Source organism: Pseudoxanthomonas jiangsuensis, assembly GCF_010093185.1.
Taxonomy (GTDB): Bacteria; Pseudomonadota; Gammaproteobacteria; order Xanthomonadales; family Xanthomonadaceae; genus Pseudoxanthomonas; species Pseudoxanthomonas jiangsuensis.
Genome location: NZ_PDWL01000007.1, coordinates 1 through 55,664 on the forward strand (window position 1 = coordinate 1; position 55,664 = coordinate 55,664).

Here is a 55,664-nt window from a genome sequence, read left to right on the forward strand (position 1 = left end):
TTTGTTGGGTGTGAAGCGGAAGAGGGCATACGAGAGAGGGGGCCGTCCCGTGGGCTCGGAGAGGTGTAAAAGAGACAGCCGTACGACCAGCGCGACGTGAGCATCGAGCCGCGGCGCACCTCGCCGGTCCTGCTCGGCGCCCTGGCCGTCGCCCTGGTCGCCCTCGGCGTCTGGTGGTACCAGCAGCGCGACACCACCGACACGCCGGTCGCGGGCAACCCGTCGACCGTCATCATCGAAGAGGCGCCCCCGGCGCCCGTCGCCTCGCGCGAAGCCGTCACCCCGCGCCAGGAACGCGCCCGCCCGGCGCTCGCCGACCGCAGCCCGCGCCCGCTGGCCGACAACCCGGTCCCAGCGTATCCGCGCGACGCCCTGCGCAGCGGCAGCGAAGGCCAGGTGGTGGTGAGCATCGAGGTCGGCGCCGACGGCACGCCGACCGATGTCAGCGTGGTCGAGCGCAGCGGCGACCGCGCCCTGGACCGCGCCGCCCTGCAGGCCGCGCGCCACTGGCGCTTCGAGCCGGCCATCCGCGACGGCAAGGCCGTGGCCGCGACCGTGCGCCTGCCGGTGGATTTCCGTCGCGGGTAAGGCTCACGTTTCCGCGAAGCATCCCGACTCCTGCGCGGGATGCATGAAAAAACGCGGCGAAACCGATGGGCTTCGCCGCGTTTTTGGTCCTTCTCCGAAAGGACTTTTAGTCCTTACTCCCAAGAGCGGGGAGTATCCAATCCGGATGCTTGGCTGCGGCGCTTTGGCGCGATGCCTGCTGACGGGAAGTAAAGGAGGAGGCTGCGGACGCAGGCCGCAGCCGGGGGACATGAGCGGCAGCAGGCATCGTGCCGCACCGCCACAGCCCAACTTCCCAACGCGAGCCCTCAGCCGTGCAGACCGAACCCGCAGCCCCGGGCCAGGCTGTCGAAGCCCGGGAACGAGGTCGCCACGTTGGCCACGTCCTCGATCCGCACCTCGCCGCCGGCCCTTTGCGCCGCCACCGCGAACGCCATCGCGATGCGATGGTCGCCATGGCTTTCGATCGTGCCGCCGCCCAACGCGCCCGGATGGATCGTCGCCCCGTCGGGGGTTTCGTCCACCTGCAGGCCCAGGGTGCGCAGGCCCGTGGCCATCGCCGCCAGGCGGTCGGATTCCTTGACCCGCAGCTCGGCCGCGCCGCGGACCACGGTCGGTCCGTCCGCGCAGGCCGCGGCCACGAACAGCGCCGGGAACTCGTCGATCATGTCCGGCACCAGCGCCTCGGGCACCTCGATGCCGTGCAAGGGCGCATGCCGCACCACCAGGTCGGCCACCGGCTCGCCGCCGTGGGTCGAGGGATTCTCCTCGACGATGTCCGCGCCCATCAGCCGCAAGGCCTGCAGCAGGCCGGTGCGGCGCGGGTTCAGGCCGACCGCGCGCAGCCGCAGCTGCGAGCCGGGCACGATGCTGGCCGCCACCAGGAAGAACGCCGCCGAGGAGAAGTCCGCCGGTACCGCGATGTCGGTCGCGCGCAGGCGCTGGCCGCCGCGCAACCGGGCATGCCCCGGCGAGAACTCGATCTCCACGCCGAACGCCGAAAGCATGCGCTCGGTGTAGTCGCGGGTCGGGTGCGGCTCGGTCACCGAGGTCTCGCCCTGCGCGTACAGGCCGGCCAGCAGCAAGGCCGACTTCACCTGGGCCGAGGCCACCGGCAGGGTGTAGCCGATCCCGGTCAGCACCTGGCCGCCATGGATGCGCAAAGGCGGGGTACCGTCGTCCTGCGTATCGATCTTCGCGCCCATCTGCGCCAGCGGGCCGGTGACCCGGCGCATCGGCCGCTTGGACAGCGAGGCGTCGCCGACCAGCACGCTGTCGAACGGCTGCGCCGCCAGCAGGCCCGCCAGCAGGCGCATGCCGGTGCCGGCGTTGCCGCAGTCCAGTTCGCCGTCGGCGGCCTTCAACCCGTCCACGCCCACGCCGTGCACGATCCGCCGCGACGGCGACGGGGTCTCGATGCGCACGCCCAGGCGCGAGAAGATCGCCGCGGTGGCGCGGGTGTCCTCGCCCTCGAGGAAGCCGTCGATGGTGGACACCCCGTCGGCCAGCGCGGCGAACATCACCGAGCGGTGCGAGACCGACTTGTCCCCCGGAATCTCCAGGTCGCCGCGCAGCGGCTGCCCGGCGGTTGCGACCCAATGCTGCGACGACTGCGACATCTCTGCTCCGTACCTCTCACTGCGGCCTGGCCGCTACGAATGTTTTCCCGCCCGGTTGCGCCGCCTACGGCACCGCCACCGGATACGAACCGAGCACCTTGATCTTGGCCACCCGCTCCTCCAGCTCGGCCAGTGCGCGCTTCATCGCCTCGTCCTCGACGTGCCCGGCCAGGTCGATGAAGAACGCGTATTCCCACTTGGCCTGGTGCGAGGGCCGCGACTCGATCCGGTTCATGCTGATGCCGTGCCGCGCGAACGGGCTGAGCACGTCGAACAGCGCGCCCGGCTTGTCGTGGATGAACACCAGGATCGAGGTGCGGTCGTGGCCCGACGGCGGGAACAGCTTGCGCCCGATCACCAGGAAGCGGGTGGTGTTGTCCTGGTCGTCCTGGATCGGCTGCATGATGACCTTCTTCAGGCCGTACACGTGCGCCGCGCTCTCGCCGGCGATGGCCGCCGCGTCGTCCGAGCCACGCGCCCGGCGCGCGCCCTCGGCATTGCTCGAGACCGGCACCTTCTCCGCCCGCGGCAGGTTGGAGCGCAGCCAGCCCGAGGTCTGGGCGAAGGCCTGCGGATGGGCGTAGATCCGCTCGATGTCCTCGATCCGGCCGCTGCGCGAGAGCAGGTACTGGTGCACCTTCAGCTCGACCTCGCCGCAGATCTTCAGCGGCGAGGTCAGGAACATGTCCAGGGTGACCTGGATCGTGCCCTGGCCGGAGTTCTCCACCGGCACCACGCCGAAGTCGGCGTTGCCCGCGCCCACCTCCTGGAACACCTCCTCGATGCTGGCCAGCGGCAGCCCGTGCGCCGAGCGGCCGAAGTGCTTGAGCACCGCCTGCTGGCTGAAGGTGCCTTCCGGGCCGAGGTAGCCGATCTTCAGCGGCTCCTGCTGGGCCAGGCACGCGGACATGATCTCGCGGAACACGTGCACCAGCACTTCGTCCGGCAGTGGGCCTTCATTGCGGTCCACCACCATGCGCAGGACCTGGGCCTCGCGCTCGGGCCGGTAGTAGTCCACCGCCGCGGCCAGCTTGCCCTTGGCCTGGCCGACCTGCAGCGCGAACGCGGCGCGCTGGGCGATCAGCTCCTGGATCTGGCGGTCGATGCCGTCGATCCGGGCGCGCACGTCGGCCAGCGCCGGCGCCGCCGGTTGCGCCTGGGCCGCGCGCGCCGCCGGCTTCTTCGCCGGTGCGGCGGCGGGGGCCTTGGCCTTCTTCGCCGGGGCGGCGGGGTTCTTCGGGGATGCCATCAGTGCGTTTCCGTGGTTCCTGCCGCCGGCCGCGTGGGCCGGTGGCAGCCGGCGAGCCGGCTAGGGTAGAGAGGGATCAGCCGTTGCGCCGCTGGAAATCGCGCATGAAGTCCACCAGCGCCTGCGCCGCTTCCGGCGGCAGGGCGTTGTACAGCGAGGCGCGTAGACCACCGACCGCCTTGTGGCCCTTCAGCGCCAGCAGCCCGGCGGACTTGGACTCGGTGACGAAGCGCGCGGTCAGGGTCTCGTCGGGCAGGAAGAACGGAATGTTCATCCGCGAACGCACCGCCGGCGCGACCTCGTTGCGGTAGAAGCCACCGGAGCCGTCGATCGCGCCGTATACCAGCGCGGCCTTGGCCGCGTTGCGGCGGGCGAACTCGGCCACCCCGCCCTGCTCCAGCATCCACTTCACGGTCAGCCCGAGCAGGTACCAGTTCCAGGTCGGCGGGGTGTTGAGCATCGAGTCGCGCGCCGCGTGCGAGGCGTAGGTGAAGATGTCGGCGCGCGGCTGGCCGGCGCGCTCGAGCAGTTCGCGACGCACGATCACCACCGAGATCCCGACCGGGCCGAGGTTCTTCTGCGCGCCGGCGTAGATCAGCCCGTACTTCGACACGTCCAGCGGCTCGGAGGCGATCGAGGAGCTGAAGTCGGCGAACAGCGGCGCGTTGTCGACCTGCGGCGTATCGCGGAACTCCACGCCGTGGATGGTCTCGTTGGCGGTGATGTGGACGTAGGCGGCGTCCTCGCTCAGCGACCAGGTGTCGCGCGCGGGGATGTCGCGGAAGCCGCCCGGCTCGCCGTCGGCGGCCACGTGCACGTCCACGTAGGGCCGCACCTGCTTGATCGCGGTCTTGCCCCAGTGGCCGGTGACCACGTAGTCGACCTTCTGCCCGGGCGAGGCGAAGTTCAGCGCCAGCAGGGCCTGCTGGGTGGTGGCACCGCCGGACATGAACAGCAGCGCATAGTCGTCCGGGATCGCCATCAGCGCGCGCAGGTCGGCCTCGGCCCGGGCGGCCACGGCCATGAACTCGGCGCCGCGGTGGCTCAGTTCCACGATCGACGCGCCCACCCCGTTCCAGTCCAGCATCTCGGCCTGCGCCTGGCGCAGGACCGCTTCCGGCAAGGTCGCGGGGCCGGCACTGAAGTTGTAGGCGCGCGTCATGAACCACCCGTCACGAAAGGGCCCGTAGTATGCCGCAGTGCAGCGGTTGCGGGCGCAACCGCCGGGCTTCGCGCGGCCGCCGCGGCGGACCGGGAACCGCCGCCCTCGTCCGCGGTCACAGCCTTCCGTCCCCGCAAGGAGATTCCGATGCGAACGCTCCGCCCCTTCCGCCCGCCGGCCGTCGCCGCCAGCGAGATCACCGACGAGGCGGTCTACCGCGACCGCCGCCGTCTGCTCGCCGCGCTCGCCGCCAGCCCCGTGCTCGGTGCCCTGTCCGGCTGCGCCGAGGCCGAGCCGCCTCCGCCGCCGCGGACCCCGGTGAGCACCGCCGACGCCCGCGCCGGCTTCCGCACCGGCGAGCCGTTGACCCGCTACGAGGACGTCACCAGCTACAACAACTTCTACGAGTTCGGCACCGGCAAGGACGACCCGTCGAAGGCGGCGAAGACCCTGCGGACCTCGCCCTGGACGGTGGCGGTGGACGGCGAATGCGCCCGGCCAGGGCGGATCGGGCTGGAGGACCTGGTGCGCGGCCTGGCCCCGCAGGAACGTATCTACCGCCTGCGCTGCGTGGAGGGCTGGTCGATGGTGATCCCCTGGCAGGGCGTGCCGCTGGGCGAGGTGCTGCGCCGGTTCGAGCCGACCGCCAAGGCGAAGTACGTCGCCTTCACCACCCTGGCCGACCCGCAGCAGATGCCCGGCGTGCGCTACCGCTCGATCGACTGGCCCTACCGCGAGGGCCTGCGGATCGACGAGGCCATGCACCCGCTGACCCTGCTGGCCACCGGCCTGTACGGCAAGCCCCTGCCGCAGCAGAACGGCGCGCCTTTGCGGCTGGTGGTGCCGTGGAAGTACGGCTTCAAGTCGATCAAGTCGATCGTGGCCATCCGCTTCGCCGAGAAGATGCCGGCCACCGCCTGGAACGCCCTGCAGCCGTCCGAGTACGGCTTCTTCTCCAACGTCAATCCGGACGTGGACCATCCGCGCTGGAGCCAGAAGACCGAGCGCCGGATCGCCGGCCAGGCCAGCAAGCTGTTCGCCGAAAGGATCCCGACCCGGCCGTTCAACGGCTACGCCGAGCAGGTGGCTTCGATGTACGCCGGCATGGACCTGCGCAAGTGGTTCTGAGCTTGGCCGGCCGCCGCCGCGCCCTGGCCGGATGAGCGCCGCCATCGCACGGCGGCGCGCGCCGCGCCCGGTTTCCCGCGGCCTGCTCGCAGCCAAGGCCGCGGTGCACGTCCTGGCGCTGGCGCCGGCGGCCTGGCTGGGCTGGCAGGTGGCCGAGGTCTGGCGCACCGGCAGCGACGCCCTGGGCGCCGATCCGGTGGCCGAGATCGAGCACCGCACCGGGCTGTGGGCGCTGCGCCTGCTGCTGCTCACCCTGGCCATCACCCCGCTGCGGCGGCTGAGCGGGCAGGCGGTGCTGCTGCGCTTCAGGCGCATGCTCGGGCTGTACGCGTTCTTCTACGCCTGCCTGCACCTGGGCGCCTATCTGGTGTTCGACCTGCGCGGCTACTGGACCCAGCTGTTCGAGGAGATCGTCAAGCGCCCCTACATCACCGTCGGCTTCCTGGCCTGGCTGCTGCTGGTGCCGCTGGCGCTGACCTCGACCCTGGGCTGGATGCGGCGCCTGGGCCGGCACTGGGGCCAGCTGCACCGTCTGGTCTACGCCATCGGCGTGCTGGCGGTGCTGCACTTCTGGTGGCTGGTGAAATCCGACATCCGCGAGCCGGCGCTGTATGCGGCGATCCTGGCGCTTCTGCTGGGCGCACGCGCGGTGGCGTGGTTCAGCGCGCGCCGAACCAGAGCAGGGCGCTGACCAGTCCGCCCAGCAGGAGCGCGGCCAGCAAAAGCCAGGGCAGGCGCACGCCGACGCGGGCCGGCGCTGGCGCCGGGCCGACGGCCTCGGTCGCGGCCATGGCGGGTGGCCCGGCATTGGCCTCCACCCCGGCCACCGTCGGATACTCGACCACGAAGCGATGCTGGCCGTCGAACACCAGTTGGTCGCCGGCGCACAGCACCGCGTCGCGCACCGACAGGCCGTTGACCAGGCTGCCTTCGGGCGAGCCCAGGTCGCGCAGCAGCACGTGCTCGCCCTGCCGTTCCAGCTGCGCGTGCCGGGCCGGGAAGGAAGGATCGTCGATCCGGATGTCGGCCTCGCGCGCCGAGCCGACCAGCCGCGACGGCCCGAGGGTGAAGCTGCGGCCGTGGTGCGGGCCGCCGACGCCACGCAACAGCACCCGCGGATCGCCGCCATGGTCCGTGTCCGCCGTGGCCTGCGGCGAAGGCAGGCGCGGGCGCGGCGCCTGCACCACCAGCTCCACGCCATCGGCGTAGACCGCGTCGCCGGCGCGCAGCAGGGCCATCCGCCGCACCGGGCGGCCGTTGACGTGGATGCCGCGGGCGCCGTTGGCCACCTGCAGCCACAGTCCGCGCCGGTCCATGCAGAACTGCGCCAGCAGGGCGCCCTGCGCCGCATCGCCCACGCCCAGGGTGCCGCTGGCCTGGCGCACCAGGCGGTGCACGCCCGCGGCCAGCGGGTGGTCGGGCTGCTGGCGGTTGCTGAAATGAAGGCGCAGGTCGGGCATGCGTGGCAGACTAGCAGCGCCTTCGTCGCCGGCGCCAGCGCGCGGCACGCAGGCCATCACCCATCCCATGCCGCTCCCGTCGCCGACCCGCACCGCCGGATCGGCCGCGCGGCGGCCGCCGCCATTCCAGCAAGCGTTGCAGAAGTCCCGGAGTTCCCCGCGTGTCCCGCATCGACATCGTCCATCCGCATACCCGCACGCCCGAGCAGGCCCGCCAGGCGGTCGAGGAGATCGCCGCCAAGCTGCACGAGCGCCATGGCCTGGCCACCGCCTGGGACGGCGACGCGGTCAACCTGTCCGGCACCGGCATCCAGGGCCGGGTGGAAATGCAGCCGGGCCAGGTGCGGGTGCTGGCCGAGCTGGGCTTCCTGTTCTCGGCGATGAGCGGCCTGGTCGAAGGTGAGATCCGCCGCGTGCTGCAGGAAAAGCTCGACTGAGCCAGCGGCGCGGGAGGCGCCTCACGCCTTCTTATCGTCGCCCCCGCCATGCTGGCCCGGACTCCCTGCAGAGGACCCGGGCATGAACCGCGAACACAGCACGGGCGACGCCTTCGCCAGCGCCGCCGGCCTCCAGGCCCAGGCCGGGCGCATCGCCCGCGAACTGGGCGACTCGGCCCAGCAGGTCTGGCTGGCCGGGATCGGCGCCCTGGCCCGTGCCCAGTCCGAGGGCAGCCGCCTGTTCGAGCAACTGGCCGAGGAAGGCCGCGCGGTCGGCGACGCGCCCGACGCCGCCGGCAATGCCGCCGGCCGCCTGGAAGGCCTGCGCCAGTCGCTGGACGCGGCGGTCGGCCGCGCCCAGGCCCGCGCCGGCGAGGCCTGGGACAGCGTCGGTCGCGCCTTCGAGCACAGGGTGCAGCAGGCCCTGCGGCAGATGGACGTACCGACCCGGGACGACCTGGACGCGCTCGGCGCCAGGATCGATGCGCTGACCCGCGAGCTGCAGCAGCGCAACGCCCCCAGCGTGCCGCCGGACGGGACCTGAACAGGGTGGGCACGGCGTATACGTATGCGCCGAAAGGATTGTTGCAAAGCACAATTCCGTTGCGGCAGAATCGAACCCGGCCCGCCAGTCCATACCCGGCCGTTTGCTCCCCTCCCCTCACGGCTTCTGGACTGGCGGGCCTCTTCTTTGTACAGGCGCGCGCCACCGGCGCGACGACGCAGCCTGTAACATCTCCGGCCATTCCGGGGACGCCTGCTGGGATTCGCATGACCTCCTTGATTCTGGGACTGGCCCTGGCCGTGGTGGCCGCGGTGTTGGCCCTGTTGTACCTGTGGCTGATCCGCCGCGCCGAGACCGAGAACAGCGCCGGCCTGCGCGCCCTGGCCGGATTGCGCTGGCGCGAGTTCTCCACCCTGGTGGCGCAGGCGATGCAGCGCCGCGGGTTGCGTGACGTCGGCCGCGACCTGGCCGACGAGCAGCAGCGCGGCGACGGCGGCAGCCGGATGCTGATGAGCGACGGCAGCCAGCGCTGGCTGCTGTCGTGCAAGCACGGCATGGCCTACCGCATCCAGGCCTCGCACGTCGACGAGCTGGCCGCGGAAATGGACCTGGCCGGCGCCGCCTCCGGCATGCTGCTGACCGAGGGACGGGCCGATCGCGACACCCTGGCCGCCGCCGCCCAGCGCGGCATCGAGATCATCGACAGCCGCCGGCTGTGGGCCTTGCTCAAGCCGTTCATGCCGGCCGACACCACCCGGCGCATCACCGCTGACGCCACCGCCCAGGCCAAGCGCCACAGCCTGATCGCGGTGCTGGCCTCGCTGGTGTTGGGCCTGCTGGTGGCGGTCCTTCTGCCGCAGCTGCGTGCCGGCGGCGAGAACGCACCGGCTGCGGTCCCGGCCGCCACGCAGGCCCAGGCCGCCCCGATTGCGATCACGCCCGCGCCGCCGCCGGCCGCTGCCGTGGCCGACGGCAACGCCGCGGCCAGCACGATCGAAGGCGATCCGGACGACGCCACCCTGGCCCGCTACCAGGCCGAGATCGCCCGCACCCTCTCCGCCGCGCCCGGGATCGACCGCGCCTACTGGCTGACCCGCGCCACCCTGGTGATCGACCGCACCGGCGGCGAGGACGTGGTCTGGCCGCAGGTCTGCGCCGAACTGGACCGCTACCCGCCTTTGCGCACCGTGCGCGTGCAGCTCAACCCGCGCCCCGGCAGCGACGAGGCCGTGCGCTGGCGGCAGTGCCGGACGATGTGAGGGCGACCCGGGCATCCCCGGCGAGCCTCGCGGGAAAACCGCAGCCCTGAAATCACGACGCCGGCGCTAGGCCGGCGTCGTGCGACTACGATCGCGGAACGGACCGCGGATCAGACCGGCGGGTTGGCCCCGTCGCCGGCACCTTCGCTTTCCTGTTCCTGCACCAGGACCGCGCCGCTCTCGTCCTCGTCCAGCGAGCCGTCCACGCGCTCGATCGCCTGCAGCTTCTCGCCCTCGGACAGCCGGATCAGGGTCACGCCCTGGGTGTTGCGGCTGACCACCGAGATCTCCGCGGCGCGGGTGCGCACCAAGGTGCCGCCGTCGGAGATCAGCAGCACCTCGTCGCGCCGGCTCAGCAGGACCGCCGAGACCAGGGGGCCGTTGCGCCCGGTGGTCTGGATGCCGATCACGCCCTGGGTGCCGCGGCCCTTGCGCGGGTACTCGGCCAGGCGGGTGCGCTTGCCGTAGCCGTTCTCGGTGGCGGTGAGGATGTAGGCGTCGACCTCGTCGGCGCGCTCGACCTGCACTTCCGCCGCCTCGGCCACCGCCTGCTCGGCCTCGTCGCCTTCGGCCTCGGCCACGTCGCCGGCGCTGTCGGCCACGATCAGGCCGACCACCGATTCGCCCTGCGCCAGGCGGATGCCGCGCACGCCGGTGGCGGTGCGGCCCATCGAACGCACGGTGTTCTCGTCGAAGCGCACCGCCTTGCCGTTGCTGGCGAACAGCAGGATGTCGCGGCTGCCGTCGGTCAGGCCGACCCCGACCAGGGCGTCGCCCTCGTCCAGGTTGATCGCGATCTTGCCGCGGGCCAGGCGGAAGGCGAACTCGGTCAGCGGGGTCTTCTTCACCGTACCGTTGCGGGTGGCGAAGAACACGAAACGGTCGGCGCTGTACTCGCGCACCGGCACCACCGCCTGGACCTTCTCGCCCTGCTCCAGCGGGATCCAGTTGATGATCGGCCGGCCGCGGGCATTGGAGCCGGCTTCCGGCAACTGGTGCACCGGCAGCCAGAACACCTTGCCGCTACTGGTGAAGGTCAGCAGGGTATCGTGGGTGTTGACCAGCCACAGCTGGTCGATGAAATCCTCTTCCTTGGTCGCCGCCGCGCTGCGGCCGCGGCCGCCGCGCTTCTGCGCGCGATAGGCCGACACCGGCTGGCGCTTGGCGTAACCGGCGTGCGACAGGGTCACCACCACGTCCTCCGGCGCGATCAGGTCGAGGATGTCGAGATCCTCCTCGCTGGCGCGGATCTCGCTGCGGCGCTCGTCGCCGAACTCTTCCTTCAGGTTCTGCAGCTCGGTGCGGATCACCTCGCGCAGCACGTCCGGATCCTCGAGGATCTCGATCAGGCCGCGGATGGTCTCCAGCAGCTGGCGGTACTCGTCGGTGAGCTTGTCCTGCTCCAGCCCGGTCAGGCGATGCAGGCGCATCTCCAGGATCTGCTGGGCCTGGACCTCGGTGAGGTGGTACTGGCCGTCGATGAAGCCCACGCCCTCGGGCAGGTCGTCCGGGCGCGAGGCCTCGGCACCCGCGGCGGCAAGCAACGCGCCGACCAGGCCCGGCTCCCACGTGCGGCCGAGCATGCGCTCCTTGGCCACCTGCGGGCTTTCCGAGGTCTTGATCAGTTCGATCATCTCGTCGATGTTGGCCAGCGCGACGGTCAGGCCTTCCAGCACGTGGGCGCGCGCGCGCGCCTTGCGCAGCTCGAAGATGGTCCGGCGGGTCACCACCTCGCGGCGGGGGCGCAGGAACGCGTCCAGGATCTGGCGCAGGTTGACCAGCTGCGGGCGGCCGTCGACCAGGGCCACCATGTTGATGCCGAACACCGACTCCAGCTGGGTCTGCTGGTAGAGGTTGTTGAGCACCACCTCGGCCGAGTCGCCGCGCTTGACCTCGATGTAGATGCGCATGCCGTCCTTGTCGGACTCGTCGCGCAGCTCCGAGATGCCCTCGATCTTCTTTTCCTTGACCAGCTCGGCGATCTTCTCGATCAGCCGCGCCTTGTTCACCTGGTAGGGGATCTCGGTGACGATGATCGACTCGCGGCCGTTGTCGGCCACCTCGACCTCGGCCTTGGCCCGCATGCGCACCCGGCCACGGCCGGTGCGGTAGGCCAGCTGGATGCCGCCCACGCCGTTGATGATGCCGGCGGTGGGGAAATCCGGGCCCGGGATGTGCTGCATCAGCCCGTCGATATCCAGCTCGGGATCATCGATCAGGGCCAGCAGGCCGTTCACCACCTCGGTGAGGTTGTGCGGCGGGATGTTAGTGGCCATGCCCACGGCAATGCCGGCAGAGCCATTCACCAGCAGGTTCGGGAACCGGGTCGGCATGACCGTCGGCTCCAGTTCCTTCTCGTCGTAGTTGGGCTGGAAATCGACGGTTTCCTTGTCGATGTCGGCCATCAGCTCGTGGGTCAGGCGCGACATGCGCGCCTCGGTGTAACGCATCGCCGCGGCCGAGTCGCCATCGACCGAGCCGAAGTTGCCCTGCCCGTCCACCAGCAGGTAGCGCAGCGAGAACGGCTGGGCCATGCGCACCAGGGTGTCGTACACCGACTGGTCGCCGTGCGGGTGGTACTTGCCGATGACGTCGCCGACGATGCGCGCCGACTTGTAATAGGGCTTGTTGCTGTGCGCGCCCAGTTCGTTCATGGCGAACAGGACGCGGCGGTGCACCGGCTTGAGGCCGTCGCGCACGTCGGGAAGCGCGCGGCCGACGATAACGCTCATGGCGTAGTCGAGGTAGCTGCGGCGCATCTCGTCTTCGAGGTTGACCGGGATGATTTCTTTGGCGAGATCGGTCATTCAGGACGCTTCGTTGGGGCGGATCGGCGCCCGCGCCACGGAGGCGGCGGCAGGCGTTTGCGGAACCGCGGGATTGTAGCACAACCGCGCATCCCAAGGCCCCGCATTCCACGTAGAAACAAGCACTTGTGTGTTTGCAGACGCTGCGGCCGCAGCCTCCTCCTTTACTTCCCGTCGGCAGGCATCGCACCGCACAGCTTCACGCTCATTGGCCGCCGAACGAGAGGCCGAGGTCGACGCATGCAACGGGGGTACTTCCCACGCCCGCCCAACTGTGCATACACTGTATGCACAGTATGCACAGCGGAATCCACATCTCGCAGGCGGACGCCCGTCCGATGTACGCCCAGATCATGGAGCAGATCCGGGCCCGCATCGCCACGGGCGACTGGCCAGCCGGCAAGGAACTGCCGTCGATCCGGGCACTGGCGGCCGGGCTCAGCGTCAGCGTGATCACGGTCAAGCGCGCCTACCTGGACCTGGAATCCGAGGGCCTGATCGTCACCCGCCACGGCAAGGGCTCCTTCGTCGCCGACGACGGCCACTTGGCCAGCGAACTGCAGCACCAGAAGCTGGACGAACACCTGGAAGCCGCGGCGACGATCGCACGGCAGCTGGGCCTGTCCCCCGAAGACCTGGCGGCGCGCCTGCGCCGCGCACAAAGGAAGCCCGAACCGACATGACCGCCACCCGGCACATCGAGATGCGCGGCGTCTGCAAGGCGTTCCGCTTCTTCGCCCTCCAGGATCTCTCGTTCGAACTCGAGCCGGGCCAGGTCATGGGCTTCGTCGGTCCCAACGGCGCCGGCAAGAGCACCACCCTGCGCATGGCCATGGGCATGCTGGCCGCGGACGCTGGCGAGATCCGGGTCCTCGACCAGCCGATGCCGCAGGCCCAGGCCACGGCCAAGCGCGACATAGGCTACGTCTCGGCGGACATGCGGCTGATGCCCAACGCCACCCTGGGCTGGCACATGCGGCTGGCGACCTCGATCTATCCGGAGTGGGACGCCGCTTACGCCGCGCGCCTGGTGCGACGCTTCAACCTGCGTCCGGAACAGGTGGCCCGCAGCCTCTCGCACGGCGAGCAGGTCAAGGCCGCGCTGCTGCTGGCGCTGGCCCGCCGCCCGCGCCTGCTGATCCTCGACGAGCCCAGCAACGGCCTGGACCCGGTGGCCCGGCACGAACTGCTCACCGAGTTCATGGACGTGGTCCGCGACGAGGAGCGCTCGATCCTGTTCTCCTCGCACAACACCGTGGACGTGGAACGGATCTGCGACCGGATCGTGTTCCTCGACCGCGGCCGGGTCGTGGACAGCGGCGACAAGGAGGAATTCCTGGAGCGCTGGCGCCGGATCGAGATCCAGCTGCCGGCCGGCGCGGCCCTGCCCGACATTCCCGACATCGTGGACCGTGCCGGCGACGGCCGCTTCCACACCCTCACTACCAACCGCTTCAGCGAACTGCAGCTGGCGCGGCTGGGTGCGGCCGTGGTCAACGTGCAGCGGATGAGCCTGGAAGAGATCTTCGTCGCCAACGTCATGCACCACCGGGAGGCGCGCGGCCAATGAACATCGTCGTCCGCAAGCTCGTGCTCAAGGAGCTGTACGTCAACCGCTGGATGATGGCCGGCGCCTCGGCCGGTGCCGCGCTCGCCGCCCTGGCGTGCGCCTTCGGCAAGGCCGCGTTCAACGTCGGCGCCCTGGCCTGGCTCACCGCGATCATCGCCTGCGGCGCGATGCTGGCCATCTACGGGGTGATGAACGAGCGCAAGGAACAGTCCCTGCAGTTCGTGCTCAGCCTGCCCATCTCCATCCGCCAGTACGTGCTGGCCAAGACTATCGGACTGCTGTTGTGCTACCTGGTCCCGTGGCTGGCGGCCGCGGCCGCGGCCGTCGCCCTGGTACTGCTTTCGCCGCAGATTCCCGACGGCTTCCTGCCGTACGTGGTCCTGCTGTGCGGGTTCATGCTGGCCAACTTCGCGGTGCTGCTGTGCGGGGCCCTGCAGGCGCGCTCGGAAGGCCTGGTCACCGCGGTGATCATCCTGACCAACATGGCGGTCAGCGTGTACCTGTTCACCGTGGGCGAGCTGCCCGGGATCAAGGCCCATATGTGGGGGCCGGCCCCCGTCTGGAACGGCGCGGTCATCGCCGTGCTGCTGGTCGAACTCGCCGTTCTCGCCACCGCCCTCACCCTGCCGCAACTCACCGCGGCGCGCCGCCGCGACTTCATCTAGGGATCGCATCCATGGACACCCCCGATTCCGGGCGCCTGCACGCGCTGGACGCCGTACGCGGCTTCGCCCTGCTGCTCGGGGTGGGCTTCCACGCCGCCTTGTCCTTCATGCCCGGGTGGCCGCCGGGCCTGTGGGCCATGGTCGACACCTCGCCCAGCGCGTTCCTGGGCGATGCCGCGTTCATCGCACACACCTTCAGGATGACCCTGTTCTTCTTCATCGCCGGGTTCTTCGCCCGCCTGCTGCACCAGCGCCTGGGCACCGCCGGCTTCTGCCGCAACCGCCTGCTGCGGATCGCCGTGCCGATGCTCGTGGCCTGGCCGCTGCTGTACCCGCTGATCTCGGCGGCCTGGATGGCCGGCCTGGCCAAGGCCTTCGGCGGCCAGCTGCCGCCGATGCCGGAACTGCCGAAGGTGGCGGGCGCCTTCCCGCTGGCGCACCTGTGGTTCCTGTACCAGCTGCTGCAGCTGTATGCGGTCGCCCTGCTGGTCCGGGCCGCGGTCGCGCGCTTCGACCGCGGGCAGAGACTGCGCGGCACGGTCGATGCGCTGGTCGCCGGCGCGCTCAGGTTCCCGCTGGCGGCCTTCGTGCTGGCGATCCCGGTGGCGCTGGCGCTGATGTCGCTGCCGGCGTGGTTCTACTGGTCGGGCATCCCCGCCCCGGACCAGACGGTGATCCCGCAGCCGGCGCCGCTGGTGGGCTATGGCGTGGCCTTCGGCTTCGGCTGGCTGGTGCACCGCTCCGGCGACGCGCTGGCCCTGATCGCCCGCGCCTGGCTGCCGAACCTGCTGCTGGGCGGGCTGGCCGCCGGTTGGATGCTGCTGGGCCTGCGCGCGTCGCCGATGGCGCCGCCGGGATTCCCGGCCAACCCGTTCGCCCTGCTCGACGGCGCCGCCCTGACCAAGTCCGGCTTCGCCTTCATGCACGGCGTGGCGGCGTGGGGCCTGTCGCTGGGGATCACCGGCGCCGCCCTGCGCTTCCTGTCCGGCTACAGCCCGGTCCGCCGCTACCTCGCCGACGCCTCGTACTGGGTGTATCTCGCGCACCTGCCGCTGGTGACCGCGCTGCAGGTGTGGGTGGGCCACTGGCCGCTCTCCTGGGGCATCAAGTTCCCGCTGATCCTGGCGCTGAGCCTGGCCGTGCTGTTCGCCAGCTATCACTGGCTGGTGCGGCCGACGGTCGTCGGCCAGCTGCTCAATGGCCGCAGGTACGCGCGTGGCCGCGGCTCCGCGCCGGCACCCGCGCCGGTGCCGCCTTCGCCGTCCTCGCCCCTGCCGCCGCGCGGCGGCCAGGACGACGGCCTGCCCGTGGCCGAACTGCGCGGCGTCACCCGCCGCTTCGCCGGCGTCACCGCGCTGGACCGGATCGACCTGCAGCTGCGCGCCGGCGAACTGCTGGCGGTGCTCGGGCCCAACGGCGCCGGCAAGTCCACCGCCATCGCCCTGTGGCTCGGGTTGCTCGAAGCCGACGCCGGCGAGGTCGCGCTGCTGGGCGGCCCGCCGCAGGAAAGTGCGCGCCGGCAGGGCCTGGGCGCGATGCTGCAGGACGTGGAACTGCCGCGGGAACTGAGCCCGCGCGACCTGGTGCGGCTGGCCTCCAGCTACTACGCCGATCCTCTGCCCGTCGAGGAAACCCTGCACCGCGCCGGCGTCGCCGCATTCGCCGGCCGGCCCTACGGCAAGCTCTCCGGCGGGCAGAAGCGCCTGGCCCAGTTCGCGGTGGCCATCTGCGGCCAGCCGCGGGTGCTGTTCCTGGACGAACCCACGGTGGGCCTGGACGTGCAGGCGCGCCAGGCTTTGTGGGCCAGCATCCGCGGCCTGCTCGCGGCCGGTTGCTCGGTGGTGCTGACCACGCACTACCTGGAGGAGGCCGAAGCGCTGGCCGACCGGGTCGCGGTGATCGCCAAGGGCCGGCTGGTCGCCTGCGGCAGCGTGGACGAGATGCGCGCGCTGGTGGCCCGGCGCTGGATCAGCTGCGAATCCCGGCTCACCGTCGCGCAGGTCGGCGCCTGGCCGGGCGTATTCGATGCCCGCTCCGACTGCAACCGCCTGCACCTGACCGCGCAGGATGCCGAGGCGGTGGTGCGCCGCCTGCTGGCCGAAGACCCCACCCTCGCCCACCTGGAAGTCCGCCAGGCCGGGCTCGACGAAGCATTCGACGCACTCACCCGGGAGGCCGCATGAACGCCAGGACCCTGGACCGCCCCGCCACGACGGCACCCTCGCCGCGGCGGATCGCCGCCGCCTACTTCGAGGAGATCCGCTGCGAGGCCCTGCGGCTGCTGCGCAATCCGGGCCTGGCCCTGCCGACCCTGGTCATGCCCGTGGCCTTGTATGCGCTGATCGCGCTGGTGGTCACCGGCGAGGCCACGGCGAAGGAACCGGTCACTGCGCTGTTCCTGTTCTGCGCGTTCTCGGTGATGGCGGTGAGCATGCCGGCACTGTTCGGCATCGGCGCCTCGCTGGCGATGGAGCGGGAGATGGGCATGCTGCGGCTCAAGCGCGCCCAGCCCGCGCCGACCGGATCCTGGCTGGTGGCCAAGATCGCCTGCGGCCTGGCCTTCGGCGCGATCGCCTACCTGCCCATCCTGGCCGTGGCCCTGGCCGCCGGCCGGCTGCCGCTGGAACCGGTGCGCGTCGCCGCGATGAGCGCGGCCCTGCTCGCCGGCGCCATCCCGTTCTGCGCGATGGGCCTGATGATCGGCACCCTGTTCCGCGGCAGCGCCGCGCCGGGCTACGCCAACCTCGTCTACCTGCCCGGCTGCTACCTCTCGGGGATGTTCTTCCCCTTGCCGCCGTCGATGTACTGGCAGGTGCCGGTGTGGCCTCAGTTCCACGTCGGCCAGCTGGCCATGCACGCCGGCGGCGTGCAGAAGCTGCAGTTCGAGCCGGTGTTGACCGCCGTGGGCGGCGTGGTCGGGTTCACCGTGCTGTTCAGCGCGGTGGCGATCTGGCGGCTGGCGCGCAAGGGCTGACGCCCTGGCCGCAGCGCGGCATCCCCGGCGTCAGCCGCCGAACAACGCCCGCATCTTCGCCGTGTCCGGGCGCTCGACCACGCCCTTCTCGGTCACGATCGCGTCGATCAGAGTGGCGGGGGTGACGTCGAACACGGGGTTCCAGGCGGCGATGCCCTCGGCCACGGTGCGCACTCCGCCCACCCCGTACAACTCTCCGGGATCGCGCTGCTCGATCTCGATCGCCTCGCCGTCGGCCGTGTCCAGGTCCACCGTGGACGACGGCGCGGCGACCATGAACTTCACCCCGTGGTGGCGGGCGGCGATCGCCAGCTGGTAGGTGCCGATCTTGTTGGCGGTGTCGCCGTTGGCGCAGATCCGGTCGGCACCGACCACCACCCACTGCACCGCGCCGGTCTTCATCAGGTGCGCGGCGGCCGAATCGGCGATCAGGGTGGCGTCGATGCCGTCCTGCTGCAGCTCCCACACGGTCAGGCGCGCGCCCTGCAGCCACGGCCGGGTCTCGCCGGCGTAGACCCGGGCGATCCGGCCCTCGGCCATGCCGGCGCGGATCACACCCAGCGCGGTGCCGAAGCCGGCGGTCGCCAGCGAACCGGTGTTGCAGTGGGTGAGCACGCCGCTGCCCGGCGCCACCAGGGCCGCGCCCAGCGCGCCCATGCGGCGGTTGGCGGCCAGGTCCTCGTCGGCGATCGCCTGGGCCTCGCGCTCGAGCAGCTGCTTCCAGTCGGCGCCGGCGGTGGCCAGGACCCGGCGCATCCGCGCCAGCGCCCAGGCCAGGTTGACCGCGGTCGGGCGCGCGGCGTTGAGCCTTTGCAACGCCGGCTCCAGCTGCTGCAGCGCGCCGGCGCCGTCGGCGGCCTCGACCGCGCGCCCGGCCAGGACCACGCCCCAGGCCGCAGCGATGCCAATGGCGGGGGCGCCGCGCACGGTGAGCTCGCGGATCGCCTGGGCGACCGCGTCGCTTTCGTGGCAGGCCACGTGCTCGACCGCGAACGGCAACTTGCGTTGGTCCAGCAGTTCCAGCGCCTGGCCGGTCCACAGGATCGGGCGGATATGGTCGTAGCGGTCGAAGTCGAAGGCGGTATCCATGCGCGCATTCTAACCGGCGTGTGTTGCAGGACCGGTGGCGGCCATCCCTGCAGGAATGGCTACGGCAGGGCGAATTCGGCGCGGCAGCCGTGGTCGACCCAGACGCCGTCGCGTTCCCAGCCCCAGCTCTCGCCCTGTTCGCAGGTCATGCCGGACAGCTGCCGGACCAGGATCACCTTGCCGTCGCCGACGCTGGCGCCACAGAAACGCTTGAGCCTTCCCTTCGATTCGCAGGTCAGCAGCCGCGGCCCGGGCGGGAAGCCGCCCTCGCGCGCGCCGACCTCGAACTCGCCCTTGCAGCCGCGCGCGACCCAGACCTCGTTGCGGCCGGCGCCCCAGGTCTCGCCCTGCCGGCACGGCAGGCTCGAGAGCTGGCGCAGCAGGCGCACCGGCGCGCCGCGCAGGTTGACCGCGCAGCTGGTCAGGCTGCCGCGCCCGGACTCGCAGCGGATCACGTGGCGGGTGACACCGGTCACCTGGCCGCGGCCGCGGAACTCGGCGCGACAGCCGCGCGCGACCCACACGCCCTGCGTGTCCACGCCCCAGTCCACTTCACGGATGCAGGCGTTCTCCGAGAGCTGGCGGACCAGGTCCACGCCGCTGGAGGTGTCCATCGGGCACTGCACCCGGCGCAGGTCTTCCGATTCGCAGCGCACCACCGCATCGGCCGCCGGCGCCGGCGCGGGTTCCGTCCCGGCGAACGCCGCGGTCCAGGCGCAGGCCAGCGCAATGCCGCCCGCGACCCGCGCCAGCCGGAACCCGAACGCACCCGTCATCGAACCGCCTTCGACCCGCATCGCATCGCCCCCTGTCAGGTTCCGCGTCACCGGATTCTCACCCGGCGCCGGCAAGGCATGGTGAATGCAAACCCATCCGTTCAGGCCCGGGCGAAGTCGAAGGCGAGCACGTCGGCGATCCGGTCGGTGCCGGCCAGCGCCATCAGCAGCCGCTCCACGCCCAGGGCCACCCCGGCGCAGTCGGGCATGCCCGCGGCCAGCGCCGCCAGCAGGCGCTCGTCCAGCGGCGGGCGCACCCCGCCGCGCGTTTCGCGCCCGCGGTTGTCGCGCTCGAAGCGGGCGCGCTGCTCGTCCGGATCGGTCAGCTCGTGGTAGCCGTTGGCCAGCTCGAAGCGGCCCAGGTACAGCTCGAAGCGCTCGGCCACCGCCGGCCCCTCTTCGCCCGGCGCCGGCATGCGGAGCTTCGCCAGCGCGCACTGGCTGGCCGGCCAGTCGTGGACCACGGTGATCCGGTCGGCGGGGAAATGCGGCTGGATCCGGTGGGTCATCAGCAGGTCGAGCCAGTCGTCGCGGCCCAGGCCTTCGGCGTCGATGCCGACGTCGGCCAGCGGCGCGCGCAGCTGGGCCTCGTCGGCGAGGAAAGGATCCACGCCCGCGCCCCGCACGAACAGCTCGCGATAGCTGGTGGACACTACCTCGGCCCGGCGCCCGGCCAGGGCCAGCGCCTGCTGCACCAGCTCGACCGTTTCTTCGGCCAGGCGCAGGTGGTCCCAGCCGACCCGGTACCACTCCAGCATCGTGAACTCGGGATTGTGGCGGCCGCCGGCCTCGCCGTTGCGGAACACCCGGCCGAGCTCGTAGCAATCGCCGATGCCGGCCGCGAGCAGGCGCTTGATCGGGTATTCGGGTGAGGTGCGCAGCCAGCGCTGCGGCGATCCGGCATCGCGGTGGCCGCTGAAGCCGGTGCTGAAGCTGTCGATGTTCGGCTCGGTGTTGCCGGCCTCCGACAGCACCGGCGTCTCCACTTCCAGCACGCCGCGCGCGGCGAAGAACTCGCGCACCAGCGCGTACACCTTGGCGCGCAGGCGCAAGGCCTCCAGCCCGGCGCTCGGGCCCCAATCGCCGGCGTTCAAGAATGACGCTCCAGGAAAGCCAGCAGCTTCGCCTCGTCCCAGACCTCGATGCCCAGTTCCTCGGCCTTGGCCAGCTTGGAACCGGCCGCCTCGCCCGCGACCACAAAGCTGGTCTTCTTCGAGACGCTGCCGGCGGCCTTCGCGCCCAGCGCCTCGAGCCTGTCCTTGGCCTCGTCGCGGCCCATCGCCGACAGCGTGCCGGTCAGGACCACGGTCTTGCCTTCGAGCGGGCCGGCGGCCTGCGCCGGGCGTGCCGGCAGGCGCGCGCGCAGTTCGGCCTGGGCCTGGGCGCCGCGCAGCAGAACGCCGGCATGGGCCTCGTCCTCCAGCCAGGCGACCAGGGCGTTGGCGGTCTCGGCCGGCAGCCCGGCGGTGACCAGATTGTGCACCGGCGCGTCCAGCAGGGCCTGGGCATCGGCGAAAGCGGTGCCGAGCTGGGCGGCGCGGATCGCGGTGACCTTGGGGATCTCCAGGTCGACCAGCAGGGTGGCCAGATCCAGGGCCTCGCCCAGCTTCGGGTGCGGCGGGTGGCTGTCGCCGATCCGCACCCCGCGCTCGAGCAGACGGTCGATCACCTGCTGGTTGCCCGGCTGGTCGAGGAAATGCCCCAGCGCGCGCGCCACCTCGCCGCCGATGTCGGGCACGCGCTTGAACAGCGGCCACGGCAGCCGACGGATCAGCTCCAGGTCGCCGAACCACTGCGCCAGCGCCTTGGCCGTGCTCTCGCCGACGTGCTCGATGCCCAAAGCGAACAGGAACCGCGCCAGGGTGGTGTCGCGGCTGCGGTCGATGGCCTCGATCAGGTTGTCGGCCCACTTGCTGGCGACCTTTCCGGCTTTCACCCCGCTTTTGGCAAGAGCGGCGGGAGTGGTACCGTCCCTTTCGTCCGCGCGCCGCTTCATCTCCAGCAGATCCTCGATCGTGAGCCGGTACAGGTCGGCCACGTCCTGCAGGTAGCCGAGCTCGGACAGCGATTCGATGTAGCGCTCGCCCAGGCCGTCGATGTCCATGGCCCGGCGCGAGGCGAAGTGGAACACCGACTGCACCCGTTGCGCCGGGCAGCTCAGCTCGCCCGAGCAGCGCCACACCGCCGCGCCATCCTCGCGCACCACCTCGGCGCCGCAGACCGGGCAGACCATCGGCATCGACCACGGCTGCGCATCCGGCGGCCGGCGGTCGGCGACGACCTGCACCACCTCCGGGATCACGTCGCCGGCGCGGCGCACGATCACCGTGTCGCCGGCGCGCACGTCCAGGCGGGCGACGTGGTCGGCGTTGTGCAGGGTGGCGCGGGTCACCGTGACCCCGCCGACCTGCACCGGCTGCATCAGCGCCCAGGGCGTGACCGCGCCGGTGCGGCCGACGTTGACTTCGATCGACTCGACCACCGTGGTCTGCTCCTGGGCCGGGAACTTGTGGGCGATGGCCCAGCGTGGTGCGCGCGAGACGAAGCCCATCTCGCGCTGGCCGGCGTAGTCGTCCAGCTTGTAGACCACCCCGTCGATGTCGAACGGCAGGCCGTCGCGCGCTTCGCCGATGCCGCGGTAATAGCCGAGCAGGCCCTCGACCCCGTGCACCACCGTGGCCAGTTCGCTGACCGGGAATCCCCACTCGCGCAGCCGGGCCAGGGTGCCGGAATGGGTGTCCGGCAGGGTCCCGCCCTCGACCTGGCCGATGCCGTAGGCGAAGAAGCTCAGCGGCCTGCGCGCGGTCAGGGTCGGATCAATCTGGCGCAGCGAACCGGCCGCGCCGTTGCGTGGGTTGGCCAGGACCTTGCCGCCGTGCAGGCGCGCCTGCTCGTTCCAGCGCTCGAAGTCGGCGCGGGCCATGTAGACCTCGCCGCGCACCTCCAGCACCTGCGGCCAGCCGCGGCCTTGCAGCGCGTGCGGGATCGCCGCGATCGTGCGCAGGTTGGCGGTGACGTCCTCGCCGGTGGCGCCATCGCCGCGGGTCGCGCCCCGCACGAACGCGCCGTCCTCGTAGCGCAGGCTGATCGCCAGGCCGTCGAGCTTGGGCTCGGCCGAGAACGCCAGGTCCTCGCGGTCCAGGCGCTCGCGGATGCGGCGGACGAAATCGGCCACCTCCTCGTCGTCGAAGGCGTTGCCCAGCGACAGCATCGGCACCGCGTGCACCACCGGCGGGAAGCGCCCGGCCGGGGCCGCGCCGACCTTGCGGGTGGGCGACTCGGTACTGGCCAGTTGCGGATGCGCCGCTTCCAGCGCCTCCAGCTCGCGCACCAGCGCGTCGTACTCGGCGTCGGTGATGTCCGGTGCGTCCAGTCCGTGGTAGCGGCGGTTGGCGTCCTCGATGCGGGCGCGCAGCTCGGCGACGCGGGAGGCGGGATCGGAAGCGTGCTGGGGTTGCGGACTCATGCGCCGATTTTACCCGGCGGTTGCCGGCCGGCCGCGTGAGGGCGTAGCGTGCCGTGTCCTTCCCGCCGCCCGACCCCATGGCCCTGCCCCTCAGCCGCCGCCACTTCCTCGGCCTGTCGGCCTGCAGCCTGGCCACCGCCGGACTGGCGCCCCTGCTGGGTGCCGGTGGCCAGGCCCGGGCCCAGCAGCTGCCGCCGACCGTGCCCGGCATGGATGCCGCCGACGCGGTGCTGCTGAACTACAACGAGAACCCGCTCGGCCCTTTCCCCGAGGCGCGCGAAGCGGCGCTGGCGGCGATGGGCCGCGCCAACCGCTACCTGTTCGGCCTGCAGCGCGAGTTCACCGCGCTGTTCGCCACCCAGAACGGCCTGGGCGAAGACCAGGTCGCCGGCTACTGCGGCTCCGGCATCGCCCTGGACGGCGCGGCGCTGGCGTTTTGTTCGCCGCAGGCCGGCCTGGTCACCGCCGACCCCACCTTCGAGTCGCTGGCGCAGATGGCCGGCGCCCACGGCACGCCGGCGCGGCGCGTACCCCTGCGCGCCGATGGCGCCCACGACGTGCAGGCCATGGCCCGGGCCGCCGCGGAAACGCGGGCCGGCCTGATCTACGTCTGCAACCCGAACAATCCCACCGGCTCGATCACCCCGCGCGCCGACATCGACTGGCTGCTGGCGCACAAGCCGGCCGGCAGCGTCCTGCTGATCGACGAGGCGTACATCCACTACAGCGACGAGCCGGACACCCTGGACCTGGTCCGCGCTGGCGCCGACGCGATCGTGCTGCGCACCTTCTCCAAGATCTACGGCATGGCCGGCCTGCGCCTGGGCCTGGCCGCGGCCCGGTCGGACTTGCTGCAGAAGCTGCTGCTGTCCGGCGCCAACAGCCTGCCGGTGCCGAGCGTGGCCGCCGGCATCGCCAGCCTGGAGCACCCTGCGCACCTGGCCGCGCGCAAGGCGGAGAACACCCGCCTGCGCGAGGCGACCGTCGCCTGGCTGGCCGCACGCGGCCACGCCTGCCTGCCCAGCCAGGCCAGCTGCTTCATGGTCGACGTCAAGGGCGACGGCAAGGCCTTCACCGCCGCGATGGCCCGGCACAGGGTGTTCGTCGGCCGCAGTTGGCCGGCGCTGCCTAGCCACGTGCGGATCACGGTAGGGACGGACGCGGAGATGGCGCGCTTCCGGGAAGCGTTCGTGCAGGTCGTGTCGGGCGCGTAGGGACGCCTCTCGCGGTTGCGTCGATTTTTGTAGGAGCCGGTCTTGCCGGCGACCGTGGAGGCGGACGCATCAATGGCAGCCGGTTTCACGCAGACGCATCCGCCATGGCGGTCGCCGGCAAGACCGGCTCCTACAGGGTGAAGCAAAGTCGCTGAGTCCCCGCCTGCGCGGGGACGACGGGCCATAGAAGTCCCAAACCCACCGCGCGCAGAAGAAGCGGCGGACCAGTTATGGCCTCCCGCTCACCAGCGCGGCGGCTTGCTCAGCGGCGGCGCCTCGTGCTGGCGGTCGTAGGCGCGCAGCTCGTCGCGGATGTGGGCGATGCGCTGCCGGCCCAGGGCATTGCGGCTGTCGTCCAGGACCACGCCCTCCAGCAGTTCGGCCATGCGCTGCACCGTCGGCAGCATCTTCTCCCAGGCGTCCAGCGCCGGCACCGGCGCCGGCAGGGTCAGGAAGAAGGCGACCGCCGGGGTCTCCAGCTCGCGGATGTGGGCCATGTCGAAACTGCCCGGCTTGATGATGCTGGCCATGCTGAACACCGGCCCGCGTTCCGGATGGCCTTCCAGCAGGCGGTGGAACACGTTCATGTGGCCGAAGACCATGCCGGTCTTCTCCGCCGCCACCACGATGTCCTCGCCGCGCAGGGTGGCGCCGGCGCGGGCGGCCACGTACAGCGAGACGATCTTGTCGAAGTCCTGGTTCTCGCGCCGGCCCAGGCTGTTGCCGGCGCCGGGCGCGGGTTCGTCCGCCAGGCCCAGGCCCGGCTGGGAGACGCCCTCGCCGCTGTAATCGCCCTCGCCGGCCGGGTCAGCGCCCGCGGCGCCGTCGTCCAGCGCCGGTTCGCGCCGGGCGCGGCCGTACTCGGGGGTCATCGCCGGCGATTCGCGGCGGCGGCCCTGCTGCTCCCTGCGCGGGCGGCCGAACCACAGGATGCCTGCGATCAGCAGCAGGCCTGCGGCCAGGATGCCGATGCGCAGCCAGGCGATGTCGGACATGGAACGCGTCTCCGCCGTATCGGATGGAGGGCAAGCATGTCACGTTGGCCATTCAGGAAAAACCCCGGGCCGGTTCGACGACGCCTCAGGCCGCCCCGGCCAGGCGCGCGGCCTCGTCCAGATCCACGCTGACCAGGCGCGACACGCCCGGCTCGCGCATGGTCACGCCGGAGAGCTGGTTGGCCGCCTCCATCGTCGCCTTGTTGTGGGTGACGAACAGGAACTGCACCTTCTCGCTCATCTCCTTGACCATCGCCGCCAGACGGCCGACGTTGGCCTCGTCCAGCGGCGCGTCCACCTCGTCCAGCAGGCAGAACGGGGCCGGGTTGAGCTGGAAGATCGCGAACACCAGGGCCACCGCGGTCATCGCCTTCTCGCCGCCGGACAGCAGGGAGATGTTGGACACGCGCTTGCCCGGCGGGCGGGCCATGATCGCCACGCCGGTGTCGAGCAGGTCCTCGCCGGTCAGCTCCAGGTAGGCGTGGCCGCCGCCGAACAGGCGCGGGTACAGCGCCTGCACGCCGGAGTTGACCCGGTCGAAGGTGTCCTTGAAGCGGCCGCGGGTCTCGCGGTCGATCTTGCGGATCGCCTCTTCCAGGGTCTCCAGCGCGGTGGTCAGGTCGGTGTTCTGCGCGTCCAGGTACTGCTTGCGCTGCTCGGCCTCGCCGCATTCCTGGATCGCGGCCAGGTTGACCGGCTCCAGCCGGCGCATGCGCGCGTCGATCTGGACCACCGAGGCCTCCCACTCGCGTGGGTCGGCGACCTCGGGCAGGGAGTTGACCACGTCGTCCATGGCCTGGCCGTCGGCAACGATCGCCTGCACCAGCTGCTCGGCCTTGAGCTGCAGGGCCTGCTGCTCCAGCCGGCGCTGGGCGATGCGCTCGCGCTGGGCCAGCGACTGCTCGTCGCGCTGCTGGCGCGATTGCTCGTGGCCGCGCAGTTCGTGGTCGATCGCGTCGAGCACGCTCCGGGCCTCGCCCAGCGCGCGCTCCACCCGCACCCGTTCGGCCAGCGCGGCCTGGTGCTCGGCCTCCAGGGTCTGCACGGGGGTGTCGCCGGTGTCCAGCTGCGCGCTCAGTTCGCCCAGGCGCGAATCCAGCTGGCCGCGCTGGGCGTCCATCCTTTGCAGGGCCTGGGTCAGCGAGGCGATCTGGGTGCGCTGCGATTCCAGGCCCAGGGCCAGGGCATGGCTGGCGTCGCGGCTGGCGCGGGCGGCGTCGCGGGCCAGGTCGCGGGCCTCGGTGCGCTGGCGGCGCTCGGCCTCCAGCGCCTGGCGCGCGGACTCCAGGTCGCCCATCGACACCACCGCGTCCTCGAGCCGGCTGCGCGCCTCGCGCGCCTGCTCGCGGCTGTCGTCCAGGGTCTGCGCCAGCTGCGCCAGTTCGCTTTCGATCCGCTCGATCCGTTGCCGCGCGGTGTCCATCCGGCCCTGCTGGCTCTGCAGCTGGCCGGCCAGCTCGGACACGGCGCGGTGCGCCAGGTACAGCTGGCGCTGGGCGTCCTCGCGCGCCTGCTCGGCTGCCAGCAGCTGGTCGCGCTGGGTGGCCAGGCGCTCTTCCAGCCCGGCCTCGCTTCGCTGCAGTTCCTCGATCGAGGCGCGCAGGGACTGGATCTCGCGCTCGCGCAGCAAAGCGCCCTGCTTGGCCGCGCCCTGGCGCGAGACCCGCACCCAGCCCTCGCCCAGGCGCTCGCCGGCGCGGGTGATGATCGAGTCGCCCTCGCCCAGCCGCGGCAGCAGGGCGCGGGCCTGGGCCAGGTCGTCGGCGGCATGCAGGCGCGCCAGCAGGCGGCGCACGGCCAGCGGGCCGCGGACCTTGGCGGCGAGCGAGGTCGGCGCGAATGCGGCCTCGCCGGCCTCGTCGGCCACCAGCGCGATCCGGCCCTCGCCGAGGTCGGCCAGGGCTTCGACCAACTGCTCGGGCGCATCGACCAGCACGCCCTCGATCAGCTGGCCCAGGGCGCTTTCGACCGCGTTCTCCCAGCCGTCGTCGACGATGAGCTTCTCGCCCACGCGCGCGGCCGAATCCAGCCCGCGCGCCTTCAGCCAGGCCACCGCCGCGCCCTGCTCCTGGCCGAGCGCGGCCTGCTGCAGGGTCTCCAGCGAGGACAGGCGGCCGCGCGCGGCCTGGGCCTGCTTGCGCACCTCGGCCAGTTCGCCCTGGGCGCCGCGCTGCTGTTCCTGCAGGGCGGACACGGCCTGCTTGCGCGCCTCCAGCTGTTCGTTGAGGCCGTCGACCGCGGCCTTCTGGGTCTCGTGCTGGATCTGGGCCTGCTCGAAGGCCTCGGCCAGCGCCTCCAGGTCCAGGCCGGTGCGCTCGGACGCCAGCGCCTCGCGCCGGCGCTCGGCTTCCAGCGCCTGGCGGTCCAGGTAGTCGACCCGGGTGCGCTCGACCTCGCCGGCACGGGTGGCCTCGGCCGCCTGGCGGCCGTGGGTCTCCCAGCGCTGCTGCCAGTCGGCCAGCGCGGCCTCGGCCTCGCGCAGGGCTTCCTGGCGGAACACGTCGTCCTCGCGCAGCTGCTCCAGCCGCGGCTCGGCCTCCTCGACCGCCTCGCGCAGGGCTTCGAGCTTCTCGCGGTCGCCGCCGATGTGGCGGTCCAGCTCCTCCAGCGCGGTAGCGGTCTCGTCCCGGGCCTGGTTCAGGCGGCTGGACAGCTCGCGCTGGTGCTGGATCTGCTGCTCGATCCGGGCCAGCACCCCGCCCACCTTGTAGACCTCGGCCTGGGCGGCGTTGAGCGCCTCGGCGGCCTCCTCGCGGCGGACCCGGCCGGTCTCGATCTCGCGTTCGGCCTCGCGCTGGCCGGCCACGATCTGTTCGAGCCGGGTCTCCTCCTGCCCCAGGCGCTCGCGCAGGCCTTGCAGCTGCTGGTCCAGGGCGCGGAACTGCAAGGCCTTCCACTGCGCGTCCTTGACCTTGCGCTCGGCCGCGAGGGCCTGGTACTGCTCGGCCTGGCGGGCCTGGCGGCGCAGGTGGTCGAGCTGCTTGTCGATCTCCTCGCGCAGGTCGTTGAGCCGGTCCAGGTTCTCGCGGGTGTGGCGGATCCGGGTCTCGGTCTCCTTGCGCCGTTCCTTGTACTTGGAGATGCCGGCGGCCTCTTCCAGGTACACCCGCAGGTCCTCGGGCCGGGCCTCGATGATCTGGCTGATCATGCCCTGCTCGATGATCGAGTAGCTGCGCGGGCCCAGGCCGGTGCCCAGGAACAGGTCGGTGATGTCCTTGCGCCGGCACTTGGTGCCGTTGAGGTAGTACTGGCTCTGGCCGTCGCGGCTGACGACGCGCTTGACCGAGATCTCGTTGAAGGCGGCGAATTCGCCGGCGATGGCGTGGTCGGAATTGTCGAAGATCAGCTCGACCACCGCCTGGCTGACCGGCTTGCGCGCGGCCGAGCCGGAGAAGATCACGTCGGTCAGCGAATCGCCGCGCAGGCGGCTGGCCGAGCTCTCGCCCATCACCCAGCGCACCGCGTCGATGATGTTGGACTTGCCGCAGCCGTTGGGACCGACCACGCCGGTCATGTTGGTCGGCAGGTGCAGCGTGGTCGGGTCGACGAAGGACTTGAACCCGGACAGCTTGATCGTGGACAGGCGCATGCGGCGGTCGCTTTCCTGGTGACTTTCCCCGTGGCCGGGGAAGGGCTTCGGTCTGGTACGGCACCGGGGGCACGGCGCGACGCGCCACCGGGCTGAAGTGTTTTATCCGGAAAACCAGCCAAGTGGTTGATTCACAATGGCTGCACCCCTGCCGGAACAGGGCCGGACCGGGCAGTATAGCCGCCGCCGCGGCCGCTTCCGCGGGCCATGCCGGGCCGCCGTCGCAGCTTCATCCGTCGTCCCGGCGAACGCCGGGACCCAGCGCCTTCCCGCCGTCCGCACACGAGCCGGCCCCACGCGCCGGTTTGACCAGGATCAGGAATCGCTCCCGCCCCAGCGCCTAGACTGCCGGCCAAGGTTCAGGACACCGCCCGGAGGGCACATGCAGCAGCACGACCACGACATCGCCATCGTCGGCGCCGGCCCGGTGGGCCTGTGCCTGGCCCGCGCCCTGGCCCTGCAGGGCTGGCGGGTGGCCCTGGTCGAGCGCCAGGCCGAGGCCGCGCTGGCCGAACCGGCCTTCGACGGCCGCGAGATCGCCCTCACCCACGCGTCGGTCCGGCTCTTGCGTGAGCTGGGGGTGTGGGAGCACATCCCCGCCGCCGAGGTGTACCCACTGCGCACCGCGCGGGTGATGGACCGCGACCTGGCCCACGAGATGCGGGTCGTCCCCGAGCCCGGCGCCGGCGACCGCCTCGGCGACCTGGTCGCCAACTCCCTGATCCGGCGCGCGGCCTGGCTGGCGGTGCGCCAGACCCCGGGCATCGAGTTGCATGCAGGGGCCACGATCGATTCGGTCCACGCCGGCGAGGACGAAGCCCGGCTGCAGCTGCGCGACGGCCCGCTCCTGCGCGCGCGCCTGCTGGTGGCGGCCGACAGCCGCTTTTCCGAGACCCGCCGCGCCCTGGGCATCGACGCCGACCTGCACGATTTCGGCAAGAGCATGCTGGTGTGCCGGATGCGCCACGAAGGCCGCCACGAACACGCCGCCTGGGAATGGTTCGGCCTCGGCCAGACCCTGGCCCTGCTGCCCTTGTCCGAGCACCTGGCCTCGGCCGTGATCACCCTGCCCGGCGAACAGGCCCGGCAGCTGGCGGCACTGGACGAGGCCGCGTTCGCCGCCGAACTGGAACGCCGCTACGACCGCCGCCTCGGGCGGATGGAACTGGCCGGCAGCCGCCACGTCTATCCGCTGGTGGCGACCTGGGCGCGGCGTTTCACCGGCCCCCGCCTGGCCCTGGCCGGCGACGCGGCGGTAGGCATGCACCCGGTCACCGCCCACGGCTTCAACCTCGGCCTGACCGGAGTCGAGCGCCTGGCCGGGGTCGCCGCGATCGCGATGCGCCAGGGCCGCGACCCGGCCAGCCCGGCCCTGCTGGCGCAGTACGACCGCCGCCACCGCCGCGGCTGCTGGCCGCTGTTCCAGGCCACCCGCGCGGTGGTCGGCCTGTACACCGACGACCGCCTGCCGGCGCGCTGGCTGCGCGCCGCCGCGTTGCGCGCCGGCGGCAACCTTGCACCGTTCCGGCGGATGCTGGCGACGACCCTGACCAATGCCGGCCCGGTCGATCCGAGTCCCTTGCAGCGGCTGCGGGCGGGCCTGGCGCAGCTGCGGCCGGGCGTCTCCCTGTAAGGGCTCAACCGCGCTGGCGGTCGATCCAGGCCACGAAGCGATCAAGGAAATCCTCCAGGAATTCGCGCGTGTCCTGCTTGGTGACCTTGCCTTCGCCGTCCACCAGCCCGTCCTTGAACTGGATGTAGGCCTCCGGCTGAGGCAGCACCGCCAGGTCCAGGTAGGACAGCACGTTGCGCAGGTGCTGCTGGGCCATGGCCGTGCCGATCGCCCCGGGCGAAGTCCCGATCACCGCCGCCGGCAGCCCGGCGAACGCGCTGTCGCCGTACGGCCGCGAGGCCAGGTCGATCGCGTTCTTGAGCGCGCCCGGAATGGAGCGGTTGTATTCGGGGGTGACGAACAGCACCGCGTCGGCGCCGCGGACCTGCTCCTTGAGCGCCTTGCCCGCCGCCGGGTAGTCGCCATCGAAGTCCTGGTCGTAGAACGGCAGCGCACCGATGTCGACGTAGTCGAACTCCAGCCGGTCCCCGCCCAGCCGCTCCAGCGCCCGCGCCAGCTGGCGGTTGAACGAGTCCTTGCGGAGGCTGCCGACGAATACCGCGAGCTTGCGCTTGTCCATGGGGGTGGCCTGCTTCGGGGGAACAGGCCACGGATGCTAGGCCGGGCCACGCTCGCACCGGGTGAAGGCACGCCTTTGTAGGAGCCGGTCTTGCCGGCGACGGTGGAGGCGGATGTGCCGATGGCACCCGGTTCCACGCAGACGCATCCGCCATGGCGGTCGCCGGCAAGACCGGCTCCTACACGCCGCGGGCGGACCGCCAGTACGCATGCCAGGCCTGGAACATCAGCACGTTCCACAGGTGTGTGTGCCACTTGCGCTCGCCTTCGCGGAACCCGCGCCAGACCGCGCCCACCCGCTCCACCTCCAGCAAGCCTTCCCGCCGCAGCCGTGCCGGCTCCAGCAGGTCGCCGGCCCAGCCGGCCAGGTCGCCGCGCAGCCATTCGCTCACCGGCGCGCCGAAGCCGCGCTTGCCGCGATCGACCATCGCATCGGGCAGGTAGCGGCGCAGCACCCGCTTGAGCAGGTACTTGCTGGTGCCCTCGCGCAGCTTCAGCTCCAGCGGCAAGGACCAGGCGAACTCGGCCACCCGCCAGTCCAGCAGGGGCGCGCGCGCTTCCAGGCTCACCGCCATGCTGGTGCGGTCGACCTTGCACAGCAGGTCGTCGGGCAGGTAGGCCATGAAGTCGGCCAGCATCATTGCTTCGGCCTCGTGCCCCACCAGGCCCAGAGGATCGGCCTGGCGGTAGACGTGCTCCGGCTCGCGCCCGCCGACCACCGCCGCGCCGGGATCGCGCCAGCGCGAGATCCGGTTGCGATAGACGTCGCCGATCCCGCGCGCGCCCATTTCCGCCAGCAGGGCCGCGCCGCCGCCGGCGCGCGAAGCCTCGCCGCGCCCGCCCGGCAGCCCCGCCAGCCCGCGCCGCAGCAGCCGCGGCCCCTTGCGCAGCATCGACCAGTTGCGCAGGGCGCGCTGGTAGCGGCCGTAGCCGAAGAACAGCTCGTCGCCGCCGTCGCCGGACAGGGCCACGGTCACGTCCCGCCGCGCCAGCCGGCAGACCAGGGCGGTCGGCACCTGAGAAGCGTCGGCGAACGGCTCGTCGAACATCGCCGGCAGCTGCGGCACCACCGCCAGCGCGTCGGCGCCGTCCAGGTACAGCTCGGTGTGGTCGGTGCCCAGGTGGCGCGCGACCTCCAGCGCCAGCGGCGCCTCGTCGTGGCGCGAGCCGCGGAAGCCGATGGTGAAGCTGCGCACCGGCCGCCCGCTCTGCGCCTGCATCAGCGCGGCCACGGTCGACGAATCGGTGCCGCCGGAGAGGAACACCCCCACCGGCACGTCGGCGACCATGCGCAGCCCGACCGCGTCGCGCAGCAGCCCGTCCAGGGTCGATTCGGCCTCTTCGGCGCTGCCGGCGAACGGCCGCGCCAGGGCCGCGCGCATGCGCTCGCGCGGGTCCCACCAGCGCCGCTGGTCGCGGTGCGGATCGTGCGCGGCCGCGCCGGCGGCGACCGCGGCCGCGTCCAGCCGCAGCAGGCAGCCGGGCATCAGCTTGAACGCGCGCTCGTGGATGCAGTGCGGCGCCGGGATGTAGTCCAGCCGCAGGAGCAAGGCCAGCGCATCGCGGTCCACACCGTTGTCGAACGCCGAATGCCGCCACAGGGCCTTCAGCTCCGAGCCGAACACCAGGGCGTCGCCGGCCCAGCCGTAGTACAGCGGCTTCTTGCCGACCCGGTCGCGGGCCAGCCACAGGCAGCGCAGGCGCCGGTCCCACAGGGCGATGGCGAACATGCCGTTGCAGCGCCCCAGGGTGTCCTCGATCCCCCACTCCGCGATCGCCGCCAGCAGCACCTCGGTGTCGGAATGGCCGCGGAAGCGGTGGCCCAGCGCGCCCAGCGCCGCGCGCAGGGCGGCGAAGTTGTAGACCTCGCCGTTGTAGGCCATCACGTAACGGCCGTCGGCCGAGACCATCGGCTGGTGGCCGAGCGGCGACAGGTCGAGGATCCCCAGCCGCCGGTGCGACAGGGCGATGCCGGCCTGGGCATCCACCCACACGCCGGCATCGTCCGGGCCGCGGTGGGCCAGGGCGTCGGCCATCGCCTGCGCCTGCGCCGCCAGCGCATCGCCGTGCAGGCGCGGCTGCGGCAAAAGCAGCCCGGCCAACCCGCACATCTCAGTCCACCAGCGCCGCGGCCGCGGCGACGATGTCGTCCTCGCCCGGGATCACCAGGAACGCGGCCCCGGCCAGCGGGGTGTAGGTGTCGGCGCCGACCACCCGGCCGAACGGACGGGCGCGGTAGCCGCCTTCGGCAATGGCGGTGATCACGCCCTCGCCCACGCCGGCGCTGCGCCGGCCCTCGTCCACTATCAGGACGCGCCTGGCCGTGCGCGCCTGTTCGACGATGAAGGCCTCGTTGAGCGGCACCAGCCAGCGCAGGTCCACCACCCGCACCTTCCAGCCGCGCTCGGCCTCGATCCGGCGCGCGGCGCGCAGGCTCATCGGCACGCCGTTGCCGTAGGTGAACACCACCAGGTCGTCGGCGTCGGGGGCGTACACGCGCCCTTCGCCCAGGACCATGGCCTCGCCCTGCTGCGGGTACGGGAACAGCCACTGGCCGTCGCCGGTCTCGTGCAGGTCCTTGCTCATGTACAGCGCGATCGGCTCCAGGAACACCGCCACCCGGCCGTCCACCTTGGCCAGCGCCGCCAGGGTGCGCAGCATCGTCGCCGCATCGTCGCCGCGCGAGGGGCAGCCGACCACGATCCCGGGGATGTCGCGCAGGGCGGTGATCGAGTTGTCGTTGTGGAAGTGGCCGCCGAAGCCGCGCTGGTAGCCCAGCCCGGCGATCCGCACCAGCATCGGGTTGCGGTACTGGTCGTTGCTGAAGAACTGCAGGCTGGCCGCCTCGCCGCGGATCTGGTCGCAGGCGTTGTGGTAGTAGGCCAGGTACTGGATCTCCGGCAGGGGCAGCATGCCCATGTTGGCGTAGCCCTGGGCCAGGCCGAGGATCATGGTCTCGTCCAGCAGGGTGTTGAACACCCGCGCGCCCTTGAACGCCTTCTGCAGGCCTTTGGTCACGGTGTAGACGCCGCCCTTCTGGGCCACGTCCTCGCCGAACAGCAGGGTCTCCGGGTACTTGGCCATCAGCTCGTGCAGGGCCTGGTTGATCTGGATCGCCAGGTGGCGCGGGGCCTGCTGCTCCGGCAGCTTGTCCTCGCCCCCGTAGGCGGCGATGCGCGCCGGCTCCGGCGCCGGGCGCGCGGCCTCGGCGGCCACCGCATCTGGCGTGTACGGCGCCAGCGGCGCGACCACCTCGGCCAGCGAGGCCAGCCGGGGCCGGCGGTCGGCCTCCTCGGCGGCGGCGAAGCAACGCCTGCGGGTGGCCTCGTACGAAGCGAGCAGCTCGTCGGCCGACATCAGCCCGGACTCGAGCGCGATCGCCGCGCTGCGCAGCAGGGGGTCGGTCGCCTCGACCGCGCACAGCTCCTCGATGCTGCGCCATTCGATCTCGAAGTCGGTGCCGGCGTGGCCCATGATCCGGGTGGTGCGCAGGTGCAGGAAGGTCGGCCGCCGGGTGCGCCGGCAATGCTCGACCGCGGCCTGGACCTGGCCGTAGCCGGCGGCCAGGTCCAGGCCATCGGCGTGGAAGTAGTCCAGGTCGGGACGGCTGCGGAAATTGCGGCCGATCCAGCCGTCGGGCGTCTTCACCGAGATCCCGATGCCGTTGTCCTCGCACACGAACAGCACCGGCGCCGGCAGGCCCTGGTAGGCGGTCCACGCCGCCGCGTTGAACGCGGTCTGGGCGGTGGCGTGGTTGCTGGAGGCGTCGCCGAAGGAGCAGACGGCGATGCTGTCGGCCGGCACCGGCAGGGGGTGGCCGATCCGCCGCGCCTGCTCGATCGCCACCGCGGTGCCCAGGGCCTTGGGCAGGTGGGAAGCGATGGTCGAGGTCTGCGGCAGCACCCACAAGGGCTTGCTGCCCCAGACCTTGTGCCGCCCGCCGGAGGCCGGGTCCTCGGCGCTGGCGGCGAAGCTCAGCGCCGAATCCATCACCGGGTCCATGCCCGGCAGCTTGCGGAAACGCTCGGCCATGAAGCCGCCGCTGCGGTAGTGCAGGAACGCCGGATCGGTATGCCGGGTCAGCCGCGCCACCATCGCGTTGCCTTCGTGGCCGCTGCTGCCGATGGTGTAGAAGACCTTGTTCTGCACCCGCAGGACCCGCGCCATCAGGTCCAGGTGGCGGCTGATGAGCTGCGACTCCAGCAGCTCGCGGAAGCCGCGCGCGTCCAGCGCGCTGCCCGGCAGGACCGGGGCATCGTCGCGCGGCCGCGGCGCCGGCGTGCCGCGCCAAGCGCGCACGAACTCGGCGAAGTTGCGGTCGCAGATCTCGGCACGGTTGATGCCCCGTTTCCAGGCAGGGATGGGCCAGGCGGGGATGGCGGCGGGGACGGCAGCGTTCATACGGTGCGGTTCGGAAGGCTCGTGGCTGTGAGGATGTCGCGGTCCAGCTGTTCAATCGCCGGCAGGATCTTGCAGCAGGTGCCGGACATCGACATGTCGTGCACGGTGGTCACGCGTGCTGTCCCTGGCGCGCCATCCACTCGGCACGGTCCTGGCCCCAGATCTCCACCGGCTTCTCGTGGTGCGGCTCGGGCAGCAGGCCCATGCGCAGGAAGCGCGAGCCGAGCTTGGCCGCCACTGCCCTGGAGTTCGCGTTCTCCGGGGCGATGGTGTGGATCACCTCGTCCCAGCCGAGGACGTCGAAGGCCCAGTCGATGCAGGCCGTCGCCGCTTCCGGCGCATAGCCGCGGCCCCAGCGCGAACGCACGATGCTCCAGCCGACCTCGGTACCCGGCCAGCCTTCCGGCTGCCACGGCCCGATCCGGCCGACCCATTGCCCGCTGTCCTTCTCGATCACCGAGAACATGGCGAAGCCCTTCAGGTGCCAGGCGCCGAGCATCGCCGCCAGGCTGCGCCAGGCCACCGGCCGCGGCTGGGTGCCGCCGATGTGGCGGACCGCCTCCTCGTCGGCGAGGAACCGTGCCCAGGCCTCGAAGTCCTCCTGCCGCGGCAGCCGCAGCAACAGGCGCGGGGTTTGCAGTTGCAGTTCGGACAGATCCATCGCCACCTCCGGCTCCAGCCCAGTCTGCGGAAGGCGTGGGCGGACCCTGCCCTCCTCCCTTGCGCCGCCTCCCGCGGCGGGAGGCGGCGTCGCTCAGAACGCGCTGATCCCGGTCAGCTCGCGGCCGATCACCAGCTGGTGCACGGTTTCGGTGCCCTCGTAGGTGATCACCGATTCCAGGTTGAGGGCGTGGCGGATGGCGGCGTGCTCGGTGGTGATGCCGGCGCCGCCGAGCAGGTCGCGGCATTCGCGGGCGATGTCGATCGCCATCCGGCAGTTGTTCCACTTGGCCAGCGAGACCTGCTGCGGCTGCATCGTCCCGGCGTCCTTGAGCCGGCCCAGCTGCAGCACCAGCAGCTGCGCCAGGGTGATCCGGCGGGCCATCTCGGCCAGCTTGATCTGCGCGCTCTGGGTCGCGGCCACCGGGCGGCCGAACAGGATCCGCTCCTTGCTGTAGTTCAGGGCCTCGTCCAGGCAGGCGATGGCCGCGCCGATCGGACCCCAAGTGATGCCGTAGCGGGCTTGGGTCAGGCAACCCAGCGGGCCCTTGAGCCCCCTCACGTTCGGCAGGCGGCTGGCGTCGGGCACGCGCACGTTGTCGAAGAACAGCGAGGAGGTCACCGAGGCGCGCAGCGACATCTTGTGCTTGATCTCCTGGGCGCTGAAGCCTGGCGTGCCCTTCTCCACGACGAAGCCCTGGATGCCCTCGTCGGTCTGCGCCCAGACGATGGCGATGTCGGCCAGGTTGCCGTTGGTGATCCACATCTTGGAGCCGTTGATCACCCAGTCGCCGCCGTCCTTGCGGGCATGGGTCTTCATGTTGGCCGGGTCCGAGCCGCCGTGCGGCTCGGTCAGGCCGAAGCAGCCGATCACCCGGCCGGCGGCCATGTCCGGCAGCCAGCGGCGGCGCTGCTCCTCGCTGCCGTAGGCAAAGATCGGATACATGCACAGCGAGGACTGCACGCTGACGAAGCTGCGCAGGCCGCTGTCGCCGCGCTCCAGTTCCTGGCAGATCAGGCCGTAGCTGACCGCGTTGAGCCCGGCACAGCCGTATTCCTCCGGCAGGGAGGAGCCGAGCAGACCCAGCGCCGCGACCTCGGCCACCAGTTCCTTCGGGAAGCGGCCCTGGTCGAAGCACTCGCCGATGATCGGGATCACCCGCTCGTCGGTGAACCTGGCCACCGCGTCCTGGACGGCGCGCTCCTCGTCGCTGAGCAGGGAACGCACGTCGAACAGGTCGTAGGCGGACAGGGCCATGGCGGATCGGGGCTCGTTGACGGGATGGTTGCGATTGTATCGGTCCCGCGCCCCGGGCGGGCAAGCCTCGGCCGTGGATGCGCCGGAAAAGACGAAGGCCGGCTGCAAGGCCGGCCTTCGCGCGGATCAGCGATGGGGGAATGTCACTGCCTGTTCGTCGCCGGCTCGGCCGCGGCGGTCGCGGTCACGATCTTGCCGTCGACCACCGGCAGGCGGTCGCTTTCCGGCTTCTCGTCCAGGCGCAGGCTGCCTTCCCTGTCGTTGTAGACGTAGGTGACGTCGTAGCCGATGACCTTGTCGGCGTTGCCCATCGCCACCCGGGTGCCGGGCTTGCTGGCCATGCGCATGGTGCCGGTGGTGCCGTCGGCGTTGCGGTAGGTGACGTTGTAGCCGGTCACCCGGGTCGACTCGGACACCGCGGTTTCGGTGTGGCACTGGCGCTCGGTGCGGGTGACGACCTTGCCGCCGACGTGGCGCTTGTCGACCTGGTTGCCGATCACGCCGCCGGCGATCGCGCCGGCCGCGGTGGCGGCCTTCTTGCCGCTGCCGCCGCCGACCTGGTTGCCGAGCAGGCCGCCGATCACCGCGCCGGCCACGGTGCCGCCGACGTTGCCGTCGCGCTCGGGCGCGCGCTCCTGCACCACCACGTCCTCGCAGACCTCGTGCGGAGTGCTGGTCTGGGTGGTCTCGCGCACCGGCTCGGTGCCGATCACGGTGGCGTAGACCTTTTCCTTTTCGGTCACCGGCTCGACCTTGAGCACCTGCGCGTACTGCAGGGTGTCGGTCTCCAGCGCGTCGCTGGCGGTCGCCTCGTCCGCCGCCAGCGGCGCGGTCTCGGCCGCCACCGGATCGGGCTGGCGATCGCGGTTGTTCATGTAGGCCGCAGTGGCGATGCCGCCGACCAGCAGGGCACCGGCGGCGATCAGGATGGTGGACGCTTGCTTCATGGTCTGGCTCCCGGCGGGTCAGGGGTGGTCCCGCGAATCCGTGGCGGCATTGCATCACGGCAAACCTGAACAGGAGGGCGAACATCCTGGAAACGCATACAACCGGACGCGAACCGCCGGCATGCTAGCGTTCCGCACCACACCCCACGAGCCGGATGCGATGGCCAATCCCCTGCTGCTGCCGTTCCTGGAATGGGCGCGCCGCCTGCGCTTCCCGACCCTGTTCAAGCTGACCGCGGCCGCGTTTGCGATCAGCGTGCTGTGGCCGTTCGATCCGATCCCGTTCATCGACGAGATCGCGCTGGGCCTGGGCACCCTGGTGCTGGCCAACTGGAAGCGGCGCAAGGAGCCGCCGGTGCTGCCCGGGTCCGGTTCCCGGCCGCACTGAAGTCCGCCCGAACGTGCGCCTGGTCGACAGCCACTGCCATCTGGACGCGGACGAGTTCGACCCGGACCGAGCGCAGGTGATCGAACGCGCCCGCGCCGCCGGCGTGGACCGGCAGCTGGTGCCGGCGGTCACCGCGGCCAGCTGGCCGAAGCTGCGCGAGGTCTGCCGCGCCGCGCCCGGACTGCATCCGGCCTACGGCCTGCACCCGACCTTCCTGGCTGAGCACCGGCCGGAGCACCTGGACGAGCTGGGCGCCTGGATCGAGCGTGAGCGGCCGCTGGCGATCGGCGAATGCGGCCTGGACCTGTTCGTCGCGGGCCTGGATCCGCAGGCCCAGGCGCTGTACTTCGACGGCCAGCTGCGGCTGGCGCGCGATGCCGGGCTGCCGCTGATCGTGCATGCGCGGCGTGCGGTCGATGCGGTGATCGCATCGATCCGCCGCATCGGCGGCGTCGCCTCCGGCCAGCCCTCGCGCCTGCGCGGCGTGGTCCACAGTTTCTCGGGCAGCCAGCAGCAGGCCCGGCAGCTGTGGGACCTGGGCTTCCTGATCGGCCTGGGCGGCCCGCTCACCTACGACCGTGCCCAGCGCCTGCATCGCCTTGTGGCCGCGATGCCGCTGGAATTCCTGCTGCTGGAAACCGACGCGCCCGACCAGCCCGACGCTGGCATCCGCGGCCAGCGCAACGAACCGGCCCGGCTGCGCACGGTACTGGAAACCGTGGCCCACCTGCGCGACGAGGATCCCGCGCACATCGCCGCGGCCACCACCGCCAACGCCGAACGCCTGTTCGCCCTGCCCGCCTCTCCCGTGTAGGCGCCGGTCTTAAACCGGGCGCCGCTTGAGCAGCAGCTCCAAGGCCTTGCCCACTGCCGCGAACGCGAATGCGCCGGTCACGTGGGTGGCCGCGCCCAGTCCCGCGCCGCAATCCAGCTTCAGCGCCGCATCGGCGTCCATCTGCGGGCGCACCCCGCAGACGCTGCCGTCGGCCTGCGGGTACTTCACGTTCTCCAGCGAATACACCGCCGGCACGCCGAAGAAGCGGTCAGGGTTGCGCGGGAAGTTGAAACCGGCGCGCAGGCGCTTGCGTACCAGCGCCAGCATCGCGTCCTGCTCGGTGCGCGAGAGGTCGCGCACCCGCACCAGGGTCGGATCGGTGCGCCCGCCGGCCGAGCCGACGGTCACCAGCGGCAGCTTGCGCCGCCGGCACCACGCGATCGCCTCGACCTTGACCTTGAGGCTGTCGCAGGCGTCGACCACCAGGTCGATGCCCTCGCCCAGCAAATCCTCCAGGTTGGACGCGGCCAGGAACGCCGGCACCGCGCGCGCGTCGATCGCGGGATTGATCGCGCGGCAGCGCTCGGCCATCGCCTCGGCCTTGTTGCGCCCGTACTGGCCGGCGATCGCCGGCAGCTGGCGGTTGGTGTTGGACACGCACAGGTCGTCGGCATCGATCAAATCGAGCGCACCGACCGCCGAGCGCGCCAGCGATTCGGCGACCCACGAACCCACCCCGCCCAGGCCGACCACCGCCACCCGCCGGCCGGCGAGCCAGGCCACCGCGCCGCGGCCGTACAGCCGGTCGATGCCGGCGAAGCGTTCCAACAAGATCCGATCCATGCGCACATTCTAGGCGGTGGCAGCGCACGGCGGCCGGGGGGCGCGTTGCGATCCGTGCCGCGCCTTATCATTGCGCGGTCGCCAACCACTTCCGGAGCCAGCCTCGATGGCCAGCCAGCCAGCCCCCCGCCGCCCGTCCGCCGCCGCCCGCTACCTCGTCGTCCTCGTCATCGGTCTGGTCGCCGGCGCGATCTGCTCGGTGATGCTGCTGCGCGCGCTGCAGGCCCGCCAGGACCCGTTCCCGGACGCGCTGATGCAGGTGATGGGCCGGCAGTCCTCGGAACTGCGCAAGGCGGTGGAGGCCAACCGCTGCACCGCCAGCGACGCGCTACCGCGGCTGCAGTCCTTGCGGGCCATGGCCAACGACGTGGAGACCGCGTTCCCCGGCCTGCGCGACGACACCCGCTTCGCGACCGCGGCCAGCGGCCTGCGCGCCACCCTGGACACCGCCCTGGCCGCACCGCCGCAGGACTGCGCCCAGCTCACCACGGTGGTCGAGCGCGTTGGCGAGGACTGCAAGGCCTGCCATCGCGATTTCCGCTGAACCGGGGCTGAGAACCCGCGCGCCGACGGCCGCGCGCCGGCCGCGATTGGCACTGCATTCACGCCGCCGGCGGGAGGATGCGGGCACGGATCGCGACGGAGACCTCGTGTCCTCCACCGCCTTCCACCCGCTTCGTCACCCATGGAGACGCGCCATGAAGTCCCGCCTGCTCTGCATTGCCGCGATCGGCACCCTGGCCCTCGCCGGCTGCGCCACCACCTCGCCGAACCAGAACTACGGCTACGGTTCCTCGCCCGCCTACCCCTCGCGGACCAGCTGCGCCGACTGCGGCATCGTCACCCGGATCGACGCGATCGCCTCGGGCCGCAGCGCGCCTTCGGCGACCGGCGCGATCCTGGGCGGCATCGTCGGCGCGGTCGCCGGCCACGAGATCTCGGACAAGACCGGGGGCAGCAAGGGCAACCAGAACATCTCCGCCGCGGCCGGCGCGGCCGCCGGCGCGGTGGCCGGCAACGCCATCCAGAACCGGGTCACCTCCGACACCTACAATATCCACGTCCGCATGGACGACGGCCGCACCCTGGTCGTCAACCAGCGCGACCTGGGCGGCGTGCGCGAGAACACCTACGTGCGCGTGGTCAACGGCAAGGTCGTGATCCGCTGACGACCGCCTCCGCGCGGCGCATGCCGCCGGAACCGGAACCCGGAAAAAGAACGGCCCGCTTGCGCGGGCCGTTCTTCCATCCCACGGAAGCAGCGGCTCAGGCCGCCTGCACCGCGTCCGCCTGCAGGCCCTTCTGGCCCTGGACGACGGTGAAGCTGACCTTCTGGCCTTCCTTGAGGCTCTTGAAGCCCTGCATCTGGATGGCGCGGAAATGGACGAACACATCCTCGCCATTCTCGCGGCTGATGAAGCCGAAGCCCTTGGCATCGTTGAACCACTTCACGGTGCCGATCTCGCGCTCTGCCATTACTGCTGACTCCTCGAAACTTAGCTGGGTGGTGGATACGCCGTTGCCACGGCGGCTGGTTGCAAGGAGTACGCGAGGTGGAACGATCGACAGCGGACCAATCACCATCACCATCTGGACCTACCGCAGGCCACGGCACACGGTGACCTTGCCAAGCGCAGCGGCCCAAACTTACCCCTCGTTCAGGTGAAATGCAATCATGTTCCGGACCGCCCCGTACGGGGTCCGGAACACCCCTCAGGAGCCCCGCGGAATGGACATTTCCCTGCTTTGGTACGTGCTAGCCGCGGTGCTGGTCGTGGCCGGTCTGGCCGGGGTGATCCTGCCCGCCCTGCCGGGCCTGCCGCTGGTATTCGCCGGCATGCTGGTGGCGGCCTGGGCCAACGGCTTTGATCGGATCGGCCTTGGCACCCTTCTGGTGCTTGGACTGCTGACCGCGCTGTCGATCGCGGTGGATTTCCTGGCCACGGCCCTCGGCGCCAGGCGGGTGGACGCGGGGCCGCTGGCGATCTGGGGCGCGGCCCTGGGCACCCTGGTCGGGCTGTGGTTCGGCCCGCTGGGCATGCTGTTCGGTCCCTTCGTCGGCGCTCTGGCCGGCGAGCTGTGGCATACCCGCACCCTGCTGCGCGCCACCCACGTCGGCCTGGCCACCTGGCTGGGACTGCTGCTGGGCATCGTCTTGAAGCTGGCACTGGCCTTCGCCATGCTCGGGCTGTTCGTGCTGGCGTGGTTCATCTGATGCCGTTCCCTTTCCCCAGGAGCCTGCCTTGAAGCGCAATCCTTCCCTGTCCGTGGCCACGTGCACGGTGCTGGCCGCTTGGGCGGCGGCATCGCCGGCCGCCGCCCAGGAGATGACCGCGCGCCCGGCCTCGGCCGAAGCCTGCCTGGCGATCGCCTCCAACGCCCAGCGCCTGGCCTGCTACGACGCCGCCCTGGGTTATTCCGCGCCCAGCCCGCAGCAGGCCGACCAGGCTGCGCAGGCCGCCGCCGACCAGGTGCAGCAGGATCGCGCCCAGGCCCGCGGCGCCGAAGGCGAAGGCGCGCCGCAGCGCATCGGCGAACTGTTCCGCCGCGACGACCTGGAACGCGACCCGGTGGCGCGCGCCACCATCGCCAACGCCGGTCGCGGCTCCTTGCTGGACAGCCGCTGGGAACTGGCCAAGGACTCCAAGCTGGGCATCTTCCAACTGCGCGCCTACAAGCCGGTGTACGTGCTGCCCGGCTTCTGGACCAGCAAGGTCAACGACACCCCGTCCTCGCCCAACCCGAACAACACCGTGGGCCAGTCGCAGGAACTGGACAGCCTCGAGGCCAAGTTCCAGATCAGCTTCAAGACCAAGGTGGCCGAGGACCTGTTCGGCGACAACGGCGACGTCTGGATCGGCTACAGCCAGGTCTCGCACTGGCAGGCCTACAGTTCGGAGACCTCGCGTCCGTTCCGCGAGACCAACTACGAGCCCGAGGCGATGCTGGTGTTCCGCAACAACTACAGCCTACTGGGCTGGAAGGGGCGGATGACGGGGCTGAGCCTCAACCACCAGTCCAACGGCCGCAGCGATCCGCTCTCGCGCAGCTGGAACCGGGTGATCCTCAGCGTCGGCCTGGACCGCGAGAACTGGGCCCTGGTGCTGCGGCCGTGGTACCGGATCGAGGAGAACGCGCGCGACGACAACAACCCCGACATCGAGGACTACCTCGGCCGCGGAGACGCGCTGCTGGTCTACAGCCGCTCCGGCCACGAGCTGAGCCTGACCGCACGCCACTCCCTGCGCGGCGGCGACCGTTCGCACGGCTCGCTGCAGTTCGACTGGGGATTCCCGATCAACAACCTCCTGCGCGGCCACGTCCAGGTGTTCGACGGCTACGGCGAGAGCCTGATCGACTACAACCACAAGGCCACCTACGTCGGCGTCGGCTTCGCCCTGCTGGAGTGGTTCTGAACTTGCCAGGGTGCGCCATCGGGAAGTCGAAGCCCGTTTGCGCACGCTCGAGCCTGAAGCGGCCGGCCTGGCCGAACACATCTGGAATGAGGTGGAGTCAGGCAACCACCAGGCGCCATTCCAGCAGGTGACCAGCCGATTGAGGGCACAGATCACCCAGGAAGACCCCTCCCGAATCCGCGATACCTACCACGCCCTGGGGCAGATGCTCAGTACCGATGCTGCGCAGGCCAAGCCCGGCTACAGCGCACAGAACCTCCCGTACGTGTACCTGCAGGGCGGCATGAATACCCTTGTGGTGCCGGCAGGCAAGACAGGACCGTGCGAATCAGGTCCAGTCGTCGATGCCCTCGCGCCGGTAGACCTCGGCGAATGCAGGGCGGTCCTTCATCCGGCGGGCGAAATCGTGCAGGACCCGCCAGCTGTCGGTTGGTTTGGGCATGTTGCGCGACCAGCGCATCAGCATGGTCAGGACGAAGTCCGCCGCCGACACCTGCGCGCCGAGCAGGTACGGGCCGTGGACTTCGAGATGGTCGGCCACCTGCTGCCAGGCAGCCTCGATCCGCTGGCACGCGCGGGCCTTGACCTCGACGGCGCTGGCCTCGCCGGCCGGCTCGTCCGCGTAGAACCAGCTGCGGTATGCCGGCATCAGCGTGTAGGCACAGAAGAACATCCAGCGGTAATACGCGGCGCGCGCCGGCGTGGCGATGGCCGGTGCCAGCCCGGCCTCGGGATGCAGGTCGGCCAGGTGCATGGCGATCGCCGCCGATTCGGTCAGCACCTGCCCGTCCAGGATCAAGGCCGGCACCCTGCCCTGCGGATTGATCGCAAGGTACTCCGGCGACTTCTGCTCGTTCCGGTCGAAGTCGAGCATGCGCAGGTCGTGGTCGACGCCAAGCTCGATCAACAGCCAGTGGACGACGAGCGAGGCGGTGCTGGGCGAACCGTAGAGGACGACGGACATCGACGATGGCTCCCGTTGAACGTCAGGAAAAAAGAAACCGGCCCGGGGCCGCCTTCGGTCAGGTGCTCAGGCTTCGACCACGACGGGTATCCCGGCGATCCGCGCCTGCCACTCCCTCGGCCCGGTCTTGTGCACCGACTCGCCGGCCGCATCGACCGCCACCGTCACCGGCATGTCCTTGACCTCGAACTCATAGATCGCCTCCATGCCCAGGTCCTCGAACGCCAGTACCTTCGAGGCCTTGATCGCCTTGGACACCAGGTAGGCCGAGCCGCCCACCGCCATCAGGTACACCGCCTTGTTGTCGCGGATGGCGTCGATCGCCGCGTCGCCGCGCTCGGACTTGCCGACCATGCCCAGCAGCCCGGTCTGCTCCAGCATCTGCCGGGTGAACTTGTCCATGCGCGTGGCCGTGGTCGGGCCGGCCGGGCCCACCACCTCGTCGCGCACCGGATCGACCGGGCCGACGTAGTAGATGAAGCGGTTGCGGAAATCCACCGGCAGCGTCTGCCCGCGGTTGAGCATGTCGACCATGCGCTTGTGCGCCGCGTCGCGGCCGGTCAGCAGCTTGCCGTTGAGCAGCAGCACCTCGCCCGGCCTAAAGGTGGCCACCTCCTCGCGGGTGATCGTATCCAGGTCCACCCGGCGCGCGTTGGCCGGGTTGTAGGTCAGCTTCGGCCAGTCCTCCAGCGAGGGCGGATCCAGCGCCACCGGGCCTTGGCCGTCCAGGGTGAAGTGCGCGTGCCGGGTGGCCGCGCAGTTCGGGATCATCGCCACCGGCAGGTTGGCCGCGTGGGTCGGGTAGTCCTTGATCTTGATGTCCAGGACCGTGGTCAGCCCGCCCAGGCCCTGGGCGCCGATGCCCAGCGCGTTGACCTTCTCGTACAGCTCCAGGCGCAGTTCCTCGACCCGGTTGGACGCGCCGCGGGCCTTGAGGTCGACGATGTCGATCGGCTCCATCAGCGCCTCCTTGGCCAGCAGCATCGCCTTCTCGGCGGTGCCGCCGATGCCGATCCCGAGCATGCCCGGCGGACACCAGCCCGCGCCCATGGTCGGCACCGTCTTCAGCACCCAGTCCACGATCGAGTCGGACGGGTTGAGCATGGCGAACTTGGTCTTGGCCTCCGAGCCGCCGCCCTTGGCCGCCACGATCACGTCCACGGTGTTGCCCGGCACGACCTTGACGTTGACCACCGCCGGGGTGTTGTCCCGGGTGTTGGTGCGCTTGCCGGCCGGATCGGCCAGCACGCTGGCGCGCAGCTTGTTGTCCGGGTGATTGTAGGCGCGGCGCACGCCTTCGTTGGCCATGTCTTCCACGCCCATGGTGGCGTCGTCCCAGCGCACGTCCATGCCGATCTCAAGGAACACGGTGACGATGCCGGTGTCCTGGCAGATCGGGCGGTGGCCCTCGGCGCACATGCGCGAGTTGATCAGGATCTGCGCCATCGCGTCCTTGGCCGCGGGCGACTCCTCGCGCTCCCAGGCGGCGGCGAGGTTCCGGATGTAGTCGACCGGGTGGTAGTAGCTGATGTACTGCAGGGCGTCGGCGACGGACTGGATCAGGTCTTCCTGGCGAATGGACACCGGGGTCGACGGCGCGGACCCGGAAGACGGGCGGGACGAAGCGGGAACGGTCACGGCGGGCTCATGGCTTGCGGGAACCGGGCTATTTTAGGCCAAAGCGCCGGCGTGGCCGGCTGTCACGCCGGCACGCGCCGTTCCGTCCTGGAGGCCATGGACATCGAAGATTCCTTCCAGACCCATCGCCCGCGCCTGTTCGCCCTGGCCTACCGCCTGCTCGGCAGCCGCGCCGACGCCGAGGACGTGGTCCAGGACGCCTGGTTGCGCTGGCACCAGGCCGACCGCGCCGCGATCCGCGACCCCGAGGCCTGGCTGGTCACGGCGGCCACCCGGCTGGGGATCGACCGCCTGCGCGCGGTACGCGCCCGGCGCGAGCGTTACCCCGGCCCCTGGCTGCCGGAACCGGTGCGGATCGAGCAGGACGAGGCCGCCAACGCCGCGCCCGACGACGGCCGCGCCGACCCTGGCGCCGATCCGGTCGGCGCGGCCGAGCGCGCCGAGCAGGTCTCGCTGGCCTTCCTCGCCGTGCTCGAGCGCCTGGGGCCGGAGGAGCGCGCCGCCTTCCTGCTGCGCGAGGTGTTCGACTACGAGCACGCCCGGATCGCCGAGCTGCTGGGCCGCAGCGAGGCCGCCTGCCGGCAGATGGTCCACCGCGCCCGCGAACGGGTGGCCGCGGCGCGGCCGCGCTTCGAGGTGGCGCCGCACCGGCACCGGCGCCTGCTGGAGCGGTTCATGGACGCGGCCAGCCGCGGCGACCGTGGTGCGCTGGAAGCCCTTTTGCGCGAGGACGCGCGGCTGGTCTCCGACGGCGGCGGCAAGGCGGTGGCGGCGATCCGTCCTTTGCAGGGCGGGGAGCGGATCGCGCGGCTGTTCTGGGCCGCCTACCGGCGCGCCGATCCGGCGATCGTCTGGCGGATCGGCCGGGTCAATGGCGAGCCGGCGGTCCTGCGCTACCGCGGCGACGTGCTGGCCGCGGTGATGGTGGTGGTGGGCGACGGCGAACGGATCGCCGCGATCTACACCGTGGCCAACCCGGACAAGCTGGCTGTCACGCCGCCGCACGCCGGCGCGTCCTGGTAGCGAAGGCGGCCCTGCCGGCCGCCATGGAAGCCGCCCGATGAAGTTCCATCGCGTCGAATACCCCCGCTACGTCCCCGCGGCGTTCAAAGGCCTGTATGCCGCCAGCACCGCCCTGCACGAGGGCGGCCTGGGCCACGAACTGCTGGAGATCGTGTTCCTGCGGGTCTCGCAGCTCAACGGCTGCGCCTACTGCATGGATATGCACGCCGGCGCCCTGCGCAAGGCCGGGATCGAGCCGCGCAAGCTCGACACCGTGGCCGGCTGGCGCGACAGCCGCCTCTTCGATCCGCGCGAGCGCGCCGCGCTGGCCTGGGCCGAGCAGCTGACCACCCTGCCCGCCGGCACCCCGGCCGACGCCACCTACGAGGCGCTGGCGGCCCACTTCGACGAGGCCGGGATCGCCGAGCTGACCATGGCCGTGGCCGTGATCAACGCCTGGAACCGGCTGAGCGTGGGCCTGCAGCCGGAGCTGCCCTAGGCCGCGGCGGCGGCGCGGCTCAGGCCTCGCCGCCGTCGATCCGCCCGCGCAGGTCCTGGCGGTGGCGGCGGCTGCACGGCAGCACGCCGCCGTCCTTGAGGTGGATGCGGGCGTCGCCGGTGTCCAGCGGCTCGATCGAGGCCACCTGGTCCAGGGCGACGATGTAGCTGCGGTGGATCCGGGCGAAGCGGCGCGGGTCCAGCCGCTCCTGGATCCCGGCGATGGTGCTGCGCAAGGGATAGTCGTGGCCGCGCACACGCAGGTTGACGTAGTTGCCGGCCGCCTGCAGCCACTGGATGTCGGCGGCGGCGACCAGGAACTCGCGGCCGAGCTTGCGCACCAGGAAGCGCTCGGGCCGCTCCACCGGCTCCAGCGGCGGCCCCTCCTCCGGCTCGGTCAGCAGGCTGGCCTCGCCGCGCCAGCCCCGCAGCAGCGCGCGGTAGGCCTCCATGGTCAGGACGATGTAGGCGAAGCTGCGGATGTCCTTGAGGTATTCGTACAGCAGTTCGCGCGGCCAGGGGCCGAAGTCGTAGTCCACGCCCTGGCTGGCGTAGGCGGCACTGCGCAGGGCGACCATGCCCAGGACGTGGACCACGCAGACCACCGCACTGGCCGCCAGGTAGCGCAGCAGCTGGCGGCCCCACCCGCCCCAGCGGAACGGATGGCGGCGGGTGAACCAGGCCATGCCCGGCAGGATCGCCAGCAGCCAGACCAGGGCGCTGCTGGCCTCCCAGACCATCGGCTCCCAGGCCGGGATGGCCGAGCCGCCGCGGCGGAACTCCATCAGCACGGTGATGCTGTTGGCGATGCAGTTGCCGCCGATCATCGCCAGCCAGAAGCCGGCTTCGACCCAGCGCTTCCAGGGCAGGAAGCGTTCGTAAGGGATCGGGTCGGGGTCGGGGCCGCGCATCGCGTCCATTCTAGTCGGCGGCATGCGCAGGACCCGCGCGGCCCGTCCCCGGCGTCCGCGGTTCGTCCCCGCGGGCCCGCCGGTCGTCCCCCCGCGCTGGCCGCCGGCGCCGGCCATGCCCAGCCTTGGCAGCCCCGCCGACCGGAGGATCGACCTCGATGCAACGCCGCCACGACCTGGACTGGGTCCGCGTCTGCGCCTTCGGGCTGCTGGTGCTCTACCACGTGGGCATGTACTACGTGAGCTGGGACTGGCACATCAAAAGCCCGCAGGCGGGCACCACGCTGGAGCCGTTCATGCTGCTCAGCGGGCCGTGGCGGCTGTCCCTGCTGTTCCTGGTCTCCGGCGCGGCGACCGCGTTCCTGGTCGCCCGGTCCGAGCAGGTCGCCCGGGCCGATGGCGGCCGGCCGCGCTTCCTCGGCGCGCGCTCCTGGGTCCTGCTGGCGCCCCTGCTGTTCGGGATGCTGGTGGTGGTGCCGCCGCAGTCGTACTACGAGGTACTGGACTCGCGCTATCCGGGCGGCTACCACGACGGCTACCTGGCGTTCTGGGCGCGCTACCTGCGCGGCGACGGCAACTTCTGCGACGACGACGGCTGCCTGGACCTGCCGACCTGGAACCACCTGTGGTTCGTCGCCTACCTGTGGGTCTACACCGTGGTCCTGTGGGGCCTGTGGCGCCTGGCCGGGCCGCGGCTGGGACGCGCCGGGGAGGCGCTCGGCCGGCGCCTGGGCCATCCGGCGGCGGTGCTGCTGTGGCCAGCCATGCTGCTGGGCGCAGTACGGCTGCTCCTGGTCGGCCGGTTCGAGTCCACCCATGCCCTGGTCGACGACTGGTACAACCACGCCCAGTACTTCGGCGTGTTCCTGCTCGGCTTCCTGGTCGCGCGCCAGGCGCCGGTCTGGGACGCGATCGCCCGCGTGCGCTGGATCGCCCTGGCCCTGTGGCTGGCCAGCTGGGCCGGGCTGGTCGCCTATTTCACCCACTTCGACGCGGCCGAGCCGCCGCCGTGGCTGCGCCTGTGCATGCGCATGGCCTGGGGCCTGGACCAGTGGTGCGCGATCATGGCCGTGCTCGGCTTCGCCCGCCGGCTGGCGCCAGGCGACGGGCCGGTGCTGCGCTACCTGGTGCCGGCGGTGTTCCCGGTCTACATCCTCCACCAGACCGTCATCGTGGTCGCCGCCTGGCAGCTGCGGCCGCTGGGCCTGGCACCGGCGCTGGAGGGGCCCTTGCTGGTTTTGCTGACCTTCGCCGCCTGCTTCGGCGGCTATGAGGTCATCCGCCGGGTCGCCCCCCTGCGCCCCCTGTTCGGGCTCAAGGCCCGGCGCGCGGACGGCCTTGGCGGACGCCAGGTCCCCGCGCCCCCGGGCTGACGCTGCCAGGACGGCCGGGCGTTCCGGCGCCCGCCCCCCGCACCCTGCCGTGGCACACCGCTTGCATAGGCAGCGGCGAGATCCCATCGCCGTCACCGATGCCCACCTTGCCGCCCGCGTCCCGCCGTCGCCTGGCCCCCCTGCTGCTGGCCCCCTGGCTGGTGCTGGTGCTGGCCGCGCCCACCGGTACCCCGGCCCCGGCCGCGGAAGGCGTCGACGCCCGGATCGACCGCTGCTTCGAGCTGCGCCGCAACCGCCCGCAGCAGGCCGTGGAGCTGGCCGACAGCCTGCTGTCGGGCACCGGGCTGGACCTGGAACGCCGGATCAAGGTGATGAGCTGCCAGGGCGTGGCCGCCACCCTGCTGGGCGACAATGCCCGCGCGGTGACCGTGGCCGACGCGATCGCCGCCGAGCTGGAGCGCCACCCGGAACTGCCGGCGCCCTTCCGCATGCGCGCCCTGTCCAACCTGGGCGGGATCCTGCACGGTGCCGGCCAGGTCTACCGCGCCGAGAAGGTCTACGCCCAGACCGTGCGCGTGGGCGAGGAGATCGGCGGCACCGACGCGGTCCGGGCCCAGGCCAGCACCCTCAACAACATCGGCCTGATCAACGTCGACTACCTGGACGCGCCGCAGGCGGCCGACGCCCACTACCGCCAGGCCCTGGCCCTGACCCGCTCGCTGGGCGAGTCCAACCCGCAGATCCTCTACAACTTCGCGATCAACCAGCTGCGCCTGGACGACCGCGACGCGGCGCTGAAGGCGCTGGAGGAAGCCAGCGAGGCCGCGCGCAGCTCCGCCAGCGTGCTGATGGAGCTGCGCGTGCGCAGCGCCCTGTCCGGCCTGCGCCAGGAAGGCGGCGCCGAAGCCACGATGCGCGCCCTGGAACAGATCGCCGGCCTGCAGGCCGAGCTGCCCGATCCGGCCGGCGAAGCGGCCACCCTGGCCCGCCTGTCCACGATCCAGGGCCAGTCCGGCCTGCGCGCCCAGGCCCTGGCCTCGGCCCGCCGCGCCTACGAGCAGGCCCGTCCCACCCACAGCCCGCAGGAGACCTACCAGGCCCTGCAGGCCCTGGTCGAGGCCCTGGCCGCCGAAGGCGACACCCGCGGCGCGCTGGACTACGCCGGGCGGATCAGCGCGATGAAGCTCGACGCCCTGCGCCAGCAGCGCATGGACCTGCTGGCCGACCTGCAGGCGCGCAACCAGGACGCGCTGTCCCAGCGCGAGCTGGAGCGGATGCGCTACGAGGACAACATCCGCCGGCTGAAGGAGGAGAAGTCGCGGATGCTGCGCAGCGCCGGCATCGGCCTGCTGGTCCTGCTCCTGCTGGGCGCGGTCGCCTTCGGCCTGCTGCAGCGCCGGCGCCACCAGCAGCTGCGCGTGTTCAGCGAGCGCGACGCCCTCACCGGCCTGGCCAACCGCCACGCCGCCACCGCCGCGCTCAACGCCCTGGCCGCCCAGCGCAGCCAGGACGACGCCCGCCACGTGCTGTTCCTGATCGACATCGACCACTTCAAGCAGATCAACGACACCCACGGCCACCACGCCGGCGATACCGTGCTGGCGGAAGTGTCGCGGCGGCTGCAGGCGGCCTGCCGCCCGGGCGACCTGGTCTCGCGCTGGGGCGGCGAGGAGTTCCTGGTGGCCTGCGCCAACCTCGACCCGGCCCAGGCCCAGGCCGTGGCCGCGCGCCTGTGCAAGGCCATGGCCTACACCCTGGAGACCGCGGACGGCGAGCGCGCGGTCACCGCCTCGCTGGGCCTGGCCCCGATCCCGTTCTTCGACGTCATCCCCGAAGGCCACGTCGCCCGCCGCTGGGACTACGCCCTGCGCATGGCCGACCGCGCCCTGTACGCGGCCAAGGAGCAGCGCAACGGCTGGGTCGGCTACTGGGGCGCGCGCCTGCCCGACGACGCCACCGCCGAGGCCGTGCTCGAATTCCCCGAGGCGGCCCCGGGCATCGTCCACGTCATGTCCAGCCGCCCGCGCAACCCGGCGCGGCTGCGCGAGCAGAGCCTGCGCGAGGCGCTGGCGCAACTGTAGGAGCGCTACGATCACGGTCGCCTCTCTGCCGACCGCACCGGTGTCCATGCGCCTCCGCCCGATCGCCGCCGTCCTTTCGCTGGCCGCCACCAGCGCTGTTGCCGCCGAGCGCGGAACCGAAGGCCTGTCGTTCTCCCACCACAGCTGGGAGCTGGCCTGCGACAACACCCGCACCTGCCGCGCCGCCGGCTACACCGCCGAGGACGACGGCACCGGATACGGCGCCTCGGTGCTGCTGACGCGCAAGGCCGGTCCCGGCCAGCCGCTCGCCGGCGAGCTGCGTCTGAGCGACTGGAACGAGGACGACGTGGTCCCGAAGCTCCCTCTGCGGCTGTATATCGACCGGCGCGACCACGGCCCGGTACCGGTTCCCGCCACCGCCGACGCCGAACCGCGCGCCGGACTCTCCTCCGCCCAGATGCAGGCCCTGCAGGCCGCACTGCGGCGCGACAGCGAGATCGTGTTCATGGACGCCGGACAGCGCCGCTGGCCGCTATCCGGCGACGGCGCCAGCGCCGTGCTGCTGAAGATGGACGAATTCCAGGGCCGCCTCGGCACCCCCGGCGCGCTGGTGCGCAAGGGCGACGGCGACGAATCCAAGGTCCTGCCCGCCCTGCCCGCACCGCGGGTGCGTCTGGTCGCGGTCGCCGCCGCCCGCGACGACGACGCCCGCCTGGCCACCGTCCCCGCCCTGCGCCAGGCGCTGCGCGCCAGCCTCGGCGCGGACCAGGACTGCAGCGGCCTGAACCCCGGCGAGGACGAAGCCCCGCTGCGGATCGAACGCCTGTCCGCCCATCGGGTGCTGGCATCGACCCCATGCTGGATGGGCGCCTACAACATCGGCACCGGCTACTGGGTGGTGGAGGACCGTGCGCCCTACCGTGCCGAAGCCGTGACCCTGGACGCGGTCGACTACGCCGACGGCCGGATCTTCGCCGCGCAGAAGGGCCGCGGCCTGGGCGACTGCTTCTGGAGCGCCGAGTGGGTCTGGGATGGCCAGCGCTTCGTCCAGACCCTGGAGCAGACCAGCGGCATGTGCCGCGGCATCGCCGGCGGCGGTCCCTGGTCGCTGCCGACGCGGGTGGCCGAGGTGGTCGAGTGACTACTCCCGCCGCATCGGGCTCCCTCTTGTAGGAGCCGGTCTTGCCGGCGACCGCCATGGTGGATGCGTCTGCGTGAAACCGGATGCCATTGATGCATCCGCCTCCACGGCCGCCGGCAAGACCGGCTCCTACAAGGGAGCGGAAAGCTCAAGCCGGCAGCGCATGCTCCACGACCAGCTGGATCGCCGCGCCGCCGCGGTAGTCGTCCGGCGCCAGCCGGTAGGCCAGGTGCAGCTGCGGCGGCGGCGCATTGCCGTGCCAGCCGCCGAAGTGGATCGCCGGCAAAGGCTCGCGCCGCGCCGGGTGGCGCAGGCTCAGCTTCAGGTGGCGCTCGCCCACCGTGCGCCAGTCCAGCACCTCGAAACGGCCGTCGAACAGCGGCTCCGGGAACCCCTGCCCCCATGGCCCGCCATCGCGCAGGGCCTCGGCGTGGAAGCGGTCGAACTCCTGCGGCAGCAGCTCGCCGTCGCTGAGCACCTCGGCCTGCAGCAGGTCGTCGTCCAGCATCCGCGCCGCGTGCGCCTGCCAGGCCCGCTCAAACGCCGGCAGCTGCGCCAGCTCCAGGCTCAGCCCCGCCGCCATCGCATGCCCGCCGAAGCGCGGGATCAGCCCCGGATGGGCCGCGTCCACCGCCGCCAGCGCATCGCGGATGTGGAAGCCCGGGATCGAGCGCGCCGAACCGCGCAGCAGGCCCGCGCCCGGCTCGGCCGGGGCGAACGCCAGCACCGGCCGGTGCAGCCGTTCCTTCATCTTCGAGGCCACCAGCCCGACCACGCCCGGGTGCCATTCCGGATCGAACAGGCACGGCGCCAGCGGCAGCGCGCCCTCGGCCAGGCGCGCCCGCGCCAGCGCCGCCTCGGCGTCGTCGGTCATCAGCTGCTGCACCGCCCGGCGCTCGGCATTGATGCCGTTGAGCACGCCGGCCAGCTCGCGCGCCCGCGCGAGGTCGTCGGTGAGCAGGCACTCGATTCCCAGCGCCATGTCCTCCAGCCGCCCGGCCGCGTTGAGCCGCGGACCGATGGCGAAGCCGATGTCGGCCGCGGTCAGGCGCGATGCCTCGCGGCCGCAGACCTCGGCCAGCGCGCGCAGGCCGGCGCAGCCCTGGCCATTGCGCAACCGGCGCAGGCCGGCGGCGACCAGGGCGCGGTTGTTGGCGTCCAGCGGCACCAAGTCGGCGACGGTGCCGACCGCGACCAGGTCCAGCAATCGGGAAAGATCGGGGCGTTCCTGTCGAGAAGTGCGGCCATGGATGGCCGCTGTTTGATCTTCGCGATCGGGATGATCGCCATAAAGCCTTCGCCGCAACGCCAGCAGCAGGTAGAAGATCACCCCGACCCCCGCCAGCATCTTGCTCGGGAAGGCGTCGCCGGGCAGGTTCGGATTGACGATCGCGTCGGCCGGCGGCAGCTGCGCGCCCGGCAGGTGGTGGTCGGTGACCAGCACCGGCCAACCGCGCGCGCGCGCCGCGGCCACGCCGGCATGGCAGGCGATGCCGTGGTCGACGGTGACCAGCAGTTCCGGCCGCAGCGCGGCCAGTTCCTCCACCAGCGCCGGCGACAGGCCGTAGCCGTGGATCATGCGGTTGGGCACCGCATGCGAGACCCGCTCCGCGCCGAGCATGCGCAGGCCACGCACGCCGACCGCGCAGGCGGTGGCGCCGTCGCAGTCGAAGTCGCCGACCACCACGATGTGGCGCCGTTCGCGGATCGCCGCCTGCAGCAGGTCCACCGCCGCGTCCAGGCCGGTCAGGCCGTCGGGAGGAAGCAACGAGCCCAGCTTCGGCTGCGCCTGGGCGTAGCTGGTCGCGCCGCGGGCGGCATAGACCCGCCGCAGCAACGGCGGCAGCTGCGCCGGCCAGGCGCCGTCGCAGGGGGATTCGGCGCGGCGGCGGATCCGCGGCGCGACAGGACTCATGCCCGCGGCATCCCGCTCATGTCGTCCGGCTCACGGCGCCAGCGCGGCCAGCGGCCGCCGCCAGAAGCGCCAGCGCTGGCCGTGGCGCAGGTGCAGGCGCAGGCCGTCCTCGAAATCCAGGCACAGCGCGTCGTACTCGCATCGCGCCATCGATTCCAGCAAAGGCGGCAGCACCTGCCCGGCCAGCAGCTCGAGCGAACGCAGGTGGCGCAGGTCGACCAGGCTGTCGCCGCTGGCCGCGCCCGGATCGGTGGTGGCGCTGGCCATCGACGCTCCGGCCGCGCGGCCCAGCGCCTGCAGCAGGGGATCGGGGCTGCGCACGTTCATGTAGCGCGACTGCACCTCATCGGGCAGCGCGCCGGCGCCCCAGAACCACAGCGAGTTGATCGCGACCTTGCCCTGGACGGCGCGCTCGCGGTTCCACGGATGCTGGTGCAGGACCACCTGGACCTCGGTGATCAGCGCGCGCCAGCGCCGCGCCGCCGGGTCGTCGCCCTGCGGCAGGGCCAGGAACAGGTCGTCGCCGACCGCGTCCTCGGGCGCGGAGAACTCCGGCAGCGGCGTGCCCGCGGGCAGCCGCAGGTACCAGCGCGCCGGATGCGGCGCGTCGAGCTGGAAGCCGGCATCGCCGAACAGCGGCCGCAGGGCCGGCAGCAAGGCCTGCGCGTCGGCCGCGTCCAGACCCAGGCCCTCGCCCCAGCCGAGCATGCGCGCGCCGTTGATGTCCGGGGCCACGTGCGCCGGGTCGGCGCGCAGCCAGGTCGCGCCGGCGGCATCGCCGGCGTCGGCCTGGCGGGTCAGCGCCGCCG

Annotated in this window: 48 protein-coding genes and 1 pseudogene (1 of these 49 running past the window's edge); 25 read left to right on the top strand and 24 right to left on the bottom strand. The window is 71.8% G+C overall.

The window, feature by feature from the left end; all coding sequences use genetic code 11:
- Nucleotides 1-96: 96 nt before the first annotated feature.
- Nucleotides 97-588: an energy transducer TonB gene (locus CSC62_RS05995; RefSeq protein ID WP_162405269.1), complete on the top strand. Its 492-nt coding sequence runs from the start codon at nt 97-99 to the stop codon at nt 586-588.
- Between the two features lie 287 nt (nt 589-875).
- Here the strand turns inward: CSC62_RS05995 and aroA are convergent, their stop codons facing one another.
- From aroA to serC, 3 genes are all read right to left on the bottom strand, one after another.
- The gene (gene aroA, locus CSC62_RS06000) at nt 876-2,186 is read right to left on the bottom strand and encodes a 3-phosphoshikimate 1-carboxyvinyltransferase (protein ID WP_162405270.1); all 1,311 of its coding nucleotides are present in this window, start codon (nt 2,184-2,186) and stop codon (nt 876-878) included.
- A 64-nt stretch (nt 2,187-2,250) separates the two neighbouring features.
- Nucleotides 2,251-3,435, bottom strand: coding sequence for a prephenate dehydratase (gene pheA, locus CSC62_RS06005; protein WP_162405271.1), 1,185 nt, complete (start codon nt 3,433-3,435; stop codon nt 2,251-2,253).
- 76 nt (nt 3,436-3,511) lie between these two features.
- Nucleotides 3,512-4,597 (bottom strand): 3-phosphoserine/phosphohydroxythreonine transaminase, encoded by a 1,086-nt coding sequence (gene serC, locus CSC62_RS06010; RefSeq protein ID WP_162405272.1) that lies wholly within the window; start codon nt 4,595-4,597, stop codon nt 3,512-3,514.
- Nucleotides 4,598-4,744: 147 nt separating this feature from the next.
- On the opposite strand from serC, the gene msrP reads away from it, so the two are divergent.
- Entirely contained in the window at nt 4,745-5,725 is a 981-nt protein-coding gene (gene msrP, locus CSC62_RS06015) for a protein-methionine-sulfoxide reductase catalytic subunit MsrP (protein WP_162405273.1), read from the top strand.
- A 31-nt stretch (nt 5,726-5,756) separates the two neighbouring features.
- Complete coding sequence (gene msrQ, locus CSC62_RS06020; RefSeq protein WP_162405274.1) at nt 5,757-6,416, top strand: protein-methionine-sulfoxide reductase heme-binding subunit MsrQ; 660 nt, start codon at nt 5,757-5,759, stop codon at nt 6,414-6,416.
- Here the strand turns inward: msrQ and CSC62_RS06025 are convergent.
- The gene (locus CSC62_RS06025; protein WP_162405275.1) at nt 6,385-7,185 is read right to left on the bottom strand and encodes an FHA domain-containing protein; all 801 of its coding nucleotides are present in this window, start codon (nt 7,183-7,185) and stop codon (nt 6,385-6,387) included. The two genes, msrQ and CSC62_RS06025, sit on opposite strands and share 32 nt — an antisense overlap.
- A 161-nt stretch (nt 7,186-7,346) precedes the next feature.
- Here CSC62_RS06025 and CSC62_RS06030 point away from each other — a divergent pair, with 161 nt between their 5' ends.
- The 3 genes from CSC62_RS06030 to CSC62_RS06040 all read left to right on the top strand — a co-directional run bounded on the left by CSC62_RS06030 (nt 7,347) and on the right by CSC62_RS06040 (nt 9,386).
- Complete coding sequence (locus CSC62_RS06030) at nt 7,347-7,622, top strand: polyhydroxyalkanoic acid system family protein (RefSeq protein ID WP_162405276.1); 276 nt, start codon at nt 7,347-7,349, stop codon at nt 7,620-7,622.
- Nucleotides 7,623-7,704: 82 nt separating this feature from the next.
- Nucleotides 7,705-8,166 (top strand): phasin family protein, encoded by a 462-nt coding sequence (locus CSC62_RS06035; RefSeq protein WP_162405277.1) that lies wholly within the window; start codon nt 7,705-7,707, stop codon nt 8,164-8,166.
- Nucleotides 8,167-8,393: 227 nt separating this feature from the next.
- Entirely contained in the window at nt 8,394-9,386 is a 993-nt protein-coding gene (locus CSC62_RS06040) for a restriction endonuclease (RefSeq protein WP_162405278.1), read from the top strand.
- Between the two features lie 110 nt (nt 9,387-9,496).
- On the opposite strand, the gene gyrA is transcribed toward CSC62_RS06040, so the two are convergent.
- A complete protein-coding gene (gyrA, locus tag CSC62_RS06045; protein ID WP_162405279.1) occupies nt 9,497-12,193 on the bottom strand; it encodes a DNA gyrase subunit A in 2,697 nt (898 codons plus the stop codon).
- 338 nt (nt 12,194-12,531) lie between these two features.
- On the opposite strand from gyrA, the gene CSC62_RS06050 reads away from it, so the two are divergent.
- From CSC62_RS06050 to CSC62_RS06070, 6 genes and pseudogenes are all read left to right on the top strand, one after another.
- A complete protein-coding gene (locus CSC62_RS06050; protein ID WP_246194236.1) occupies nt 12,532-12,876 on the top strand; it encodes a GntR family transcriptional regulator in 345 nt (114 codons plus the stop codon).
- Nucleotides 12,873-13,763 carry an ABC transporter ATP-binding protein gene (locus tag CSC62_RS06055; protein WP_162405280.1) on the top strand — a complete coding sequence of 297 codons (891 nt, stop codon included), beginning with the start codon at nt 12,873-12,875 and terminating at the stop codon, nt 13,761-13,763. Before CSC62_RS06050 ends, CSC62_RS06055 begins: the two co-directional genes overlap by 4 nt.
- Nucleotides 13,760-14,428: an ABC transporter permease gene (locus CSC62_RS06060; RefSeq protein ID WP_162405281.1), complete on the top strand. Its 669-nt coding sequence runs from the start codon at nt 13,760-13,762 to the stop codon at nt 14,426-14,428. The genes CSC62_RS06055 and CSC62_RS06060 overlap by 4 nt, the downstream gene beginning before the upstream one ends.
- An 11-nt stretch (nt 14,429-14,439) precedes the next feature.
- Nucleotides 14,440-15,567 (top strand): annotated as a pseudogene (locus CSC62_RS18005) (acyltransferase family protein); the annotation flags it as partial.
- 162 nt (nt 15,568-15,729) lie between these two features.
- The gene (locus CSC62_RS18010; protein ID WP_246194244.1) at nt 15,730-16,611 is read left to right on the top strand and encodes an ABC transporter ATP-binding protein; all 882 of its coding nucleotides are present in this window, start codon (nt 15,730-15,732) and stop codon (nt 16,609-16,611) included.
- A complete protein-coding gene (locus CSC62_RS06070) occupies nt 16,608-17,402 on the top strand; it encodes an ABC transporter permease (protein ID WP_162405283.1) in 795 nt (264 codons plus the stop codon). Before CSC62_RS18010 ends, CSC62_RS06070 begins: the two co-directional genes overlap by 4 nt.
- Before the next feature lie 30 nt (nt 17,403-17,432).
- Here CSC62_RS06070 and mtnA read toward each other — a convergent pair whose 3' ends face one another.
- The 4 genes from mtnA to ligA form a co-directional block, all read right to left on the bottom strand.
- A complete protein-coding gene (mtnA, locus tag CSC62_RS06075; RefSeq protein ID WP_162405284.1) occupies nt 17,433-18,491 on the bottom strand; it encodes an S-methyl-5-thioribose-1-phosphate isomerase in 1,059 nt (352 codons plus the stop codon).
- A 59-nt stretch (nt 18,492-18,550) separates the two neighbouring features.
- The gene (locus tag CSC62_RS06080; RefSeq protein WP_162405285.1) at nt 18,551-19,267 is read right to left on the bottom strand and encodes a DUF3011 domain-containing protein; all 717 of its coding nucleotides are present in this window, start codon (nt 19,265-19,267) and stop codon (nt 18,551-18,553) included.
- 101 nt (nt 19,268-19,368) lie between these two features.
- Nucleotides 19,369-20,361 carry an EF-P lysine aminoacylase EpmA gene (gene epmA, locus CSC62_RS06085; RefSeq protein WP_162405286.1) on the bottom strand — a complete coding sequence of 331 codons (993 nt, stop codon included), beginning with the start codon at nt 20,359-20,361 and terminating at the stop codon, nt 19,369-19,371.
- Nucleotides 20,358-22,733, bottom strand: a complete 2,376-nt coding sequence (gene ligA / locus CSC62_RS06090) for an NAD-dependent DNA ligase LigA (RefSeq protein WP_162405287.1) — start codon at nt 22,731-22,733, stop codon at nt 20,358-20,360. Before ligA ends, epmA begins: the two co-directional genes overlap by 4 nt.
- 77 nt (nt 22,734-22,810) lie before the next feature.
- Here ligA and CSC62_RS06095 point away from each other — a divergent pair, with 77 nt between their 5' ends.
- Nucleotides 22,811-23,947, top strand: a complete 1,137-nt coding sequence (locus CSC62_RS06095; protein WP_162405288.1) for a pyridoxal phosphate-dependent aminotransferase — start codon at nt 22,811-22,813, stop codon at nt 23,945-23,947.
- A gap of 242 nt (nt 23,948-24,189) precedes the next feature.
- Here the strand turns inward: CSC62_RS06095 and zipA are convergent, their stop codons facing one another.
- A complete protein-coding gene (gene zipA, locus CSC62_RS06100) occupies nt 24,190-24,942 on the bottom strand; it encodes a cell division protein ZipA (protein WP_162405289.1) in 753 nt (250 codons plus the stop codon).
- An 85-nt stretch (nt 24,943-25,027) separates the two neighbouring features.
- Nucleotides 25,028-28,531, bottom strand: coding sequence for a chromosome segregation protein SMC (gene smc / locus CSC62_RS06105; RefSeq protein WP_162405290.1), 3,504 nt, complete (start codon nt 28,529-28,531; stop codon nt 25,028-25,030).
- A gap of 382 nt (nt 28,532-28,913) precedes the next feature.
- Between smc and ubiM the strand changes: the two genes are divergently transcribed.
- Complete coding sequence (gene ubiM / locus CSC62_RS06110) at nt 28,914-30,164, top strand: 5-demethoxyubiquinol-8 5-hydroxylase UbiM (protein WP_162405291.1); 1,251 nt, start codon at nt 28,914-28,916, stop codon at nt 30,162-30,164.
- A gap of 4 nt (nt 30,165-30,168) precedes the next feature.
- On the opposite strand, the gene CSC62_RS06115 is transcribed toward ubiM, so the two are convergent.
- The 6 genes from CSC62_RS06115 to CSC62_RS06140 all read right to left on the bottom strand — a co-directional run bounded on the left by CSC62_RS06115 (nt 30,169) and on the right by CSC62_RS06140 (nt 37,988).
- Nucleotides 30,169-30,723 (bottom strand): NADPH-dependent FMN reductase, encoded by a 555-nt coding sequence (locus tag CSC62_RS06115; RefSeq protein ID WP_162405292.1) that lies wholly within the window; start codon nt 30,721-30,723, stop codon nt 30,169-30,171.
- Nucleotides 30,724-30,901: 178 nt separating this feature from the next.
- Nucleotides 30,902-32,833 carry an asparagine synthase (glutamine-hydrolyzing) gene (gene asnB / locus CSC62_RS06120; protein WP_162405293.1) on the bottom strand — a complete coding sequence of 644 codons (1,932 nt, stop codon included), beginning with the start codon at nt 32,831-32,833 and terminating at the stop codon, nt 30,902-30,904.
- A gap of 1 nt (nt 32,834) precedes the next feature.
- The gene (locus CSC62_RS06125; RefSeq protein ID WP_162405294.1) at nt 32,835-35,123 is read right to left on the bottom strand and encodes a thiamine pyrophosphate-dependent enzyme; all 2,289 of its coding nucleotides are present in this window, start codon (nt 35,121-35,123) and stop codon (nt 32,835-32,837) included.
- Between the two features lie 109 nt (nt 35,124-35,232).
- Entirely contained in the window at nt 35,233-35,784 is a 552-nt protein-coding gene (locus CSC62_RS06130) for a GNAT family N-acetyltransferase (RefSeq protein ID WP_162405295.1), read from the bottom strand.
- Nucleotides 35,785-35,877: 93 nt separating this feature from the next.
- On the bottom strand, nt 35,878-37,041 hold the full coding sequence (locus tag CSC62_RS06135) for an acyl-CoA dehydrogenase family protein (protein ID WP_162405296.1): 1,164 nt from the start codon (nt 37,039-37,041) through the stop codon (nt 35,878-35,880).
- A gap of 143 nt (nt 37,042-37,184) precedes the next feature.
- Nucleotides 37,185-37,988 carry a glycine zipper 2TM domain-containing protein gene (locus CSC62_RS06140; protein WP_162405297.1) on the bottom strand — a complete coding sequence of 268 codons (804 nt, stop codon included), beginning with the start codon at nt 37,986-37,988 and terminating at the stop codon, nt 37,185-37,187.
- Between the two features lie 160 nt (nt 37,989-38,148).
- On the opposite strand from CSC62_RS06140, the gene CSC62_RS06145 reads away from it, so the two are divergent.
- A complete protein-coding gene (locus CSC62_RS06145) occupies nt 38,149-38,376 on the top strand; it encodes a DUF6116 family protein (RefSeq protein ID WP_162405298.1) in 228 nt (75 codons plus the stop codon).
- A 13-nt stretch (nt 38,377-38,389) separates the two neighbouring features.
- Complete coding sequence (locus CSC62_RS06150) at nt 38,390-39,190, top strand: TatD family hydrolase (RefSeq protein WP_211368941.1); 801 nt, start codon at nt 38,390-38,392, stop codon at nt 39,188-39,190.
- A gap of 9 nt (nt 39,191-39,199) precedes the next feature.
- Here CSC62_RS06150 and CSC62_RS06155 read toward each other — a convergent pair whose 3' ends face one another.
- The gene (locus CSC62_RS06155; protein WP_162405299.1) at nt 39,200-39,994 is read right to left on the bottom strand and encodes a tRNA threonylcarbamoyladenosine dehydratase; all 795 of its coding nucleotides are present in this window, start codon (nt 39,992-39,994) and stop codon (nt 39,200-39,202) included.
- A gap of 106 nt (nt 39,995-40,100) precedes the next feature.
- On the opposite strand from CSC62_RS06155, the gene CSC62_RS06160 reads away from it, so the two are divergent.
- Together CSC62_RS06160 and CSC62_RS06165 are read left to right on the top strand one after the other, a co-directional pair.
- Nucleotides 40,101-40,538 carry a cytochrome c gene (locus CSC62_RS06160; protein WP_162405300.1) on the top strand — a complete coding sequence of 146 codons (438 nt, stop codon included), beginning with the start codon at nt 40,101-40,103 and terminating at the stop codon, nt 40,536-40,538.
- Between the two features lie 154 nt (nt 40,539-40,692).
- Entirely contained in the window at nt 40,693-41,163 is a 471-nt protein-coding gene (locus tag CSC62_RS06165; protein ID WP_162405301.1) for a glycine zipper 2TM domain-containing protein, read from the top strand.
- Nucleotides 41,164-41,260: 97 nt separating this feature from the next.
- On the opposite strand, the gene CSC62_RS06170 is transcribed toward CSC62_RS06165, so the two are convergent.
- Nucleotides 41,261-41,470: a cold-shock protein gene (locus CSC62_RS06170; RefSeq protein ID WP_162405302.1), complete on the bottom strand. Its 210-nt coding sequence runs from the start codon at nt 41,468-41,470 to the stop codon at nt 41,261-41,263.
- A 253-nt stretch (nt 41,471-41,723) separates the two neighbouring features.
- On the opposite strand from CSC62_RS06170, the gene CSC62_RS06175 reads away from it, so the two are divergent.
- Together CSC62_RS06175 and CSC62_RS06180 are read left to right on the top strand one after the other, a co-directional pair.
- The gene (locus CSC62_RS06175) at nt 41,724-42,209 is read left to right on the top strand and encodes a DUF456 domain-containing protein (protein WP_162405303.1); all 486 of its coding nucleotides are present in this window, start codon (nt 41,724-41,726) and stop codon (nt 42,207-42,209) included.
- A gap of 112 nt (nt 42,210-42,321) precedes the next feature.
- The gene (locus CSC62_RS06180; RefSeq protein WP_162405395.1) at nt 42,322-43,410 is read left to right on the top strand and encodes a phospholipase A; all 1,089 of its coding nucleotides are present in this window, start codon (nt 42,322-42,324) and stop codon (nt 43,408-43,410) included.
- 328 nt (nt 43,411-43,738) lie between these two features.
- Here the strand turns inward: CSC62_RS06180 and CSC62_RS06185 are convergent, their stop codons facing one another.
- Nucleotides 43,739-44,374: a glutathione S-transferase family protein gene (locus tag CSC62_RS06185; RefSeq protein ID WP_162405304.1), complete on the bottom strand. Its 636-nt coding sequence runs from the start codon at nt 44,372-44,374 to the stop codon at nt 43,739-43,741.
- A 66-nt stretch (nt 44,375-44,440) separates the two neighbouring features.
- Entirely contained in the window at nt 44,441-45,958 is a 1,518-nt protein-coding gene (locus CSC62_RS06190; protein WP_162405305.1) for a fumarate hydratase, read from the bottom strand.
- Between the two features lie 150 nt (nt 45,959-46,108).
- Here CSC62_RS06190 and CSC62_RS06195 point away from each other — a divergent pair, with 150 nt between their 5' ends.
- Together CSC62_RS06195 and CSC62_RS06200 are read left to right on the top strand one after the other, a co-directional pair.
- A complete protein-coding gene (locus tag CSC62_RS06195) occupies nt 46,109-47,035 on the top strand; it encodes an RNA polymerase sigma-70 factor (protein WP_162405306.1) in 927 nt (308 codons plus the stop codon).
- A 37-nt stretch (nt 47,036-47,072) separates the two neighbouring features.
- Complete coding sequence (locus CSC62_RS06200) at nt 47,073-47,513, top strand: carboxymuconolactone decarboxylase family protein (protein WP_162405307.1); 441 nt, start codon at nt 47,073-47,075, stop codon at nt 47,511-47,513.
- A 19-nt stretch (nt 47,514-47,532) separates the two neighbouring features.
- Here the strand turns inward: CSC62_RS06200 and CSC62_RS06205 are convergent, their stop codons facing one another.
- Complete coding sequence (locus CSC62_RS06205; protein ID WP_162405308.1) at nt 47,533-48,423, bottom strand: LytTR family DNA-binding domain-containing protein; 891 nt, start codon at nt 48,421-48,423, stop codon at nt 47,533-47,535.
- A 158-nt stretch (nt 48,424-48,581) separates the two neighbouring features.
- Between CSC62_RS06205 and CSC62_RS06210 the strand changes: the two genes are divergently transcribed.
- From CSC62_RS06210 to CSC62_RS06220, 3 genes are all read left to right on the top strand, one after another.
- Nucleotides 48,582-49,796: an acyltransferase family protein gene (locus CSC62_RS06210; RefSeq protein ID WP_162405309.1), complete on the top strand. Its 1,215-nt coding sequence runs from the start codon at nt 48,582-48,584 to the stop codon at nt 49,794-49,796.
- A 107-nt stretch (nt 49,797-49,903) separates the two neighbouring features.
- Nucleotides 49,904-51,838 (top strand): tetratricopeptide repeat-containing diguanylate cyclase, encoded by a 1,935-nt coding sequence (locus CSC62_RS18160; protein WP_162405310.1) that lies wholly within the window; start codon nt 49,904-49,906, stop codon nt 51,836-51,838.
- A gap of 46 nt (nt 51,839-51,884) precedes the next feature.
- Nucleotides 51,885-52,940 carry a DUF1176 domain-containing protein gene (locus tag CSC62_RS06220; RefSeq protein WP_162405311.1) on the top strand — a complete coding sequence of 352 codons (1,056 nt, stop codon included), beginning with the start codon at nt 51,885-51,887 and terminating at the stop codon, nt 52,938-52,940.
- A gap of 148 nt (nt 52,941-53,088) precedes the next feature.
- Here CSC62_RS06220 and recJ read toward each other — a convergent pair whose 3' ends face one another.
- Both recJ and CSC62_RS06230 read right to left on the bottom strand, forming a co-directional pair.
- Nucleotides 53,089-54,855 (bottom strand): single-stranded-DNA-specific exonuclease RecJ, encoded by a 1,767-nt coding sequence (gene recJ, locus CSC62_RS06225; RefSeq protein ID WP_162405312.1) that lies wholly within the window; start codon nt 54,853-54,855, stop codon nt 53,089-53,091.
- Between the two features lie 30 nt (nt 54,856-54,885).
- Nucleotides 54,886-55,664, bottom strand: the 3' portion of a protein-coding gene (locus CSC62_RS06230; protein WP_162405313.1) for a phosphoglycerate mutase. It continues 163 nt past the right edge of the window; 779 of the gene's 942 nt are visible here — the last part of the coding sequence; its start codon lies off the right edge, out of view — the gene reads right to left on this strand; its stop codon occupies nt 54,886-54,888.

Bases quoted from the DNA above. Each gene is read 5' to 3' on its own strand.
- aroA (WP_162405270.1), bottom strand. From the start codon at position 2,186: ATGTCGCAGTCGTCGCAGCATTGGGTCGCAACCGCCGGGCAGCCGCTG.
- pheA (WP_162405271.1), bottom strand. From the start codon at position 3,435: ATGGCATCCCCGAAGAACCCCGCCGCCCCGGCGAAGAAGGCCAAGGCC.
- serC (WP_162405272.1), bottom strand. From the start codon at position 4,597: ATGACGCGCGCCTACAACTTCAGTGCCGGCCCCGCGACCTTGCCGGAA.
- msrP (WP_162405273.1), top strand. From the start codon at position 4,745: ATGCGAACGCTCCGCCCCTTCCGCCCGCCGGCCGTCGCCGCCAGCGAG.
- msrQ (WP_162405274.1), top strand. From the start codon at position 5,757: ATGAGCGCCGCCATCGCACGGCGGCGCGCGCCGCGCCCGGTTTCCCGC.
- CSC62_RS06025 (WP_162405275.1), bottom strand. From the start codon at position 7,185: ATGCCCGACCTGCGCCTTCATTTCAGCAACCGCCAGCAGCCCGACCAC.
- CSC62_RS06035 (WP_162405277.1), top strand. From the start codon at position 7,705: ATGAACCGCGAACACAGCACGGGCGACGCCTTCGCCAGCGCCGCCGGC.
- CSC62_RS06040 (WP_162405278.1), top strand. From the start codon at position 8,394: ATGACCTCCTTGATTCTGGGACTGGCCCTGGCCGTGGTGGCCGCGGTG.
- gyrA (WP_162405279.1), bottom strand. From the start codon at position 12,193: ATGACCGATCTCGCCAAAGAAATCATCCCGGTCAACCTCGAAGACGAG.
- CSC62_RS06050 (WP_246194236.1), top strand. From the start codon at position 12,532: ATGTACGCCCAGATCATGGAGCAGATCCGGGCCCGCATCGCCACGGGC.
- CSC62_RS06055 (WP_162405280.1), top strand. From the start codon at position 12,873: ATGACCGCCACCCGGCACATCGAGATGCGCGGCGTCTGCAAGGCGTTC.
- CSC62_RS06060 (WP_162405281.1), top strand. From the start codon at position 13,760: ATGAACATCGTCGTCCGCAAGCTCGTGCTCAAGGAGCTGTACGTCAAC.
- CSC62_RS06070 (WP_162405283.1), top strand. From the start codon at position 16,608: ATGAACGCCAGGACCCTGGACCGCCCCGCCACGACGGCACCCTCGCCG.
- mtnA (WP_162405284.1), bottom strand. From the start codon at position 18,491: ATGGATACCGCCTTCGACTTCGACCGCTACGACCATATCCGCCCGATC.
- CSC62_RS06080 (WP_162405285.1), bottom strand. From the start codon at position 19,267: ATGACGGGTGCGTTCGGGTTCCGGCTGGCGCGGGTCGCGGGCGGCATT.
- ligA (WP_162405287.1), bottom strand. From the start codon at position 22,733: ATGAGTCCGCAACCCCAGCACGCTTCCGATCCCGCCTCCCGCGTCGCC.
- CSC62_RS06095 (WP_162405288.1), top strand. From the start codon at position 22,811: ATGGCCCTGCCCCTCAGCCGCCGCCACTTCCTCGGCCTGTCGGCCTGC.
- zipA (WP_162405289.1), bottom strand. From the start codon at position 24,942: ATGTCCGACATCGCCTGGCTGCGCATCGGCATCCTGGCCGCAGGCCTG.
- smc (WP_162405290.1), bottom strand. From the start codon at position 28,531: ATGCGCCTGTCCACGATCAAGCTGTCCGGGTTCAAGTCCTTCGTCGAC.
- ubiM (WP_162405291.1), top strand. From the start codon at position 28,914: ATGCAGCAGCACGACCACGACATCGCCATCGTCGGCGCCGGCCCGGTG.
- CSC62_RS06115 (WP_162405292.1), bottom strand. From the start codon at position 30,723: ATGGACAAGCGCAAGCTCGCGGTATTCGTCGGCAGCCTCCGCAAGGAC.
- asnB (WP_162405293.1), bottom strand. From the start codon at position 32,833: ATGTGCGGGTTGGCCGGGCTGCTTTTGCCGCAGCCGCGCCTGCACGGC.
- CSC62_RS06125 (WP_162405294.1), bottom strand. From the start codon at position 35,123: ATGAACGCTGCCGTCCCCGCCGCCATCCCCGCCTGGCCCATCCCTGCC.
- CSC62_RS06130 (WP_162405295.1), bottom strand. From the start codon at position 35,784: ATGGATCTGTCCGAACTGCAACTGCAAACCCCGCGCCTGTTGCTGCGG.
- CSC62_RS06135 (WP_162405296.1), bottom strand. From the start codon at position 37,041: ATGGCCCTGTCCGCCTACGACCTGTTCGACGTGCGTTCCCTGCTCAGC.
- CSC62_RS06140 (WP_162405297.1), bottom strand. From the start codon at position 37,988: ATGAAGCAAGCGTCCACCATCCTGATCGCCGCCGGTGCCCTGCTGGTC.
- CSC62_RS06145 (WP_162405298.1), top strand. From the start codon at position 38,149: ATGGCCAATCCCCTGCTGCTGCCGTTCCTGGAATGGGCGCGCCGCCTG.
- CSC62_RS06155 (WP_162405299.1), bottom strand. From the start codon at position 39,994: ATGGATCGGATCTTGTTGGAACGCTTCGCCGGCATCGACCGGCTGTAC.
- CSC62_RS06160 (WP_162405300.1), top strand. From the start codon at position 40,101: ATGGCCAGCCAGCCAGCCCCCCGCCGCCCGTCCGCCGCCGCCCGCTAC.
- CSC62_RS06165 (WP_162405301.1), top strand. From the start codon at position 40,693: ATGAAGTCCCGCCTGCTCTGCATTGCCGCGATCGGCACCCTGGCCCTC.
- CSC62_RS06170 (WP_162405302.1), bottom strand. From the start codon at position 41,470: ATGGCAGAGCGCGAGATCGGCACCGTGAAGTGGTTCAACGATGCCAAG.
- CSC62_RS06175 (WP_162405303.1), top strand. From the start codon at position 41,724: ATGGACATTTCCCTGCTTTGGTACGTGCTAGCCGCGGTGCTGGTCGTG.
- CSC62_RS06180 (WP_162405395.1), top strand. From the start codon at position 42,322: ATGACCGCGCGCCCGGCCTCGGCCGAAGCCTGCCTGGCGATCGCCTCC.
- CSC62_RS06185 (WP_162405304.1), bottom strand. From the start codon at position 44,374: ATGTCCGTCGTCCTCTACGGTTCGCCCAGCACCGCCTCGCTCGTCGTC.
- CSC62_RS06195 (WP_162405306.1), top strand. From the start codon at position 46,109: ATGGACATCGAAGATTCCTTCCAGACCCATCGCCCGCGCCTGTTCGCC.
- CSC62_RS06200 (WP_162405307.1), top strand. From the start codon at position 47,073: ATGAAGTTCCATCGCGTCGAATACCCCCGCTACGTCCCCGCGGCGTTC.
- CSC62_RS06205 (WP_162405308.1), bottom strand. From the start codon at position 48,423: ATGCGCGGCCCCGACCCCGACCCGATCCCTTACGAACGCTTCCTGCCC.
- CSC62_RS06210 (WP_162405309.1), top strand. From the start codon at position 48,582: ATGCAACGCCGCCACGACCTGGACTGGGTCCGCGTCTGCGCCTTCGGG.
- CSC62_RS06220 (WP_162405311.1), top strand. From the start codon at position 51,885: ATGCGCCTCCGCCCGATCGCCGCCGTCCTTTCGCTGGCCGCCACCAGC.
- recJ (WP_162405312.1), bottom strand. From the start codon at position 54,855: ATGAGTCCTGTCGCGCCGCGGATCCGCCGCCGCGCCGAATCCCCCTGC.